The sequence below is a fragment of the Sphingomonas yabuuchiae genome, assembly GCF_001477495.1.
Lineage (GTDB): Bacteria > Pseudomonadota > Alphaproteobacteria > Sphingomonadales > Sphingomonadaceae > Sphingomonas > Sphingomonas yabuuchiae_A.
The window spans coordinates 1-55,610 of the sequence record NZ_LDTF01000094.1 but is presented as its reverse complement, the minus strand read 5'-3'; the positions used below and the strand labels follow the sequence as shown (position 1 = coordinate 55,610).

The window sequence follows — 55,610 nt, the reverse complement described above, 5'->3', positions numbered from 1 at the left end:
TCCCCAGCCCGTCCGGTCGACCGGATAGGCGACGATATCTGGCGTGCCATCGGCGAAGACCAGCCGCGCGCCGACCACCAGCGTGGGCGGCGGCCGAGCCCCGATCTCTGCGGCCGAGGTACAGGCCTTTCGCCAGGCCCTGAGCGCCCGCACCACGCCCGCCACGGTGTTACGGTCCGCAATGCCGATGCCCCTGAGGCCCAGTTCTTGGGCGCGAGCCACCATGTCCTCGGCCGCACTCGCCCCGTCGAGGAAGGAATAATGCGTCGCCGCGACCAGTTCGGCGAAGTCAGCCATGTAATCCTCCCCGGCACGGGGAGGTGGCAGCGCGTAAGCGCTGACGGAGGGGGGCTTCGGTACAGGACGTCCCTAGCCGCGATCCCCCTCCACCATGCTGCGCATGGTCCCCCTCCCCTTGCAGGGGAGGAATGTTAGGGCACACCCTCACGCAAACAGCCCATGCACATACCAACGCGGCCGCTCGGTCTCGGTGTAGAGGCCATGGCGGAAGATCCAGAAGCGCCGCCCGCGCACATCCTCGACCCGGTAATAGTCGCGCGTCGGCGGCGCCATGTCGGCGCGGCGCCACCATTCGCCCGCGATCCGCTCCGGTCCCTCCGCCCGCGCCACGTCATGCATCTTGCGCCGCCAGCGAAACCGCGCCGGAGGGCCGTCGGGCGTCTCGGCGGCAAGCGATTCGATCGGCTGGGGCGGATCGAACAGGTGGATGGGGCGCAAGGGCGGCTCACCCGGCTCGGGCCGGGTCCATTCGGCCTTGGGCGCGGGATCGGTCGCGGGCAGCAGCAATTCGGCCTGTTCGGGCATATGGCTGTCGCGCGGATGGATACGCCGCACCCGCTCGCGCCCCAGCCGCGTGCCCAGCCGGTCGATCAGCGCCGCCACCGCCTCCGACTTGGCCTCGCCGCCTTCCAGTCGCAGCTGCACCGCGTCCAGCTTCTCGGCCAGCCCGACATCCAGCCGCATCAGGTCGTATCCGAAACCGGGGTCGAGCGGATCGGCGAGCGCCTCGATCCGCTCGCGGAACAGCCGCAGCAGCACGGCGGGATCGCGGGTCGGCTGCCCCGTCTCGACCCGCAGATGCTGCACCTCGCCATCCGAACGGAACAGCCGCGCGTCCCAGCGTCGCCCGCCCTCATGCCGCTCCTCCAGCACGCGCGCCGCCTCTGCCGTCAGGTCCTCCAGCACGCCCAGCATATGCTCGGTTCGCGCCACCGGCTCGGCAAAGCGCCGCTCCACCCCGATCGGCGCCGCGACGACACGCGGGGTCAGCGGGCTGTCCTCCTCCCCGGTCAGCCGCCTGAGCGCGGTGGCCGCTTCACGCCCGAAGCGCGCCGCGATCGTCGCCATCGGCCGCGCCAGCACGTCGCCGACCGACTTCAGCCCCGCCGCGATCAGCGCCGCGCAGGCATCCTCGTCCAGTTCCAGCGCGGCGACGGGCAGGCGACGGATCGCCCCCATCTCGTCCGGTGCCGGTGCGCCTGCATGCCGCGCCAGCGCCCGCGCCGCCTCCGGCGTATCGCCATAGGCCAGCCGCACGATCAGTCCCCGCCGCGCCATCCGCGTCTCGATATCCTCGGCAAGGCCCCGCTCGCCGCCGAACAGATGGTCCACGCCGCCCGAATCGAGCACCAGCCCCTGCGGCGGATCGAGCGCCACCGCCGGACTGTAGCGCCGCGCCCCCTCGGCCAGCCGCTCCAGCCAGTCGGCATCGGCGGCGGGATCGTGCGGGAATATCTCGACCTCCGGCACCCGTGCGCGCGCATCGGCCAGCGTCAGCCCCACCGACAGCCCGGCCGCGACCGCCCGGGCGTTGAGCGCCGCCAGGCGAATCGCGCCGCCGACCGATTCGGCAAAGGCGATCGGCGCTTCATCCCGCGCCACGAACAGGTGCGGGCGCCGGGCCCGCAACCGCTCGATCGGCAACCAGGGGAAGACGAGCGCCAGATAGCGGCGCGGGGTCGAAGCTTTGCGTGTCACGGTTCCACTCCACGCGCCACCGGGCGCCCGCAGGCCCTCCCCTTCGGCGCAGCAATTCCAGATCATAGGCCGGTGCCCCCGGTGCCTCCGCCGCCAGTGCCCGCGAGGGGGCGGAGGCGACCGACCAGCGGGTGGCCGCCGCGCTGGGCACGACCTGGCCACCGACGCGCAGCACCAGCATCAACACGCCCGAGGCTTCGGCCGCCAGCATCAGCCGCCGCGACGCGGTCAAGTCCAGCCCGCGCATCGCCCCCCAGCCTTCCGCGATCACCGTGCCCAGCCCCGGACAGCGCGCGCCATCGGCGGCCGCGCGCAGCAGCGCGGCATCATCGGCGACCACCACCACGACCAGATCGGCGGGATCGAGTCCCATCGCGACCAGCCCCGGCCCATGGAGTCGCCCGCCCTGCCGCTCGGCCGCCTCGGTGCGCAGCCACAGGATCGGTCGCGCCCCCACCGTCAGCGCGCAGCCCAGCGCCAACCCCGCGCCGCTCGCCGCTTCGCCTTCCGAAAGCGCATGGATTTCGTGCAGTTGGGCAGCGGCCAGCCGAACCTCGAAGCCCCGTCCCGACGCCATCCCGCCATCATCGCCCGGCGCCACCAGAGCGGCGGCGCGGCGCAGACGGTCGATCAGGGCAAAGGGCTCCTCCATATATGTTCTTGTAATGTTCTATGATCGGAGTCGCCAGCCGTAAAAAAATTGAAAAAAGTGCTTGCCGGATTCGAAACCCACATCTAATAGCCCGCCTCACCCCAGCCGGTCAGCCGGTTCGGAACGCCAGAGCGGGCGTAGCTCAGGGGTAGAGCACAACCTTGCCAAGGTTGGGGTCGAGGGTTCGAATCCCTTCGCCCGCTCCAGCGATCTCTCGGATGAGATCGCCTTCGTCGCACAGCGATGTATTACCTAATAAATCCTATCTGATTTACAGACCGAAACCCTGTGATCGCATCATGTCCGGATCGCGGACGATATATGCGAGACAGCGTTAATTGATGGGCTCTCCTGGCCTTGGCGAGCGCTGACTTTTTATCGACTGCGATGTCCATGCGCCGCCCAAAGAGGCTTTATCGTCGTCTTGGGATACTCTGGCCCTATACCACGCGCTATCTGATCCCCATGCCGATCCGCCCCACCACCTCTGCCGACGCCGATGCCATCGCCGCGATCATCCTGCCGGTGATCCGCGCGGGCGAAACCTATGCGCTCGATCCCGCGATGACCGAAGAGGCGGCGCTGGCTTACTGGTTCGGGGCCGACAAGGCGGTCTTCGTGTTCGAAGAGGACGGCGCCATCCTCGGCACCTATTATCTCCGCGCCAATCAGGCGGGCGGTGGGGATCATGTCGCCAATGCGGGCTATATGACCGGCCCGGCGGCGCGCGGGCGGGGGGTGGCTCGGGCGATGGCGCAGCATTCCTTTGCCGAAGCCCGGGTTCGGGGTTTTGCCGCGATGCAGTTCAACTTCGTGGTCGCCAGCAACGCGGCCGCCGTACATCTGTGGACGGCGCTGGGTTTCACCACGGTCGGGCGGGTGCCGGAGGCGTTCCGGCACCCGCATCTGGGGCTGGTCGATGCCTTGGTGATGCACCGCCCCCTATGATCAGCCCGCCCGCGCGACCTGAAAGCCCGCAAAGGACTGGCTGACCGGCATCAGTTCCAACCGGTTGATGTTCAGATGCGGCGGCAGCTCGGCGACCCAGAGCAGGGTGGCAGCGATATCCTGTGCCGTCATCGGGTCGGAGCCCGCATAGAGCGCGTCCGACGCCGCCTGGTCGCCGCCGGTACGGATGGTGGTGAACTCGGTCTCGACCATGCCCGGCTCGATCGAGGTGACACGCACCCCCTTGCCGTGCAAATCCGCGCGCAGGTTCAGCGAGAATTGCTTCACGAACGCCTTGGTGCCGCCATAGACGTTGCCGCCGGTATAGGGATAGTTCGCCGCCACCGAGGACAGGTTGATGATCGCCCCGCGCCGTTCGATCAGCCGGGGCAGCAGCCGATGGGTGATGGTGATGAGCCCGTCGATATTGGTCGCGATCATCGTCCGCCACTGGGCCAGATCGCTGTCCTGGGCGGGCTTGGTGCCGAGCGCGAGGCCCGCATTATTGATGAGCAGGTCGATCTCGGCGAATTCCGGCGGCAGGCCGCCCAGCGCGGCGTCGAGCGCCTCCTCGTCGGTAATGTCGAAGGCCAGCGGATGAAAGGCCGCCCCCAGTTCGTCGGCCAGCGCCTGGAGCCGGTCGGCGCGGCGGCCCGTGCCGATCACCCGCCATCCCGCCGCGACAAAGGCCCGCGCGGTGCCCGCACCGATTCCGGCGGTTGCCCCCGTCACCAGAACTGTCTTCGTCATCCGTCCAACTCCCTCTCAAGCAGTTTGCCTGCTGGTATCCGGCGAGGCCGGGCATGGCAAAGCATGCGCGGTGCACAAGGCGGCAAGACCCGCCTCTGTTCCCGCTCTTCATCCAAGCGCCAGAAATACCGGGCTTTTCCCGGATGGCCGGGATATGCAGATAGCGGCATGATCGGTCCCGGGAGAAGACAGGCATGGACTATCGACCAGGCCAGCCGCGACGAATCGCCAGTGACCGCTCGCGCGGCCCCTTCCCCCGTGCGCAGGGCGGACAGTGCGATTTCCGGCCCGCGCTGACCGGCGCAGCGACCGAGGCGGATGGCGCCATGACGGTGCGGGCCATCTATCCCTGCCCGGAAGACGAGGCGGTGGACGGCTGGGTCCGGGTCCGTTGGTAGCGCCACGGTTGCGGGGGCCGGATCGCCCTCCCACATAAGCGGCGCGGCCGCCTTGGGGTCGCATCAGCCAGGACATCCCATGCCCCGCCGCCTTCGTATCGACTTCGTCTCCGACATTTCCTGCCCCTGGTGCATCATCGGGCTGCGCGGGCTGGAGATCGCGCTGGAGCGATTGGGCGATACGGTCGAGGCGGACATCCATTTCCAGCCCTTCGAGCTGAACCCTGCCATGCCGCCCGAGGGCGAGAATATCGTCGAGCATATCGGCCGCAAATATGGCGCGACGCCCGAACAGTCCGCCGCCAACCGCGCCAATATCCGTGAGCGGGCCGCCTCGGTCGGCTTCACCATGGCGATGGCCGATGATGCGCGCATCTATAACAGCTTCGACGCGCACCGGCTGCTCCACTGGGCGGAGACCGAAGGGCGGCAGGCGGCGCTGAAGCACGCACTGTTCGACAGCTATTTCACGCGGGGCGAGGATATCTCGAATCATGACGTGCTGGTCGCCGCCATAGGCCGCGCCGGTCTCGACACCGACGAGGCCCGCGCGATCCTGTCCTCCGACCGCTATGCGACCGAAGTGCGCGAGGCGGAGCGGCTGTGGCAGGGGCGCGGCATCCAGTCGGTGCCCGCCATCGTGATCGACAACCGCTATCTCATCTCGGGCGGACAGCCGCCCGAATCCTTCGAGCAGGCGCTGCGCCAGATCGCCGCCGAACCTGTTGCTGCCTGATTTCACGGAAAGGACAGTCCCCATGGCCGACACCCGTTATGCCAAGACCGAGGAAGCGCTCGCGAAGCTGACACCCGAACAATATTATGTGACCCAGCAGAGCGGCACCGAGCGCCCCGGCACCGGCGAATATCTCCACACCCGCGAGCCGGGCCTGTATGTCGACATCGTCTCGGGCGAGCCGCTGTTCGCCTCGGCCGACAAGTTCGATTCGCATTGTGGCTGGCCCAGCTTCACCCGGCCGATCGAACCCGCCCATGTCAATGAACTGCGCGATACCACGCACGGCATGATCCGCACCGAGGTCCGCTCGGCGCATGGCGACAGCCATCTGGGCCATGTTTTCCCCGACGGCCCGCGCGATCGCGGCGGCCTGCGCTATTGCATCAACTCGGCCTCGCTGCGCTTCGTGCCGCTCGGGGATATGGAGGCGCAAGGCTATGGCGATTACGTCGACCAGGTCCGCGCCGCCGAGCAGGGATAAGATTCCTCCCCTGTAAGGGGAGGGGGACCATGCGAAGCATGGTGGAGGGGTGTCACCGCTGGCGAGGTTCGTGCATCTCACCGACCGGGACACCCCTCCGTCAGTCCTGCGGACTGCCACCTCCCCTTGCAGGGGAGGAATACCCATTGACGTTTACGGCACCTTTTGCCCGTCCGATCGTTTGGCCTTCGCAACGATAAGGTTCGGGAAACGGGGGCAATGGTGGCAACGATGATGTGGGGTTGGGCTCCGCTGCTGATGGCGGCACCGCTGGCACCCCAGCAGACCACCGATCCCGTACCCACTGCCGCCCGCGTCACCCCCGATGCCGCAGCGGGTGATACGCAGCGGACGCCCACCCGCCGCCGCCCGGTCCGCCCCTCGGACAGTGCGCCCTCAGCGATCACCGCCGACACCCGCCGCACGCCGCCGCCGGGGATCATCGGCGACTGGCACGACATCCGCACCCGCCTGAACGAGCGCGGCATCACCGTCACCGCCCGCTACGCATCTGAAAGCGCGGCCAATATCACCGGCGGGCGCAAGACGCTGTTCCGCGAGACGGGCCAGTTCGATGCGGGCGCGCTGTTCGATCTGGAAAAGGTCATGGGGCTGAAGGGCGGCGCGTTTCAGGCCACCCTCACCTATCGCCGCGGCCGCAACCTCAGCGACGATGCCAATCTCGGCACGCTGCAACAGGTGCAGGAGGTCTATGGACGCGGCCAGACCCTGCGCCTGACGCAATTCTGGTACGAGCAGCGGATCGGCGAGCGGTTCGAGCTGAAGCTGGGCCGCACCAATCCCGGCGAGGATTTCGCCATTTTCTCGTGCCACTTTATGAACTTGAGTTTCTGCGGCGCGCAGCCCGGCAATCTGGTCGGCGATTATTGGCAGAACTGGCCGGTCAGCCAGTGGGGCGCCCGGCTGCGTTACGAACCGCGCGACGACCTGTATGTCCAGGGTGCGGTCTATGAGATCAATCCACGCAACCTCGACAACGACTTCTTCATCGGCCACTTCAAGGGCGCGACCGGCGTTCTGGTGCCCGCCGAAATAGGCTGGATCCGCAATGCCAGCGCCGGGCGGATCGGGTCGTACAAGTTGGGCGGCTGGGTGGCGACCGCCGATGCCCCGGACGTGTTCCTCGACGCGAACCGCCGGCCCGTGGCGATCACCGGCCTCGCCCCGCTGGAGCGCAGCAGCCGCTACGGCGTGTACGTCAACATCCAGCAGCAGCTGACCGGAGAGACCAAGGACGGCAAGGCCGAGAACGGGCTCAGCGTCTTTTTGAACGCTACCCAGGCGGACCGTGCGACCAGCGTGACCGACAATCAGGTCGCGGCCGGCCTGTTCTATAAAGGGCTGGTTCCTGCCGTACCGGGCGACGTTCTGGGCTTCGGCGTGGCGCGGACCCATGTGAACGGACGCGTCGCGGACGGGCAGCGGCTCGATCCCACCCGGCCCGCCGTGCAGGGCTCCGAATATGCGGCCGAAGTCTATTACAGCATCCACCCGGCGGAGTGGCTGGAGATGCGGCCCAACGTCCAGTTCGTCCACCATCCCGGCGGCTATGCGCAAGCCGACGACGTCACCATATTGGGGCTGAAGGCCGCCTTCACCCTGTAACGCCCCTGATTCACGACCCGTTCAATAGGCGGCGCGCAAGGACAGGCGTGCCCAAAGGAGTGATTTGATGATCCGTTCGATGATGGCGTCCGCCCTGCTGGCGCCAACCGCCATGGCGATGATCGCCGCGCCGGTGCCCGCTTTCGCCCAGGCCAATGGCGATCTGGCGGCGGTGCAGCGTCACCTGCAATCGGTGCAGACGATGACCGCCGACTTCACCCAGACCGACCGGGCGGGCAAGGTGCTGACCGGCACGCTGACCATGAAGAAGCCGGGCAAGATCCGGTTTCAATATGAGAAGGGCGTGCCGCTGCTGATCGTCGCCGATGGCGGCGCGCTGACCTTCATCGATTATTCGGTCCGCCAAGTGCAGCGCTGGCCGATCAGGAACTCGCCGCTGGGCGTGCTGCTCGACCCTTCCCGCGACATCGGCCGCTATGCCAAGGTGGTGCCGAGCGCCGATCCCCGCCTGCTGTCGGTCGAGGCGAACGACCCCAAGCATCCCGAATATGGCAAGATCACCCTGGTCTTCGCCCGCGATGCCGCCGCGCCGGGCGGGCTGATGATGCAGGGTTGGGTCGCGCTCGACAGCCAGAACAACCGCACCACGATTCGCCTGTCTAACCAGCGTTTCGGCGTGCCGGTGGACGACAAGGCGTTCCGATTCAACGATCCCCGGAGAACCGCGGCGCGTAACTGAACGCTGGCGGGCCGTTTCATTCATCCAGGCGACAGGTTCGCTGCCCTATCAAGGTGTTGCGGTTGAGGGGCCTTCGAGATTCCCCCCTGTTGCTCGGACGAGCACCCTCATCCCGCCTGCGTGACGAACGCTAGGTCGGCCCTCGCTCCATGCCCCCGGAGCGGGGGCCTTTCCGTTTCTGCATCTCTTCTCCTTGACCCCGGCGAAGGCCGGGGCCCAGTCGCCATATCGATGGTGGCGCGCATCACGTGGCGTGGGAGGCAAAGACGCCGCGCCGCCGATGGTCCGCCGCATCTGGACCCCGGCCTCCGCCGGGGTGGTACGGAGATATGCGACGCCATCCATAACGTGAGTAATCTTGTCTCACTCCCCTGCCCCCGCTACATCGCATCCCGTGAAAATCGCCTCCTGGAACATCAATTCGGTGCGTTTCCGCGCCGCGATCGTCGAGCAATTCCTGAAGGAAGCCGCGCCCGATGTGCTGTGCCTTCAGGAGACGAAAGTCGTCGATGACGACTTCCCCTTCGAGCTGTTCCGCGCGCTCGGCTATGACCATATCATCATCCATGGCCAGCGGATGCACCACGGCGTCGCCATCGTGGCCAAGGTGCCCATCACCGAGGATGATCGCCTGGACTGGCAGGCCAATGCCGAGGCGCGGCATGTCGGCATCCGGCTGCCGAACGGCGTGCGGTTGGAGAATGTCTATATCCCGGCGGGCGGTGATGTGCCCGATCGCGAGGTGAACCCGAAATTCGGTCAGAAGCTCGATTTCCTGGGCCGCATGATCGACTGGTCGGGCCAGCTCGACTGCCCGACGATCCTGACCGGCGACTTCAACATCGCCCCGCTCGAATCGGACGTGTGGAGCCACAAGCAGCTGCTCGACGTGGTCAGCCATACTCCCATCGAGGTCGAGACGCTGGCGAGGTTGCAGGCGTCCAACGACTGGGTCGATCTGGGCCGCCACTTCATCCCCGCGCCGCAGCGGCTCTATACCTGGTGGAGCTACCGCGCAAAGGACTGGGCGGCGTCGGATCGCGGGCGGCGGCTCGACCATATGTGGGCGACACGCGACGTGGCCGCCAAGGCGGTGTCGCATCAGGTGTTCGAGCCGTGCCGCAGCTGGCTGAAACCCTCCGACCATATCCCGATCATGACGGAATTCGATTTTTGAACGCCGATCCCAAAGCGGCAGCCCGCGCGATCGATGCGCTGCGCCGAGGCTGGCCGATCGCGATTGCCGGCCAGGCGCTGCTCGCGGTCGAGACGGCCGATCCGCTGCGTTTGGCCGCCTTCGATCCGGAGGGCCAAGCGCCGGTCCTGATCTCGGCCGGTCGCGCGGCGACGTTGAAGCTGACCAACCAGTTGGAGGCCGCCGATCCCGACGCCGCCGTGCTGGTCGAGCGCGCGCCCTGGGTGGACTTCGCCGCCGCGACGGCGCTGGCCGATCCGCAATTCGACCTCGCCACCCCGCTAAAAGGCCCGTTCCGCGCGCTTCCCCTCCCCGATCCAATAGTCGCGGCGGCGGCCATCCGGTTCGCGCGGATCGCGGGGATGCTGCCCGCCTTCTTCCTCGGCGGCACCGGCGTCGAGGCGGAGATTTCGCTGGCCGACATCGCCGCGCATGAGAATGCCGAAGCGCTGGCGATCGCCACCCGCGCGCGCCTGCCCGTGGCCGGAGCCGAGGATGCCGAGATCGTCGCCTTCCGCTCGCCCCATGCGGCGGGCGAGCATGTCGCGCTGCTGATCGGCCAGCCCAACGGGCAGCCGCCGCTGGTGCGGCTGCACAGCGAATGCCTGACCGGCGATGTGCTGGGCAGCCTGAAATGCGATTGCGGGCCGCAGCTTCATGCCGCGATCCATGCCATTGCCGACTCAGGCTGGGGCATATTGCTCTATCTGCGGCAGGAAGGGCGCGGGATCGGGTTGGTCAACAAGCTGCGCGCCTATCAGCTTCAGGATCAGGGCTTCGACACGGTCGACGCCAACACCCGGCTGGGCTTTGCGATCGATGCGCGGGATTTCGGCGTGGCGGCGCGGATGCTGACCCTGATGGGACAGGACCGAGTGCGGCTGCTGACCAACAACCCGGCCAAGGTTGCGGGACTGGGGGCCGCGGGGGTGCAGGTGATCGAACGCGTCGCGCACAGCCTGCCGCCCAATCCGCATAACGAACGCTATCTCGCGACCAAGCGCGATCGGACGGGGCACCAGCTTTAAGGAGCGCGTCGCGTTCTTTCAAAAGAATGGTTCGCGCGGAGACGCGAAGACGCGGAGATGAATCGCTTGGGGCCAGATTGAGACACTCTCACCTCCGCTGCGATAAGAAGGGCGCTGTCGCGGCAGGCCCGACACCTCCGCGTTCTCCGCGCCTCCGCGCGAACATCGTCTTGCCTTCCAGGCGCTATCCCCGCCGCGCGATCCCCTGCGCGATGATCGTCGCCTCCGCCTCGGCCAGCACCGCGCCGGCATTGCCCGGTGCCATCACCGCGCGTTCGGCCGCCCGAATCCGCGCCATCGCGCGCGCCAGCATCGCGGGGGTCCAGCGGCGCAGCGCCCGCGCGGTCTTCGCCTCGTCGCGGAAGAAGACGCGGTGGCGCTTCATCACCGCCTCGACCGGCTCACCCGCATCGATATCGGCGCGCATCTCGGCCAGCGCCACCAGACGCCGGGCCAGGGCACGCAGCCAGGGAATTGGCGAGGCCCCGCCTTCGTCGAGCAGCGCCAGTTCGCCGCCCAGATCGCCGACACGCCCCTCCACCACCGCCTCCACCGCGTCGCCCATCTCGACCTCGCCCAGATCGGCGCCGATCGCGTCCATCGCGGCGTGATCGACCTCACGCGGACGGTCGGGCGCGGCGTCGAGATAAAGCGCCAGCTTTTCCAGCTCGCGCATCATCACCGATCGGTCGGCCGCCGCCGCTTCGACCAGTCGCGCAGGCACGCCCGCCGCCAGCCGCAGTCCCATCTCGCCGCCGATCGTGGTCGCCAGCCGCTCGGCATCGGCGGCGGTGGGCGCATAACAGCCGAACGCCATCGCGCGTGGCGAATCGAGCGCCAGTTTGACGATCTTGGCGGTCGTCTTGACCGTGGGGGCGATGGCGACGACCGGATTGCCCGCCGACTCGGCCTCCAGCAGCGCGGTGAACGCCGCCAGCCCCTCTTCGCCGACGCTGGCGATGCGGATATGGCGCGGACCGCCGAACAGCGACATGGCCGCCGCTTCGTCGGTCAGGCGAGCGGGATCGCTTTTCAGCGTGGCCGAATCCAGATCGATCCGCTCGGCATCCTGCCCCATCGCCTTGGCCAGAATTCTCGCCAACTCACTCGCCCCCGCCTCATCAGGACCGTGGAGCAGATAGAGGCGGATATCGGCAGAGGGGCGTCCCAGCGCCTGACGAATTTGGTTGGCGCTGGCTTTCAAGATCGGGGCGCCTTCACGGGCGGGCGGGGACCATCGCCTCGCCGGGCCGCGACCGGGCATAGGTGGCCAGCCGCGCGACGATCTCGTCCGCGACGATTACCGACAGCCGTTCCAGCGCGGTATTTTCCGCCGCGATGGTGGCATATTCGGAACGGACCACGTCGATCCCGGCATCCGATCCGGCGGTGGCGTCGACCAGCACCGCATTGCTGGTCTGATCGACCAGCTGGTAGCGCGCGCGCAGGATGCGCCGTTCGCGCACCACCGAGTCGTCGCGCCGCACGCCAAGCCCGCGAATCTGGTCGTCCAGCTTCACGTCCAGGCGATAGCGCGCCGCCCCCGTCTTGCCGCCCAGCCGGTCGTTCAGCGCATTGGCCATCAGCCAGCCCGCCTTCCCCTGAATCGGTGCGACCTCGATCTGCGACAGGGCATTCGCCACCGGGCCGGAGCCGCCACCCGCATAGAGCGGATGCAGCCCACAACCCGACAGGCCCAGGGTCAGCGCCAGACCGGCGGCGATCGGGGGAAGGACACGGCTCATGCGACGATGTTCACCAGACGGTCGGGCACCACGATCACCTTTTTCGGAGTGGCACCGTCGAGCGCACGGACGATCTTCTCGGACGCCAGTGCGGTCGCCTCCAGCTGGTCCTTCGGCAGCCCCTTGGCGACGGTCAGCGTGTCGCGCAGCTTGCCGTTGACCTGCACCGCGACCGTGACCTCATCCTCGACCAACAGGCTTTCGTCGACCACCGGCCAGGCGGCATCGGCGATCAGCCCCTCTTGCCCCATCCCGGCCCAGGCTTCCTCGGCCATGTGCGGGACCATCGGCGCGACCAGCAACATGGTGGTGCGGATCGCCTCGTTGCGGGCGGCCGACGGCTTGGCCTTTTCGATGGCGTTGACCAACTCGTACAGCTTGGCAACCGCCTTGTTGAAGGCCAGCGCCTCGATGTCCGCAGCCACGCCCGCGATGGTCTGGTGCAGTTTGCGCGAGAGCGCCTTGTCTTCGCCCTCGGCGGCTTCCGACCCGTCGAACAAACGCCACAGCCGCTGGACGAAGCGCCACGAGCCCTCGATGCCCGACTCCGACCAGGGCAGATCACGCTCGGGCGGGCTGTCGGACAGCATGAACCAGCGCACCGCGTCCGCGCCATACTGGTCCACGATGGGCTCGGGATCGACGGTGTTCTTCTTGGACTTGGACATCTTCTCAACGCGGCCGACCGTGATCGGCTGGCCGGTTGCGATCTCGATGCCGTCGCGGATTTCGCCGGGCGCAAGCCAGCGGCCGTCCGAGGACTTGTAGCTCTCGTGCGTGACCATGCCCTGCGTGAACAGGCCCGCAAAGGGCTCGGCCACGTCGATCAGGCCAATATGCTTGAGCGCACGGGTCCAGAAGCGGGCATAGAGCAAGTGCAGGATCGCATGCTCGACGCCGCCGATATATTGGCCGACCGGCAGCCACTGCTTCACCACCTCGGGATCGAACGGACGATCCTTGGGCTGGCTGGCGAAGCGGATGAAATACCAGGACGAATCGACGAAGGTGTCGAGTGTGTCGGTCTCCCGCCGGGCGGGCTTGCCGCAGGTCGGGCAGTCGACATGCTTCCACGTCGCATGCCGGTCGAGCGGGTTGCCGGGGACGTCGAAGGTCACGTCCTCGGGCAACGTTACCGGCAACTGGTCCTTGGGGACCGGCACCGCGCCGCAGGTCTCGCAATGGATGATCGGGATCGGCGTGCCCCAGTAACGCTGGCGGCTGACCCCCCAGTCGCGCAGGCGGTACACGGTTTGACCCTGGCCCCAGCCTTCACCCTCGGCCCGCGCGATGACGGCGGCCTTGGCGGCCTCGACATCCATGCCGTCGAGCGGTCCGGAATTCACCAGACGGCCGGTGCCGGTATAGGCGGTGTCGCCCTCGAATACCGGCGCGGTCGTGTCGCCATCGGCGACGACGCGGGTGACGCTCAGGCCGTATTTGCGCGCGAAATCCAGGTCGCGCTGGTCATGCGCGGGCACGCCCATCACCGCGCCCGTGCCGTAATCCATCAGCACGAAGTTCGCGATATAGACCGGCAGGGTGATGGCGGCGTCCATCGGATGCTGCATCCGATAACCGGTGTCGAAGCCCAGCTTTTCCTGCGTCTCCAGCTCGGCCGCGGTGGTGCCGCCCGCCTTGCACCGCTCGATGAAGGCGGCCGCGTCGGCGTTCGTCTCGGCCAGTTCGCGGGCGATCGGGTGGTCGGCCGCGATCGCGACGAAGCTGGCGCCGAAAATCGTGTCGGGACGGGTCGAATAGACCTCGATCGGCGTCGCGAAGGGTGCGACGGGCGCGAAACGGAACTGGAGGCCCTTGCTGCGGCCGATCCAGTTCTCCTGCATCAGCTTCACCTTGTCGGGCCAATGCTCGAGCGTCGTCAGACCCTTCAGCAGCTCGTCGGCAAAGTCGGTGATCTTGAGGAACCACTGGTTCAGCTTGCGCTTCTCGACCAGTGCGCCCGAGCGCCAGCCGCGCCCGTCGATCACCTGCTCGTTGGCCAGCACGGTCATGTCGACCGGGTCCCAGTTGACCGCCGATTCCTTCCGGTAAACCAGCCCGCCCGCATACAGATCGAGGAACAGCGCCTGCTCATGCCCGTAATAATCGGGCTCGCACGTCGCGATCTCGCGCGTCCAGTCGAGCGCGAAGCCCAGCCGCTTCAGCTGCGCCTTCATCGTCGCGATATTGTCGCGGGTCCAGCCGCCCGGATGGACGCCCTTTTCCATCGCGGCATTCTCGGCGGGCATGCCGAACGCGTCCCAGCCCATCGGGTGGAGAACCTCATGCCCGATCATCCGCCGATAGCGCGCCAGCACGTCGCCCATCGTATAGTTGCGGACATGCCCCATATGGATGCGCCCCGACGGATAGGGGAACATCTCAAGGACATAGGACCGGGGCTTGGGGCTGTGATCGTCGGCGGCGAAGGTGCGCCGCTCCTCCCAGATCCGCTGCCAGGTCGAATCCGATTTCAGGGCATTGTAACGCGAGGCCATTCGGGTCGTCTTTTACTTCGTGATCGAGGCGCGGCGCAGGTCGCGCGCCTTGGTGAGGATGATGTCTTCCAGCTTCTGGATGGTGGCCGCCTGCACCGGCGCCTCCACCCACTGGCCGCCGCGATTGACTTCACGCAGCGCGGTCACGCGCAGCGCATCGGCGCGCAGATCCTGGTCGAGGATGGTGACGGTAACCTTCATCCGCTCGGTCGGGACCTGCGGGTTGACGTACCAGTCGGTGACGATGACGCCGCCGTTCGAATCCGTCTCGGCCAGCGGCATGAAGCTCAGCGTGTCGAGGCTGGCGCGCCACAGATAGGAATTGACGCCGATCGTGGTGATCTTCGACGCGGCCAGATCGCCCTGCGGGCGCTCCTTCTTGCCGGCACAGGCGCCGAGCGACAAAGCGGCGATTACCGCGAACGCGGTGGCGGAACGGCGAAGCATCGGCATTATCCTGACTGCGATGAAGGACGGGAATAAGGGTTGCCTATAGCCTCTACAGGGGTGCCGACACCCCGGCAAGCGTCGGGACATCATGGACGATGCGACCGATTCTGTGGAAGTTGCGCAACACTCGGACAAGATTCGCGATCACGGGCGTAACAATGGGATCGCTCACGCCCGATTCCATGTTAGGAGCAATCTTGTAAAAGGGTCTCATAAAAAGGGGTGGACCGTGTCGTTCGGGCGTATCGTGATCGGAATCGCAATCGGGGCGCTTGCCGCCACGACCGCGATGGTCGCGCCCGCCATCGGCGCGGTCGACCAGAATAAGCACCCGATCAAGGCGCGGGGGCTCAGTCTGCTCGGCCGTGGCGGGTTCACCCCGTCCGCCGCAGACCCCCGGCTCGCCGCCATCTTCGCCAAGAGTGGACTCGATGCGGGCGACCTGCGCTTTACCCCGGCGGAGAGCCAGCGCGGCGTCAACCGCCCCGTGACCGTCGCGGTGCGCGCGCAGAGTAGCCGCACCAATGAGGAACGGGTCGCCGCCAACACCGCGCCGACCGTCGGCTTGGCCCCGATCTCCTATAATCTGGGGGTGTCGGTCGGCTGGAAGCGTGTCGCGCTATCGGGCGATATCGCACGCGTCGATCTGGCCGGTCTGCCGGGTAGCCGCGAAAGCGCCGATGTGGCGGTCAGCTACACCGCGAATCGCTTCACCGGCCGCGTGAAGGCCTCGACCGACCGTCCGCTCGACAATGCGCCGAAGATGATCGACATGCCCGCCAGCTATTCGCTGGACATGGGCGGGTCCTATTCGCTGACCCGCAACCTGGATGTGACGGCGGGTGTCCGCTATCGCTCGGATCGCGAACGTCTGGCCCGGATCGACGACGATCGCCGCAACAGCCAGGCGGTCTATCTGGGAACGGCCTTCCGCTTCTAAAGTCGGTCAAAGGGGGAACGCTTGGCCGTCCTGACAATCCTGGCCTTGGCAGTTCAGCAACCCGCCACCCTCGCGCAACCACCCCGGCTTCTGAACCTGGCCCTTCAGCCCGGTGACTATCCTGCCCGCGCCGCACAGAAGGATGAGAGCGGAATCGTCAGCACGCTTCTGTCCGTCGACGATCACGGTCGCGTGACGAACTGCGTCGTTACCGAAAGCAGCGGATCGGCGACGCTCGATACGGGAACCTGCGCCCTGCTGCGCCGCAAGGCCCGGTTCAAACATGCGATCGATGCGACCGGCTCTCCCGTCAGCGGCACCCATCGCGAGGTGATGGCCTGGTCAATAGGGTCCCCCGCGATATCGTCCAACATCCAGCTCATGCTGACGCTACCCGCGTCGCAGACTGCCCCGCCCGCACCGGTCACAGCGCGCATCTATTTCAATGCCAAGGGCCGCATAACCGAATGCCAGATCGTCCAATCGGGCGGCGGTGCCGTGGACGAGACAGTTTGCAAGATCGCCGCCGGCAAACTCGCGATTGCGCCGCCACATAGCGAGTCTCCAGACATCGCGCCTGTCGGCATACGCGACCTCAGCGTTACTTTCCGTCTGGCGAACGCGGTCAGTAGCCAGACTCGCCCTTAGGCCGCCCAAGCATCGATTGCCGCCCAGCCCTGAAACACCCCGCGCAACCGACGAAAGCGTTGCGCATTCATACCGCCCAATGCGATTCGCGGCAGACCAAGCCCGCGTCCGATCCTGTTCGCCCTTGCCGGACCCAGCGCCGGAGCGCCGGGATGCGTGCGCGTGGGGAAGATCGGCGAGACGAACAAAAGGTCGGCCCCGGCGCGCCATCCCGCGACCGCTTCCGCCCGATTATGCGCAGGCCAGCTTCGCAGCCCACTGCCCCGCCCCGCCTTATGCACGCCATCCCCAGGCAAACCACCTCCGGCCACCAACAGAACCAGCCTCCGCGCCTTAGCGATTCGCCGGACCCGGCGGTGAATCGCCCGCCGCTCGGCCGGGGGCGTCGCGTGGTGACGGAACACCACCCCCGATCCGGGCGGCAGCCTGCGCAGCGCGGTCCAAAGCCCCTCCCCCAGCCGCTCGTCGGTCATCAGCCATGTCACGGGGTATCGGTCGGCCATCGGGGGCATTATAGCGCCGGGCATGACCGACGACAGCGTTTCCCGCCTTGCCACCGTCTCCGCCCAGCTTCAGCACGCCGCGAAGCTCGGGCAGCACGCGACCCCGACCCTGATCGCGGTGTCGAAGACGCATGAAGCCGACACGATCCGCCCGCTGCTGGAGGCCGGACACCGCATCTTCGGCGAAAACCGGGTGCAGGAGGCCGCCGCCAAATGGCCCGATCTGCGCGCCGCCTATCCCGGCGTCGAGCTTCACCTGATCGGCCAGCTCCAATCGAACAAGGCCGCCGACGCGGTTGCGCTCTTCGACGTGATCCACACGGTCGACCGCCCCTCGCTGATCGCCGCGCTGGCCGAGGCGATGGACAAGAGCGGCAAGCGGCCCGACTGTTTCCTTCAGGTCAATATCGGCGACGAGGACCAGAAGGGCGGCTGCGCCATCGCCGAGGCCCCTGCCATGCTGGAAGCGGCCCGTAGCGCCGGTCTGCCCATCATCGGCCTGATGGCGATCCCGCCGCACGGGCTGGACGCCGCCCCCTATTTCGCGCTGCTCGCCAAGATGGCGCGTGAACTAGGACTGGCGAAGCTCAGCATGGGCATGTCCGAGGATTACGAGGTCGCCGCGATGCTGGGGGCCAGCCATGTCCGCATCGGCAGTGCGCTGTTCGGAGCGCGCGCATGAGCCGCTTCGCCGCGCTGCTGTTCGATTTCGACGGCGTCCTGATCGACAGCGAATATGAGGGCAATCGCCACCTCGCCGAATGGCTGAGCGCCAACGGCCACCCGCATACGCCCGAAGAAGCGATGCACCATTATATGGGGCTGGCGGGCAAGGACTTCATCGCGACGATCGAGGGGCGCATCGGCCACACCCTGCCTGAAAGTTTCTACGAGGCGCGCCGGGCCGAGGATGTTCGCGCCATGGCCGAGGGCGTGGCGGCGATCGGCGGCGCGGTGGCGTTCGTGAAATCGCTCCCCGTCGATTTCCCCAAGGCGATCGTCTCGTCCAGCCCGACCGTCTGGATCGACCGGCATCTGCGCCATATCGGCCTGCGCGACCTGTTCGGCGATCATATCTATAGCGGCCGCGAGCATGTCACGCGCGGCAAGCCCGCCCCCGACCTCTATCTCCATGCGGCCGAGCAACTGGACGTACGGATCGAGAATTGCGCGATCCTGGAGGACTCCCCCGTCGGTGCGACCGGTGCGGTGGCGAGCGGCGGTCATGTCATCGGCATGTGCATGGGAACGCATTGCGCCATCGGCCATGACCAGAGACTGCGCGACATCGGTGTCGCCGCGATCGCGCAGGATTATGAGGACGTCCGCCGCGAACTGGGATTCTGAACATGCTCCACGTCCGTTCAGCCTGAGTCCTTCGGCTGGCTGGAAGCCAGCCGCTCAGGATAAACTTCGGCGCATCGCGCCGAAGTCGAAGGCTATGGGAATGGATCATGGCGTAGCGCCAGGCGTGCGTTTCGACTTCGCTCAGCGTGAACGGAGCTTGGGAGTGATCAGCCCCCGTTAAAAATCAAAGGAAAATTGCGCCGGTCCCAGAAGGATGCTGGCGTATCCCTTTCAAATACCCTCACCGGTCAGGCGCTGGCATACCATGTCCAGCTGATCGAGCGTCGAATAGCTCAGGGTGAGCGTCCCCCCCTTCTCGCCATGCGCGATGCGCACCGACAGGCCGAGCAGGTCGGCGAGCTGCCCTTCCAGCGCAGCGATATCGGCATCCGCCGCGTCCTGCCCCGGCGGCAGCTTGGCGGCGCCCTTCTCGCCCTCGTCCGATCCCTTACGGCCACCGCCCTTGGCTTCGCGGGTCAGCTTCTCGGTTTCACGAACGCTCAGGCCGCGCGCGATGACCTGATCGGCCAGCGCCTCGACCTCGTTCGCGCCCAGCAGCGCCCGGGCGTGGCCCATCGACAGCGCGCCGCTGACCACCTGCCCCTGCACCGTATCGGGCAGTTCGAGCAGGCGCAGCAGGTTGGCGACATGGCTGCGCGACTTGTGGACGATCTTGGCCAGCGCCTCCTGGGTGTGGCCGAACTCACCCGCCAGCCGCTGATAGGCCTGCGCCTCTTCGATCGCGTTCAGGTCCTGCCGCTGGATATTTTCGATCAGCGCGACTTCGAGCGTCTGTGCGTCGTCAAAGTCCCGGACGACGACTGGCACCTCGTGCAGCCGCGCGCGCTGGGCGGCGCGCCAGCGGCGTTCGCCCGCGACGATCTGATAGTCCTTGCCATGCGGGCGCACGACGATGGGCTGGATCAGGCCACGCGCGGCGATCGAGGCGGCGAGTTCGTCGAGCGCGGCTTCCTCGAAATGGCGACGCGGCTGATCGGGATGCGGCTGCAACGAGCCGACGGGCAGCATCCGCACGCCCCCCGGCGTGGGCTGATCGCCCGGCCGGATCGGCGCCTCACGCGCAATATCGCCGAGCAAGGCGCCCAGACCGCGGCCCAGACCGGGGCGCGGACGCTTGGCCGTCTCGCCGCTCATGCCGCTGCCGCTCCCGGCTGGCTACCGAGCGGCAGCCGCGCGATCAATTCGCGGGCCAGCGCGATATAAGCCTGGCTGCCGACGCAGCGATGGTCATAGATCAACGCGGGCAAACCATGGCTAGGGGCCTCCGACAGCCGGACGTTGCGCGGAATCACCGTATCGAACACTACACCCCCCAAAACGGCGCGCACATCGGCCGACACCTGGTCGGTCAGCCGGTTGCGCCGGTCATACATCGTCAAGGCCACGCCCAGGATCGCGAGCCCCGGATTGAACCGCGCACGGATTCGCTCGACCGTAGTCAGCAGTTGCGACAGCCCCTCCAGCGCGAAGAATTCGCACTGCAACGGCACGAACAACGAGTCGGACGCAACCATCGCGTTGATCGTCAGCAGGCCCAGCGAAGGCGGACAATCCACCAGCACGATGTCCCAATTGCCCTGTGTCCGGCGTAGCGCATGGTCCAGCCGGTGCGTCCGGTTCTCGAAATCGACCAGTTCCAGCTCGGCCCCCGACAGGTCGACCGTGGCGGGTACGACGTCCAGACGCGGCACCTGGCTGTGCACCACGGCGTCGTCGATCCGCGCCTCGCCCAGCAGCACATGATAGCTGGAGAACATGCGCTGGCTGTTGGGAATGCCCAGCCCGGTCGAGGCGTTCCCCTGGGGATCGAGATCGATCAGCAGGACGTTCAGCCCCGTAGCCGCCAGGGCGGTGGCGAGGTTGATGGCGCTGGTGGTCTTACCCACCCCACCCTTCTGGTTCGCGATGGCAACGCAGATCATCGGGCCTCTACTCGGTCGAGGATCACGATCGACGATTCCGCCGAGGTGATGCTATGTTCCACGTGAAACACGAAGCGCCATTGCCGCTTGAGGGTCTTGATTTCGCGCTCGTCCAGGCGGCCGCGCGGGAGCAGCCACCGCGTTTCCTGTTTGCCGCAGTGCGCCGCCGCGCGCAAAAGATTTTCGACTGTCGCCACCGCGCGAGCAGAAATAATGTCGGCGCGGAGCGGTACCGCCTCGATCTTCGATGCATGGACCGTCACCCGGTCCCCCATTCCCAGCCCGTCAACACATTCTTCCAGGAACTCTGCCCGCTTCTTGCGCGGCTCGACCAGCGCGACCCGGCCGGGCCAGGCGATGGCGACGATCATGCCGGGAAAGCCACCGCCCGTGCCGATATCGATCCACTGGCCCTCGGTCCGGTCGGCAAGAGGTATCAGCTGCGCCGAGTCGACCGCGTGGCGGCTCCAGATCGTGCCGATGGTGGAAGGTGAGATGAGGTTCTGCTGATCGTTTTCCACCACCACACGATCGAGGAACCAGTCGATCCGTGACGCCGCGTCCTCGCCGAAATGCTGCACCGCCCAGTCGCGGGCCTGATCCTCGTTCATGCGGCGACCTTTCGAGCGTAAAGAAGCACTGCCGACAGGGCAGCGGGCGTGATGCCGCGAATCCGCGATGCCGCCGCCAGCGTGGCGGGGCGCGCGAGGCTAAGCCGATCGATCATCTCCTGCGACAGGCCGGGGATCGCGGCATAGTCGAGCGCGGGCGCCAACAGGATTTGCTCATCGGCTCGCAGGCGGGCGACCTCCTCGGCCTGCCGCTCGACATAAGGCGCATAACGGGCGTCTTCCAGTGTTTCGGCCACCACCGCCGGATCGCAGCCTTGGGCCGCATCGGGCGCGACATGGGCGAGGGTTACGCCATCAAAGCGCAACCATTCATAGGCCGTTCGCCGTGCACCATCCTGCGCAATCGTCGCACCGCTCCGCGCGAGATCGGAGGCGGTGCGCACCACGGACAGTCGCTCGCGCAAGGTTGCCTGCTGCTCCTGCCTCCGCCGCCGGTGCGCCAGTCGCTCGTCCGACAGACACTCTGCAGCCTCGGCGATATCCCCCAACCGCGTCTCGGCATTATCCGCACGTAGTGACAGGCGGTACTCGGCGCGTGCGGTCAGCATGCGATAGGGCTCGGTCACGCCCTGCAACACCAGATCGTCGATCATCACGCCGAGATAGCTCGACGCGCGGTCCAGGATCACCGGCGACAGATCACAGGCATGGGCCGCCGCGTTGAGCCCGGCGATCAGCCCCTGCCCCGCCGCTTCCTCATAGCCGGTCGTGCCGTTGATCTGCCCGGCGCAGAACACCCCCGCCAGCGCGCCCAGCGCCAGCCGGGCATCGAGCGCGCGCGGATCGATATGATCATATTCCACCGCATAACCGGGCAGCGTGATGACCGCGCGCTCCAACCCCGGCATGGAGGCGATCATCGCTTCTTGCACATCGGTCGGAAGCGAGGTCGACAGGCCGTTGGGATAGACCAAAGGATCGTCGAGCCCTTCCGGCTCCAGGAAGATCTGATGGCTGTCGCGATCGGCGAAGCGTTTGATCTTGTCCTCGATCGACGGGCAATAGCGCGGGCCATTCGCCTCGATCGCGCCGGTGAACAACGGCGAGCGGTGAAAGGCTGCCGCGATGATCGCGTGCGTCTGCTCTGTCGTCCGGGTGATCGCACAGGCGATCTGCGGCAGTGGCCGGGCCGCCGTCATCGGCGACATGGTCCAGGGATCGATGTCCGAAGGCTGCTCGTCCAACTTGGCCCAGTCGATGGTGCGGCCGTCGAGACGCGGCGGCGTGCCGGTCTTCATCCGCGCCATCGGCAATCCCAGCGCACGCAGTTGCTCGGCCATACGGGTCGCCGCCCGCTCGCCGATACGACCGCCCAGATGCCGTTCGTCGCCGCGGAACAGCCGTCCGCCCAGGAACGTCCCGGTCGCCAGCACCACCGCGCGCGCCGACAGGATCGTCCCGTCGCCCAGTTGCACACCCGCCACGCGCTCGCCATCGAGAACGAGCGCCTCAGCCTCGCCCTCGACAACGGTCAGGTTCGGTTGTGCCGTCAGCATCGCTTGGATCGCCCCGGCATAGCGCCGCCGGTCGGCCTGCACGCGCGGTCCCTGAACGGCCGTACCCTTGCTGCGGTTGAGCATCCGATAATGGATCGCGCCCTGGTCCGCCGCGCGGCCGATCAGGCCGTCAAAGGCGTCGACCTCGCGCACAATATGGCCCTTCCCCAACCCGCCGATGGCGGGATTGCAGGACATGGCGCCCAGGCCATGACGATCGAAGGACAAAAGGGCCGTCCGCGCACCCCGGCGCGCAGCCGCTGCAGCGGCCTCGGTTCCCGCGTGACCACCACCGATCACTACGACATCAAACATGCCCCCGCCCTACCGGAAGGACCGGTCAGCGTCAAAGCGATCCGTATGTAACGTTCCACGTGGAACAATCACTTGCCGAGGCAAAAGCGTCCGAACAGCGCGTCGAGCATCGCCTCGGTAGCACTAACGCCCAGCACTTCCGCCAGAGCCTGTCGCGCCACCCGCAATTCCTCCGCCACCAAAAGGATGTCATCGCCTGGCGCCACAATCAGCGCATTGGCGGCACGGCGACACCGGTCCTGCTGATGCCGTTTAAAACCGATCGCATCTTCGCGTGGCAACAGTCCCTTAGCGGTGTCCGCAATCACGTCCCACACATCGGCGACGCTAGCCCCGTCATCACGCCGTACGGCCAGCCGTCGCCCTTCTGGCAGTCTCTCCCGCCCCGGCAGATCGGCGCGCGAATGGAGCCAGATCGCATCGCCACGCGGCGGAGGCGTGTCGGCCATCCACAAGAGAATGTCCGCCTGAAGGATCGCCTCCTGCGCGCGGGTGACACCGATCGCCTCGATCACGTCATCGGTATCCTCGGCCAGACCAGCCGTGTCGGTCAGCACATAGGCCACCCCGCCCCGTAATACGCTTGCCTCGATCCGGTCGCGGGTCGTGCCCGCGATCGGTGACACGATGGCCGCCTCGCGCTCGACCAGCAGATTGAGAAGCGTCGACTTGCCGCTATTGGGTGGCCCGGCCAGCACCACGCGGATGCCATCGTGAAGCCGATCGACCGGCGGCCGCTCGACCACGTCCAGCATGGCGATGGCCAACTCGTGCATCTCGCTTCTGACCCGCGCCACCGCCGCCTGGTCGAGCGGCACGTCATCCTCTTCGGCGAAATCGAGCATCGCCTCGATCATCGCCGACAGCATCGCCAGCCGATCCATCCAGCCGCGCACCGCCTGGCTCACCCGCCCTTCGACCGCACCGATCGCGGCGCGGCGCTGGCGTTCGGTCTGTGCTTCCAGCAGATCGGCCAGCCCTTCCGCCTCGGCCAGATCGATCCGGCCGTTCAGCAAAGCGCGACGGGTGAATTCGCCCGGCTCGGCACGGCGAACGCCCGGCTGTTCTGCCAAGGCCCGCTCGACCGCCGCGACCACCGCACGACCACCATGGCAATGCAGTTCGACCAGATCCTCGCCGGTTGCGGTCGCCGGACCGGGGAAGCACAGCAGCAGCGCCGAATCCAGCACCGCACCCTTCCCGTCCTTTAATGTTCGCAGGCTCGCCCGACGGGCCTCGGGCAGCCGCCCGCCCAGCCGTTCGGCCGCTGCAAAGGCCGCCGGGCCGCTCACGCGGATCACCGCGATGGCGGCGGGCGGCTGTCCGCTGGAGACGGCGAAGATCGTGTCGGTCATGCTCAGGGTCAGCCCTTCTGCCCCTCGAACATCCGGCGCCACATGGTCATGCTCGCCTCGCCCATCGGCGCCCAGTTGCGCATCATCGCCTCGATCATCTCGGGCTTCACGCCGGACTGCATCGTGTCGAGCATCATCTGGACATAACGTTCATGGATCGGCGTCAGGTCGGGCAGGCCCATGGCGCGGCGCGCTTCCTCGGGCGTGCAGTCGATTTCCACATTCACTTTCATGCGCCATCCTCCATCACGCGACCAAGGACGGCATAAGGCGTTATCGTCGCGACGACCACAGGAGACCCGCATGACTGCCACCAAGACCATCGCCGCCACCCACGGCGAAGGCCAGTTCAACGCCTATTATGCCGAGCCGGAGGGTCGGCCCACCGCCGCGATCATCGTCATCCAGGAAATCTTCGGCGTGAATGCCGGTATCCGCCGCAAGTGCGACACGCTGGCCGAGGCGGGCTATCTGGCCGTCGCCCCCGATCTTTTCCACAAGATCGCCCCCGGCATCGAGCTGGATCCCGATATCCCCAACGAGATGCAGCAGGCGCTCGACCTGATGGGCCGGTTCGACCAGGACGGCGGCATTCGCGATATCGAAGCGACGATCAAGGCGATCCGCGACGAGCATGGCGCGGACTTCAAGGTCGGCGTCGTCGGCTATTGCCTGGGCGGGCGACTGGCCTTCATGACCGCGGCGCGCACCGATGTGGATGCCAGCGTCGGCTATTATGGCGTCGGCATCGACAGCCTGCTGGGCGAGAAGAACGCCATCGCCAAGCCGGTCCTGCTCCATATCCCGCAGGAGGATCACTTCGTCGACAAGGACGCGCAGAAGCGGATGCATGAGGGGCTGGACGACCACCCCAAGGTCACGCTCTATGATTATGCCGGTGAGGATCACGGCTTCGCGACCGAATTTGGTGAGCGTCGATCGGATGAGTCCGCCAAGCTGGCGGACGAACGCACCATGGCGTTCTTCGCGGAGCATCTCCGCTAAACAGGAGCCACCCTCACCCTTCCCACCCGCGCTGCGGGCGGGCCCCTTCCCTCTCCCATTGGGAGAGGGAGGGAGGCGCGAAGCGCCGGAAGGGTGAGGGTGTATCCTTACGCCGCCTTGGCCAGCGCCTCGGCGATCAATTTGCGGCTATTATCCACACCGTAAAGCGCGATGAAGCTGCCCATGCGCGGCCCTTGCACTGATCCCAGCAGTGTCTCGTACAGCGCCTTGAACCAGTCGCGCAGCGACGGGAAGGCGTCGGTCTTGCCGATCTCATAGACGATGTTCTGAATGTCCTCGGCTGTTGCCCCCTCGGGCAGCGCCGCGAGCTGCGCATCCAGCTGGCGCAGCGCCTCGGCCTCATGCGGCTCGGGCGCGCGACGCTGAAGCGTCGGCGCGACAAAGTCGCGGGCATAGGCCAGCGCATGGTCGATCAGCCGGTCGAGCTCGGGATACTTCTCCGCCGACGCTTCCGGCACATAATTGGCGAGATAGCCCCAGACCTGCTCCTTGGTCGCCTCACCCATCACGCCCACGAGATTGAGCAGCAGACCGAACGTCACCGGCAGCTCGCCTTCGGGCAGCTTGCCGTCATGGATATGGTGCACCGGATTGCCCAGCTGCTCCTTGAGCGACTGGTTAGGGTAGTTCACGCGGAACTGCCAATATTCGTCCACCGCACGCGGGATGACGCCCATGTGCAGCTGCTTGGCCTTTTTCGGCTCGCGATAGGCGAAGAAGGCCAGGCTCTCCTCGGGCCCATAGGTCAGCCACTGGTCGAGGCTGAGGCCGTTGCCCTTGGACTTGGAGATTTTCTCGCCATGCTCGTCGAGGAACATCTCATAGTTGAAGCCCTCCGGCGGACGACCGCCGAGCACGCGCGCGATCTTGGACGACTGGGTGACCGAGTCGATCAGGTCCTTGCCCGCCATCTCGTAATCCACGCCCAGCGCGACCCAGCGCATCGCCCAGTCGACCTTCCATTGCAGCTTGGACAGGCCGCCCAGCGCCGACTGGACGATCCGCTCGCCCTCATCCTCGAAAGCGATCAGCCCGGCTTCGGCGTCGACCACCTCGACCGGCACCTGCAACACGATGCCCGACTTGGGGCTGATCGGCAGGACGGGCGAATAGGTGGCGCGGCGCTCGGCGCGCAGCGTCGGCAGCATCACGTCCTGGATGCCCTGAAAGCGCTTGAGCACCAGCCGCAGCGCATCGTCGAACCGGCCGGACGTGTAATACTCCGTCGACGAGGCGAACTCGTAATCGAAGCCATAGCGGTCGAGGAATTGACGCAGCAACGCGTTGTTGTGCGCGGCGAAGCTGTCGAACTTTTCGAACGGGTCGGGCACCTGGGTCAGCGGCTTGCCGAGATGCACGCGCAGCATCTCCTGGTTCGGCACATTGTCCGGCACCTTGCGCAGACCGTCCATATCGTCCGAAAAGGCGATCAGCCGGGTCTTCTGATCCGACAGGGCGTGGAAGGCGTTGCGGACCATGGTGGTGCGCAGCACTTCGTTGAACGTACCGATATGCGGCAGGCCCGACGGACCATAGCCCGTCTCGAACAGGATCGGTGCACCGCCCGGCTTGCCATCGGGATAGCGTTTGAGGAGCTTGCGAGCTTCCTCATAGGGCCAGGCCTTGGACTCGAGAGCGGTAGAGCGAAGTTCGTCTGTCATGGATTTGCCTCTGGCAAGCCGGGGCGGGATGCACAATGTATTTTGCGATTTCCACCAATTGCTCCCGGTTCATGCACAGAGTTATCCACAGAACGAACTTGTTCCACGTGGAACAGGAGGGATGACCCTGATTGGCTTTCCCTCCCCCATCCCCTCCAGCTTGCGGGAGGGGAGTGACTAGTTGAAAGGATAAGCGCGCCTCACGCGGTAAGCCCCTCCCGCAGGCGGGAGGGGTTTGGGGAGGGTATCGCCGAGAGTTACTTGCTCAATGGGCCGCTTCAATTCCTCGAACCCCGTTGCCAACCTGTTCCCACTCCCCCAAATCACGATGGTGACAAAACTCCCCCACCCCGCCCTTCATGCCAGCCATAGCGGTGTGTGGATTTCCACCGGGGGACAGACCCGTGCTGTCTCACGCGGCGAAGCGATCGGGCTGGCGTCCGAAACGCCCGTCATCCTGCTCAACGCGCCATTGATCGGCCAGCGCCTGGGTTATGCCGAGCTGTCCGGGCTCGACATCCTCGAACTCTTTGCCTTTCTGCGCCCGGCCCAGTTCGCGGTCCCGACCCCTCACGGACTCGCCCGCGCCTGTGGAATGGAGCCACCGGAAGGCGATGCAGACGTAGCCGACTTTCTGCTTCGGGCGACCGAGAAGCTGATCGCCGTGCCGGACGGAGCCTGGCCCGAACGTGAAGGCGCCTGGACCGCGGCACAAAGCCTCGCCCGGCTCCGCTGGCCCTGGGCGCCGCTGATCGGCCCGCGCCTCACCCGGCCCGAGCGGAACGAGCGCTGGCTGTTCAGCGCGCTGCCCGAATGGGAAGAGGACGCCCCCCGCCCCGCCCCGCGCACCATCGACCTGCCGCCACAGGATTCGGAAGAACGACTGCGACGCCTGACCGGCGACGGTGCCGAGGAACGCCCGGGCCAGCGCGCCTATGCCGCCGCCGTCACTGCCGCGTTTGCCCCGCGCGCGGTGCGCGACACGCCCAATATGGTGCTAGCCGAGGCGGGGACCGGCATCGGCAAGACGCTCGGCTATCTCGCCCCCGCCAGCCTCTGGGCCGAGCGAGCGGGCGGCGCGGTGTGGATATCCACCTATACCAAGGCGCTGCAACGCCAGTTGAGCGGCGAGACCGCGCGCATCTTCCCCGATGCCGTGCTGCGAAAGGAACGCGTCGTCACTCGCAAGGGTCGCGAGAATTATCTCTGCCTGCTCAATCTGGAGGATGCGCTGCAAGGCGGGTTCGCCGGACGCGCGGCGGTGTTGGCGCAACTCGTCGCGCGCTGGGCGGCCTATACTGCCGATGGCGACATGGTCGGGGGCGACCTGCCCGGCTGGCTGACCACCTTGTTCCGCCGCAATGGATCGGCCGCGCTGACCGATCGACGGGGCGAATGTGTCTATGCGGGCTGCCCGCATTACCGGAAATGCTTCATCGAGCATGCGGCGCGCGCGTCGGTGCAGGCGGATATCGTCATCGCCAATCATGCGCTGGTCATGGTCAACGCCGCACGCGGTCGGGAGACACAGACGCGGCCGACCCGTTACGTGTTCGACGAGGGGCATCATCTGTTCGACGCGGCGGATTCGATGTTCGCCACCGCGCTGACCGGATCGGAGACGATCGAGCTGCGCCGCTGGATACTCGGCCCCGAAGCCGGATCGCGCGGTCGTCGCCGGGGCCTCGCCGCCCGACTGTCCGATGTCGCCAGCTATGACGAAGGCGGCAACCGCGCGATCGGCGATGCAGTGCAGGCGGCGCACGCACTGGCGAGCGAAGGCTGGCTGGGGCGGCTGGCGGAAGGCCAGCCCTTCGGCCCGATCGAGGCGTTGCTGGCCGCGGTGCGGGGCCTGGCCTTTGCCCGTGCCGAACAGCCGGGTGATGCGGGTTATGGCCTGGAGACCGAACTGGCCGATCCCTCGCCCGCGCTGATCGAAGCCGCCGGGCCCGCCGCCCATGCGCTCGATGCGCTGCTGCGCCCGCTCGTGACGCTGGGCCAGCGGCTGGAGGCGGTGTTGCAGGAAGCACCCGACTGGCTCGACGGACAGGCGCGCGCGCGGGTCGAGGGGGCGATCGCCTCGATCGCGTGGCGCGCGGAGACGGTGGCGGCTTGGCTGTCGCTGCTCGCGCGGATCGGCGGACCGGTCGATCCCGATTTCGTCGACTGGCTCGCAGTCGATCGGGTCGAGGGGCGGGAATATGATATCGGCCTGCATCGCCACTGGCTCGACCCGACACGCCCTTTCGCCGAGATCGTGCTGAAGCCTGCCCATGGTGCACTCGTTACCTCGGCGACCTTGCGCGCCGGGGGCGACTGGGACGTGGCGGAGGCGCGGACGGGCGCGCCGCACTTGGCGCGCGGCCCCGCCCATTTCGTCGCGGAGAGCCCGTTCGATTATCCGACGCGCGCGGAAGTCTTGATCGTGACCGATGTGAAGCGCGGTGACATTCCACAACTCGCCAACGCCTATGCGCGGCTGATCGCGGCGGCCAAGGGCGGGACGCTGGGGCTGTTCACCGCAATCCGGCGGTTGCGCGGCGTGCATGGCCGCATCGCCGACCGGCTGGCACGTGAGGGGCTGGCGCTGCACGCGCAGCATGTCGATCCGATCGACACGGGCACACTTGTGGATATCTTTCGCGACGATCCGTCCGCCTCGCTGCTCGGCACCGATGCGTTGCGCGACGGGGTGGATGTGCCCGGCTCGTCGCTGCGGCTGGTGGTGATGGAGGGCGTGCCCTGGCCCAAGCCGACCGTGCTGCACGCCGCGCGCAAATTGGCGGGCGGCGGCAGCGCCTATGACGACCGGATCGTCCGCGCGCGGCTGGCGCAGGCGTTCGGGCGACTGATCCGGCGTGCCGATGATCGCGGGGCGTTCGTTTTGCTCTCCGCCGCCATGCCGTCGCGGCTGCTCGACGCCTTTCCACCCGGTGTCGCGATTTCCCGCGTGACGCTCGACGAAGCGGTCGCGCGGGTCGCGGGGCGGCTTTCCTCCGACGCGCCGATAGGGCATGGGAATGGTGAAATCCTGCCAGCCGCCGCGACGGAGTTTCCGGATCGATGAAGACGCTGACGCTCCTTCGCCATGCCAAGTCGAGCTGGGACGATCCCGTCGCCCGCGATTTCGACCGTCCGCTCAATGCCAAGGGACGGCGCGCGGCGGCGATGATCGGGCGGCATCTGAAGGCCGAAGGATTCGCGTTCGACCATGTCCTCGCCTCCCCCGCCGTGCGGGTGATCGAAACGCTGGACGAAGTATGGAGCGGTTACGGCCGAAAGCTGGAGCCGGTCTGGAACAAGGCGATGTACCTGGCCTCCGCCCCCAGCCTGCTCGATCTGGTTCACGCGATGCCCGACGCGGCGGAGCATGTGCTGATGGTCGGGCATAATCCGGGGTTGGAGGATCTGGTCCTCGACCTTACCCTCGACGGCGAATTGCGCGAACGGGTGGAGGACAAATACCCGACCGCGACGGTGGCGCAGATGACTTTGCCAGTGGATCGCTGGGCCGAGGCGCGAGCGCACAGCGCGACGCTGGTGGCGTTCATCCGACCGCGCGACCTGGACCCCACATTGGGGCCGGACGCGCCCTAGGCCGCCTGCCCTCCCCGAGCGAGATCGGGGAGGGAAATTCCTCAGCTCTTCCCTTCGAGCATCGCCCTCAATCCCGACAGCGCGCCGAGCGGTCCGGCTTCGTCCTCGCTGATGACGCCCGCTTCCTTCAGCGTCGCCGCCGCGTTGGGACTGCGCGGGAAGGGATCGAGCGACAGCGCCATGGTTTCGGCCGCCGCTTCGCCCAGGTCGATCGTGCCGCCCTCGATCTCGATCGTGTCGAGCGAATCCTCGGACAGCTCGATTTCCTCATCCGCGCCGTGCGCCGACGGCTCGACGAAGCGCAGGCCGACGGGCTCGTCGATCCTGGCGGGGACCGGGTCGCCCGTCACTGAACAGGGCTGCACCACCGCGCCGCGCACCGTGCCGGTAACGAGGATGCCCGCCGCATCGCGCCGCACGATCAGATCGGCCGACAGCGCGTCCACCGACAACAGGCCGAACCGCCCGGCCAGCGCGCGGCGTTCGTCCGGCGTGGTGTCGATCGAGACGGGCTTTTCACGCTCCCCGATCGTGTCGATCTTTTCGGGGCGGCTCCATTCGGGGGTCACGGCAGGTCTCCAAGGGTAAGGCGGGCGAGCGAAACGGCCGCCAATTGCTCATGTAGGGTGCGAAGCGCGTCCCGAACATGGGCGACGGCATCCGTATCCGCAGGGGCCGCGCCGCGATACAGGTTGCGGACCAGCGCGGCATCCATCACCGCCCTGTCCCCGGCCAGCCCCTCGCGATAAGCGGTCAGGCGGCCGCCCAGCATCGCCATCATCTTGCCGATATGCTTGCCGACCACGATGTCGCCGATGCCGAGTTCGCGAAGTTGCCCGTCCATGTCGGTGACGAAGCGTTCGGTCAGCCGCGCGGCAGGTTCCACACCCTCGGGCTCGGCCTCCAGCCGGATCAGCACCACCGACAGGACCGCCGCGATCATGTCGAACCGGCCATCGACCGTATCGGGCACCGCGCCGTCCAGATACCAGTGTTCCGCCCGCGCACGCAGGACGACGGCATTGTACAGCGGCAGCGCCGCATCCGCGTCGCGCCCGAAATAGCGGGCGATCCCCTGTTTGAGCCAGCCCCAGGCCATGTGCCCCTCCCCTTCCCTGCCTGCACGATCGGTTGCGCGCGAATTGCTTGTATGCGCCTTTCCCTTGGCATATCGAGGGGGTGACGGTCGAGCGGATCGACCGCCTGTATAGCTGCCTGTGCGGCCGATCGTCCGGCCCGGAGATAATGATGAGCGTTTCTTCCACCCGCGCCCTCGGGCTGGGCCTGATCATGGCCCTGGCGGCGTCGGCCTGTACGCCGCTGCGGTCGCATCAGGGTTATGTGGTCGACACCGATCTCGTCAACTCGATCCAGCCGGGCGTCGACAACCGCCAGTCGGTGCTCCAGACGCTGGGCACGCCGACCATCTCCAGCCAGTTCGGCGGTGGCGACTGGTATTATGTCGCGCGCGACAGCCGCAATCTGGGCTATACCCTGCCCAAGCCCGTGTCGCAGATCACCCTGCAGATCAGCTTCGATCAGGCGGGCAACGTCACGACGATCCGCCGCGCCGGTGTCGATCAGGTCGCCGACATCTCGCCCTATGGCAAGACCACGCCGACCTTGGGTCGCCAGCGCGGCTTCTTCCAGGATCTGTTCGGCAATATCGGCGCGGTCGGCGCGCCGGGCGCCGGTGGCGGCCAGGGCGGCGGCATGGGTGGCGGACGTACCCGGCCGTAACGGTTTGGGTTTTCCACAATACCGACTTACGTTCGCACGGAGTGAAGTCGAAGTGCACGTGCCGCACTCGTGGCTTGGCCACGGGTATTCCCTGGCCTTCGACTTCGCTCAGGCTGAACGGGGGTTGGGGATAAGGCGGAGGCAACTGCTCACCCCACCCCGTTTGGCCGCGTCGCGTGTTAAGCAACGACGCGGCCGTGCCGTGCTTGGACCGGCACGATCCCGAAAGGGGGTGGGATCGGGCCTGCTAACGCCCCAAAACGAAAATGGGTTCGCAAGCGGGCCTCTTTGCCGCCAGCGAACCCATCAAACCGTAGCGTCGGTGAGGGACTGAGCCCCCAACCCTTACTGGTTCCCCAACCCTTACTGATTCATCGAATCGAAGAAATCCTCGTTGGTCTTCGAGTTCTTCATCTTGTCGAGCAGGAACTCCATCGAGTCGATCGTGCCCATCTGCATGAGGATGCGGCGCAGCACCCACATCTTGGACAGCTTGTCCTTTTCGACCAGCAGTTCTTCCTTGCGGGTGCCCGACTTGCCGACGTCCATCGCCGGGAAGATGCGCTTGTCCGCCACCTTGCGGTCGAGGACGATTTCCGAGTTGCCGGTGCCCTTGAACTCTTCGAAGATGACTTCGTCCATGCGGCTGCCCGTGTCGATCAGCGCGGTGGCGATGATCGAGAGCGAGCCGCCCTCCTCGATGTTGCGCGCCGCGCCGAAGAAGCGCTTGGGCCGCTGGAGCGCGTTGGCGTCGACACCGCCGGTCAGCACCTTGCCCGACGAAGGGACCACGGTGTTGTAGGCGCGGCCAAGGCGGGTGATCGAGTCGAGCAGGATCACGACATCCTTCTTGTGCTCGACCAGGCGCTTGGCCTTTTCGATCACCATTTCGGCGACCTGGACGTGGCGCTGCGCCGGTTCGTCGAAGGTCGAGGACACGACTTCGCCGCGCACCGAGCGCTGCATGTCGGTGACTTCTTCCGGACGCTCGTCGATCAGGAGGACGATCAGGAAGACTTCGGGGTGGTTGTCGGTGATTGCCTTGGCGATGTTCTGCAGCATAACCGTCTTACCCACGCGCGGGGGCGCGACGATCAGCGTGCGCTGGCCCTTGCCCTGGGGCGAGACGATGTCGATGACGCGCGCCGACTTGTCCTTCTGGGTCGGGTCGGCGGGGTCGAGGATCAGCTTCTGCTCGGGGTAGAGCGGGGTCAGGTTGTCGAAATTGACGCGGTGACGGACGGCTTCCGGATCATCGAAATTGACCGAAGTCAGCTTGGTCAGCGCGAAATAGCGCTCGCCGTCCTTGGGCGCGCGGATTTCGCCTTCCACCGTATCGCCGGTGCGCAGGCCGTGCTTGCGGACCTGGTTGGGCGAGACATAGATGTCGTCGGGACCGGCGAGATAATTGGCTTCCGGCGAACGCAGGAAGCCGAAACCGTCGGGCAGCACCTCGATCGTGCCCAGCCCCATGATCTGATCGCCCTTCTCCGCCTGCTCCTTCAGGATGGCGAACAGCAGGTCCTGCTTGCGCAGCGTGGACGCGCTCTCGACCCCCAATTCCTCGGCCAGCTGCACGAGGTCGGCGGGGGTTTTCTTCTTGAGGTCTTTCAGATGCATGATCGGTCCGGATGGTCGGAGGGCGTCGGTCGGCGAGGATCGCGGCGAAACGAGGCTGTCGATAAGGAAGCGTACCCGACGCGAGGACCGCGCCGTACGGGGGAGGAGTTAGGATTGGGGGTGCCCCAAGTCAATGGGGAAAGGCCAATGCCCCATGAGACTCACGCCCCTCCCGTAAAAGGGAGGGGATGGGGGAGGGAAAGGAGTCTCACGAAGACCAGCGCCTGTGGCGTTCCCCTCCCCCAACCCCTCCCGCCTGCGGGAGGGGAGCAAGAAGGGAGGATGAAAGATCAGAACGGCTTGATCACCACCAGCACGACGATCACCGTCGCCGCGAGCGCGGGCACCTCGTTGATCATGCGCAGCTGCTTGCCGCTGAGCTTCGTCTCACCCCGCGCCAGCTTCTTCGCATAGCCGACCATCCAGCCATGATAGCCGCTGAGCAGCAGAACGAAGAACAGCTTGGCGTGCAACCAGCCCAGCCCCGGCACCCCGGAGAACAGCCCCAGCGAGCCCGCCAGCAACAGCCCCAGCACCCACACCGCGATCATCGCGGGCGTCAGGATGATGCTGCGCAGCTTGCCCTCGCGCTCGACCCAGCGTGCGGCATCGGTGGCGTCGCCCGCGACCAGCGCCTCCTGATGATAGACCAGATAGCGCGGCATCATGAACAGCCCGGCCATCCAGAAGATCACGAAGATGATATGCGCCGCCTTCACCCATTCATAGGCGGCCCCCAACAGTCCGATCATCATGCGCTCCGTACGCGGGCGATCAACCGCTCGACATGCGCGATCGGCGTGTCGGGCAATATGCCATGGCCCAGGTTGAAGATATGCGGCCGCTCGGTGAAGGCCGCCAGGATGCGATCCACCGCGCCGTCCAGTGCCTCGCCCCCGGCGATCAGCGCCAGCGGATCGAGATTGCCCTGCACCGGCAAGCCCTTTGGCAGATAGGTGTCGGCCCAGACCGGATCGACCGTTTCGTCCAGCCCGACCGCGTCCACGCCCGTCTCGCGCGCATAGGCGGGCAGCTTACCGCCTGCGCCCTTGGGGAAGCCTATCACCGGCACGCCCGGACAGCGCATCCGGAAACCCTGAACGATCGCGGCATTGGGCGCGATCACCCAGCGCTCGAACTGTGCCGGCGACAGTGAGCCCGCCCAGCTGTCGAACAGCTGCACCGCCTCGACCCCGTTTTCGACCTGTCCCGCCAGATAATCGATGGTCATGGCCACGATGGCATCGATGATCGCCCCGAACCCCGCCGGGTCGGCATAGGCGAAACGCCGCGTCTCGCCCTGGTCCTTCGATCCCTGCCCCGCCACCATATAGGTCGCGACCGTCCAGGGAGAGCCCGCAAAACCCAGGAAGCTGGTCTGTGGGGGCAATTGCGCCTTCACCCGCGCCACGGTGGCATAGACCGGGTCGAGCCGCTCAGGGACGCGCTCCAGGCCATCCAGCGCATGATCTACCAGCGCCGGCGCCAGACGTGGCCCCTCCCCCGCCCCGAAGCTGAGATCCTGTCCCAGTGCCCAGGGGACCATCAGGATGTCGGAGAACAAGATCGCGCCGTCGAACCCGAAACGGCGGATCGGCTGCACCGTCACCTCGGCCGCCGCCGCCGGATCGGTGGCCAAAGCCAGGAAGCCCCCCTTCTCCGCCCGCAGCGCGCGATACTCCGGCAGATAGCGTCCGGCCTGTCGCATGAGCCACATGGGCGGTGTCGCCTGCCGCTCTCCGCTCAGCACGGCGAGCAGGGGCTTTTGAATCGCAACGTCGGTCAGGAGACCCCCCTTCTTCTATTAAAGAAGATTCTAAGAATGGATTGTTGAAGTGGTTGGCACGTTGGTTGTCGGGATTATGCGGCTCTCCCCGATATGCCAACACGTTGACTCATGGGGAATCGCCGATTCAACGGGATTCGGATTCATGACCCCCGTAACTCACAGGCTGTGGAAAAGAATCGGACCTGTGAGATTCATTGTGGACGAATCGGTCGTTATCCACCGCCGAACCGCCGCTTGGCCGAGGTGCCGAGTTACGCTACCGATTCGCGACATGTTATCCACAGAGTCATTAGCCCGGCCATGACGACACGGCTCCACCTGCACCTGCTGTCTGATTCCACCGGCGAAACGCTGGAGAACATCGCGAAGGCGGCGCTTGCCCAATATGACGATGTGGAAACCGTCCGGCACTTCTGGCCGATGGTGCGCACCGAGAGTCATCTGGAGCGCATCCTGCAGGAGATCGCGCAGAATCCGGGGCTGGTCATCTATACGCTGGTCAACCCGACGACCCGGCGCGTGCTGGAAAGCCGCTGCCATGCGCTGGGCCTGCCGACGGTGGCGCCGCTCGATCCGGTCAACGCCGCGCTGTCGGGACTGCTGGGCGTGCAGGCCAAGATGCGCCCCGGTCGCCAGCATGTGCTCGACGCCGCCTATTTCGCGCGCGTCGATGCGATCCAGTTCACCATCGCGCATGACGACGGCATCGCCTGGGAAGAATGGGAAGAGGCGGATATCGTGCTGGCGGGCGTCAGCCGTTCGTCCAAGACGCCGACCTCCATCTATCTGGCCAATCGCGGCTACAAGACCGCCAACATCCCGATCGTCGTCGAAAGCCCCCCGCCCCCGTTCCTCTTCACGCTGAAAAAGCCGCTGGTCGTCGGGCTGACCACCAGCGCGGATCGCCTGATCGCGATCCGGCGCAACCGGCTGCTCTCGCTGAACCAGACGCCCGACACCGATTATGTCGAGCAGGAGGCGGTCAATCGCGAACTCACCTTCGCCAGGCGCATGTTCGCCGACAATGACTGGCCGGTGATCGACGTCACCCGCCGCTCGATCGAGGAAACGGCGGCGGCGATCATCTCCCTCGTAAACCAGAGAAAGTCCGACGTATGATCATCCTCGCCTCGCAAAGCGCCTCGCGCCGGGCGATGCTCGACGCGGCGGGCGTGGCCTATGAAGCGGTCCCTGCGCGGGTGGACGAAGCCGGGGTCAAGGCGGCGATGGCGGGCGCGACCCCGCGCGACCTGTCCGATGCGCTGGCCGAAATGAAGGCGGTGAAGATCTCCGCCAATGCCGGGCCGGTGCCGGTGCTGGGGTCCGATTCCATCGTCGCGCTCGCCGACGGCACGCTGCTCGACAAGCCGGAGAGCCGCGAGGAGGCGGCCGAGCATCTGGCGCGGATGAGCGGCGGGAGCCATGAGCTGTGGAGCGCCGCCGTCATCGCCGAGCATGGCCGCCCGGTCTGGCGGCATGTCGAGCGCGCCAAGCTCCATGTCCGCCCGCTCTCGGGTGCGTTCATCGACCGCTATCTGGATCAGGAATGGCCCGCCATTTCGGGCTGCGTCGGCTGTTTCCGGATCGAGGGGCCGGGAGTGCAGCTCTTCTCGCGGATCGAGGGCAGCCATTTCACCATTCTCGGAATGCCGCTGCTTCCCGTGCTGGGCTATTTGCGCGAACGCGGCTGGATGCCCGCCTGATGGCCCTTCCTTATGCGGAGGTGATCGGCGACCCGATTGCCCATAGCAAATCGCCGAAAATCCATGGTTTCTGGCTGGAGGCGCTGGGGATCGAGGCGGCGTATCGCGCCACCCATGTCACGCCGGATGCGCTGCCCGCCTATTTCGCCGCGCGGAAGGCCGATCCGGACTGGCGCGGCTGCAACATCACCGTACCGCACAAGATCGCCGCGCTCGATCATGTCGAGGATCGGGAAGATGTGCGGACCGCGATCGGGGCGACCAACACCGCCTTTCGCGCCGCGGACGGCGCGTTGGTCGGCACCAACACCGATGCCGCGGGTTTTGCCACGCCGCTCCAAGCCTTCGATCTGGCGGGCAAGCCGGTGACGGTGATCGGGGCAGGGGGGGCCGGGCGCGCCGTGCTGTACGCCCTGGCGGGGATCGGCGTCGGGCCGGTCACGCTGTTTAACCGCAATGTGGAGAAGGGGGCGGCGCTGTTGTCGTCCTTCGGCCTGGAGGGGCAGGCGCTGCCGATCGGCGACGCCGTTCCACCCGGTGCCCTGGTCGTGAACGCGACCAGCCTGGGCATGACCGGCCAGCCGCCGCTCGATCTCGATCTGTCGGCGCTACCGCCCGAGGCCGTGGTCTACGACATCGTCTATGCGCCGCTCGAAACCGCGCTGCTGGCGGCGGCGCGGGCGAGGGGGCTGGCGACGATCGACGGGCTGGAGATGCTAATCGGCCAGGCGGCGGTGGCGTTCGAGCGCTTCTTCGGCACCGCCCCGCCGCGCGACCGGGACGATGCGTTGCGCGAGATCCTGCTGCGATGATCGTGCAGCCATGATCGTCCTGGGGCTGACCGGCTCGATCGGCATGGGCAAGTCCACCGTCGCGCAGATGTTTCGCGACGAAGGGGTGCCGGTGTTCGACGCCGATGCCTGTGTCCACCGCCTGCAGGGGCCAGGTGGAACATTGGTCGCGGCGATCGAATCGGCCTTTCCCGGCACCACCGGTCCCGAGGGGGTGAATCGGGGCGCGCTGGGCAGGGCGGTGTTGGGCGATGACTCCGCGATGCGTCGACTCGAGGCGATCGTGCATCCCGCCGTCCAGGCCGAACGCACGGCCTTTCTGACGGCCCATGCCGGGGCTCCTCTGGTGGTGGTGGACGTGCCGCTACTGTTGGAAACCGCTGGTGACAAGGCTGTGGATAAGGTGTTGGTTGTTTCGGCAGAACCGGCTGTGCAAGAGGCAAGAGTGTTGGCAAGGCCCGGCATGACGAAAGAGAAATTTGCCGCGATTCTTGCGCGTCAGCTGCCCGATGCGGCCAAGCGTGCGCGTGCCGATCACGTCATCGCGACCGACATTCCACTGGCCGAAACCCGCGAAAAAGTCCGCGCGCTGATCACTTGCATGCGGGACTCCGAAGGCCGATAGTCGGGTAATGAGAGAGATCGTTTTCGACACCGAAACGACAGGGTTCAAATTTTCGGAAGGCGACCGGCTGGTTGAAATCGGCTGTGTCGAACTGGTCAACCGGGTCGAGACCGGTCGCACCTATCACGCCTATTTCAATCCCGAACGGTCGATGCCCGCCGAGGCGCAGGCCGTCCATGGCCTGTCCGACGCGTTCCTGAAGGACAAGCCGGTCTTTTCGGCCGGGGTGGCCGAGTTTCTGGACTTTATTGGCGACGCGCCGCTGATCGCGCACAACGCGACCTTCGATTTCGGCTTCATCAATGGTGAACTGGGCGCGCTGGGCTTCCCGCCGGTCTGCGAAAAGACGCGGATGGTCGACACGCTGGCGATCGCGCGCAGCAAGCATCCCGGTGCCAAGCACACACTCGACGCGCTGTGCTCGCGCTATGGCATCGACCGCTCGCACCGTGTGCTGCACGGCGCACTGCTCGACGCGCAGCTGCTGGCGCAGGTCTATGTCGAGCTGATGGGCGGACGGCAGATCGGCCTGGGCCTGCTCGCCGAGGCGAGTGCCGACACCGGGCCGGTGATCGTCGCCCGCGCGCCCGCCAAGGTCCGCCCGCCGCGCATCTTCCGACCGAGCGAGGCGGAACTTGCCGCCCATGCGGCGTTTCTTAAGGGCATAACCGATCCGGTTTGGGGGGCCGAGGCGTCCGGTTGACGCCACGGGAAAGGCCAAAAGGACCGTCCCATCAGAGTGCATCAAGGAGAAGACGATGGATATCCGGATTTCTGGTCATCAGGTCGAAACGGGCGACGCGCTGCGGACCCATGTGACGGACCGGCTTCAGGGTATCGCCGAGAAATATTTCGCCCGCGCCATCTCGTCCGAGGTGACGTTCGGCAAGGGCCCGCATGATGTCGGGTTCAAATGCGATATCGTGATGCACGTCACCCGTGGTCTGGTCCTGAAGGGCCGTCACGATGCGCAGGACGCGCATCTCGCCTTTGACGGTGCCGCGACCAAGATCGAAAAGCAACTGCGCCGTTATTCGCGCCGACTGAAGGATCGCAACCAGGGTCAGGCGATCGAACTGGCCGAGGCCGGGGCCTATGACGCGGGCTATACCCTCTTTGCCGAACAGGTCGACGAGGACGAGGCGGGCGATGCACCCCTGATCATCGCCGAAACCCGCGTCGATATTCCCGATGCGAGTGTGTCGGATGCGGTCATGATGCTCGACCTGCGCAATACTGCGGCCCTGTTGTTCAAGAATTCGGGCACCGGGTCGTATAATATGGTCTATCGCCGTGGTGACGGAACCATCGGCTGGGTCGAGCCGCAACGCGGCGGCACGGCCGGATAAGCTCTATCGTTCTTCCGCGCGGCCCGTTAATAGGCGGGCCGCGCGGGGGCGCACCGGAAAGACCATGAACGACTTCAGCGATCTGTTGCGCCACGATACGGTGCTGGCGGGCGTCAGCGCCGCCAACAAGAAGACCCTGTTCCAGGCGCTGGCGGCGGCCGCCGCCGGGCCTGCGGGGCAGGATGCCAAGCTGCTGGCCGATGTGCTGCTCGAACGCGAGAAGCTGGGATCGACCGGTTTCGGCGGGGGCGTCGCCATCCCGCACGGCAAACTGCCCGGACTGACCCAGATCGTCGGTGTCTTTGCGCGTCTGGCGCAGCCGGTTGATTTCCAGGCGGTCGACGACATGCCGGTCGATCTGGTCTTTGCGATGTTCTCGCCCGCCGATGCGGGATCGGCGCATCTGAAGGCGCTGGCCCGGATTTCGCGGCGGCTGCGCGACAAGGGCTTCGTCGCCAAGCTGCGCGGCGCGGGGTCGCCCGATGCGATCTGGGCGCTGCTCACCCAGGACGAGGCGCGTGACGCCGCGGCCTGAGGGCGAGGCCGCGCATTTCCGGGCGCTCGAGGCGCTCTATGCCGAGGCCCCGATCAACCGCCTGTTCGACTCCACGCTGGAGATTGCGGAGCCGGGCCTTGCCCGCATCCGCTTTCGGGTGGACGAGCGGCATTATCACGCGGCCGGCGCGGCGCATGGCACGAGCTATTTCAAGATGCTCGACGATGCGGCTTTTTACGCCTGCAACAGCCTGGTCACCGACCGCTTCCTGCTGACCACGCAATTCAACCTGCTGCTGACCCGCCCGATCAAGGCGGGGGAAGTGGTGGCCGAGGGGCGCTGGGTCAGCGGACGGCGGCGGGTGTTCGTCGCCGATGCACGGTTGATCGATGCCAGCGGCGAAGAGGTCGCGCGCGGCACCGGCACCTTCATGCGTTCGCAGATCGCCTTGGCGGGCCTGCCCGGCTATCGAACGGCTTGAGCGCGATGGACGGCCGACTGCCGAGCGGAATGCTGGTCACCGCCCTGTTGCGGCGGATGAACGACAGCGGCGGCATGGGCATGGTACTGGCCAAGGGCGATCCCCAGGCCGGGGGGATATTGGTGATCGTCGTCGATACCGACCCCGTCACGTCGCACCGGCGCGAGCGGGTGCTGGAGCGAGGCATCGGCCCCGATGGCAAAACCGCGCTGATCGACTCGACGCCTGCAAACGATATTTTAAGCTATTGGCAGCGGCGACGGGCGCGCGATCCGGACCTGTGGATTCTCGAACTGGACGGCGCTGCGGCGGAACGCTTCATCGCTGAAACGATCCTGCAACATTGACGAACGCGGCCGGATCGGCCACGAGCCCCCCATCGTAATTTCGCGTTGTGCTTATCGGGTGCGATCCGGTGGGTTACGCAGTCGGGGGGAAGCCCGGACGAGCGCCCTTGGGCAATGCTCGGGTCCGTGATCCAACCGCATGTCTGTTTGAGTGAATGACCGTTTTCAAGCGAGTCGCGGCATCTGCTGCCATGGCTCTATCTCTGGCGGGTCTTCTCGTCACCAGCACCCCCAGCCTCGCGACCAACGTTGCCGGTGTTGCTGCCACTCCAGTCAGTGCGATGACTGTTTCCGGGATCAACGTCGCCGATGTTGCGATGGTTCCCCAGAGCGCCCGGGCCACCATGTCCGCGCTCCCCGATTTTTCCCAAGTTTCTGAAGGCGATGAGGACGGCGACTATGACTCGCTGGCCGACGCCGTGGCCGATCAGGACGAGATCGCGTCGAGCGAAGAGCTCCGCTGTCTGGCCGGCGCCATCTATTTCGAAGGTCGCGGCGAACCGCTCGCGGGCCAGCTCGCCGTGGCACAGGTCATCCTGAACCGCACCAAGTCGGGTCGTTTCCCCACCGGCGTCTGCGACGTCATCAAGCAGCGCGGCCAGTTCAGCTTCGTGCGCCGGGGCGAAATCCCCTCGGTCAGCCCGTCGCACACCGCCTATCGCACCGCCGTCGCCGTCGCCAAGGTCGCGCTGGCCCAGGCATGGGACAGCACCGCGGGCAAGGCGTTGTACTTCAACACCCCCGGCAACCGTCCGGGCGTGCGGGTGCAGAAGGTCGCCGCGATCGGCAACCACATCTTCTATCGTTGAACGACAGGCCCCGGATCGGGGCTTTGCTTTGTTCGCTAAATGTTCTAAGCGGGTGGTATGTTGGACATGCCGCCCGCTTCGTGCGTCGACGATCCGCTATCGCCCTTATGCGCCGCCGATGTCGCGCGCGGGGTCACGCGGATGCTGCTCCGTCACGACCTGATCACCATTCCCGAAGTCCCGCTGGAGGGTGGGCGCCGCGCCGACCTGATGGCGCTCGACGCGCGGGGGAATGTCGTCGTCGTCGAGATCAAGGTATCGCGCGCCGACATGCTGGGCGACGGCAAATGGCCCGATTACCTGGCGCATTGCGATCGTTTCTACTGGGCGGTGCCCGCCGGATTCGACTGGTCGCCGCTGGAAGGCGCGGCGTTCCTGCCCGAGCGGACGGGGATCATCGTTGCCGATCGCTACGACGCCGCGATCGTGCGGGAGGCGCATAGCGTGCCGCTGCCCGCGCATGTGCGAAAGAAGGCGACGCTCAATTTCGCGAGGCGGGCCGGGCGGCGGATGATCGGGCTGACCGATCCGGACGCGGGGATGTGAGTCCCTTGGCCTTCGACTTCGCTCAGGCTGAACGGCGGGAGGGTATCAAGCCTCTATTCCCCAACAACCGTTCAGCCTGAGCGAAGTCGAAGGCCACGCCCCAACACCCCAACCCTCACCGCGTCAATATCAACGTCACCACCGACTGGGGCGGTGCGATATCCCCCACGATATCCACGGACTTATGCACAGCATCGGTCACGATCATCCGCCGCTGCCACCGCCCCGGCACCGCGACGCTTAGCGGCCGTGGCGACAGGCCCGGATTGACATGGACTAGCACCAGCCGCCGTCCATCCGCCGACATCGCCGCGACCGTATCCATGTCGTCCACCGGCACCAGCCGGTCGCCGGGCCGGATATAGCGGCTGAACTGCGCCATCACCCAATATTTGCCCGTCACATGGATCGCATGGGGCTGGTTCGCGGCACCCATCAGGTCGGCCTTGACGATGCCCCAGTTCGATCCCTTCTCGCCCTTACGGGTGCTGAGATCCTCGACCGCCTGCCAGAAGACCCAGGCGGCGGGCTCCAGCCGCTTGAGATCGCCGACGACATGCTCGGCAAAGGCCAGCGGTGACGCCATCCCGGTCAGGTCCTCGGGATCGCCCGACAGCGGCGTGTCGTTCTCGCTCATCCACAGCTTGATGCCCGAGGCGCGGGCGATATCGCGCACCGCCGTCTGGTGGACGGTGCCATAGCTGTGGACGTTCAACTGCCCGATCGCCGCGCGGGTGGCGGGCGGATAGGCGGCCCAGTCCTGTACGAACAGATGCGATGCGGTCTCGTCAGGGGCCGACACGACCGTCGACAGGCCCTTGGCCTTCAGCGCGGCGGCGGTCGCATCGATCATCTGCGCCTGGCGCGCCGGACTCCAATGCGCGCCTTCCTGGGTATTGGCCGCGAACCAGTAGTTGGTGTTCGGCTCGTTGACCGGCGACAGCGTGCGAAAGGTCAGGTGGTGCCGCCGCTGCAGTTCGTCGGTGACGCGGACCAGATAGGTGGCGAAGGCCGCTTCCTGACCGGGACGGAGATTGTCGTCCGTCCCCTTTTCCGCACCCGATACCCGGCCGCTGACCGTCATGAACCAAGGCGGCGAGTTGGAGAAGGCCTCGAAGATCGGTTGCTTCACGCGGGCGGTGATCGCATCCAGCCACCAGCGCTGGTTGGCATCCTGCCCCCAGTCCCATAGGGCGGGATCGTCGGCGCGCCACCAGTCCTTGCCCGTCACGCCTGCCGGTTGCCGCCAGAAGCCGGGCACCGCGCGGCCGACCTTCATATAGGGGGGCGTGTCCGCCGCGTTGCCGCCGCCGATATTGTAGCGCGCGATCGTCCAGCCGAGCCCTTGCGGCCCGTAGAACAGATCGGCCAGCCGCGTCCGCTCCGCCTCGGGCCAGCCACCGGTGACATGCGCGAACCAGGCGAGTGCGGTGCCCCAGCCCTCGAACACCGTCGTTGGGCGATCGATGGCGGGGCGCAGGGTCACGGGCACCGGACGGTCGGCGGGGGGTGGTGCAGCCTGTGCGTGCACTGTCCCCTGACCCAGGATCAGCGCCAGCCCGGTGGCCGCCAGACGGACTTTGCCAAGGATCGTCCCGTTCTTCACCCTGGCGTCTCCCCACGCGTGTCTCACCAAACGTCAGACTATAGCCGGAGGTGCGGCGGGTCCGTCAACCTCCGGCGGATCATGCGTAAGCTGGCCGTCCCGACGCCCTTTTTCCTTGTCGAGCTGACAAAGCCGACATAAAAATCAGACAAATACAGGCGCGATCCGGTCAGGGAATCGCGGGACGTGATAAAGGGGAGTGGTATGAAGTGGCGTTTGGCGGCCGGTGCGGCCGTGGTGGCTCTGGCGAGCCCGGCTTTTGCGCAAAACGGCCCGCAGGTCGCCGCCGTCCAGGTCGATCCCAGCCGCCCCGATTGGGAAAACCCCGCCGTCAATGCACGCGGCACCCGCCCAGCCAGCGCCACCGCCTTTCCCTATGAAAGCCGTGACCTGGCCCTGGCGGGCGACCGGACCCGATCCAGCCGCTATATGAGCCTCGACGGCGACTGGTCCTTCGCTTTCTCCCCGTCTGTGGACGGCGCGCCCAAGGGGTTCGAGCGGCCCGGTTACGACGTGTCCCGGTGGAAGACCATCAAGGTGCCTGCGATGTGGCAGGCCGAAGGATATGGTCAGCCCAAGTACAACAACATCACCTATCCCTTCCCGGCCAATCGTCCGCTAGTGCCGCATGACGATAACGAGACGGGATCCTACCGCCGCGACTTCACCCTGCCGGACGGGTGGCGCGGGCAGGACGTGATCCTTCAGATCGGCGCAGCGGGATCGGCCTATCGCGTCTGGGTCAACGGGCAGGAGGCCGGATATTCCGAGGACTCCAAGCTCCCCACCGAATATGACGTCACCCGGCTGCTGAAGCCCGGCCGCAACGTGGTGGCGATCCAGGTCCATCGCTGGTCGGACGGCAGTTACCTGGAGGATCAGGATTTCTGGCGCGTCTCGGGGATCGAGCGTTCGGTGTACCTGCGGGCGGTGCCGAAGGCGCGGATCGACGACCTGTTCGTCCATGCCGGGCTCGACAAGAACTACCGCGACGGCACGCTGTCGACCGAGCTGACGCTGCCCGCGCTTCCCCAGGCGATGACGGCGCGGATGACGCTGCTCGACGGCGAGCGGGTGGTGGTGACGCGAGACGTAGCCCTGGCCCAGGGCGCCACCTCGGCCAAGCTGGATGCCGCCGTGCCCGGCGTGCGGAGCTGGTCGGCGGAGACGCCCAACCTCTACACGCTACTGGTCGAGCTGGTCGATGTGAAGGGCCAGGTGGTGCAGGCCACGCCGCAGCGGATCGGCTTCCGCACCGTCGAGATCAAGGACGGGCAGGTCATGGTCAATGGCCGCCGCATCATGATCCGCGGCGTCAACCGGCACGAGCATGACCCGGAAACCTTCCACGTCATCTCCGAGGCATCGATGCGCCGCGATTTGGAGCTGATGAAGCGCAACAACTTCAACGCGATCCGCACCTCGCATTACCCCAATGACCCGCGCTTTCTGTCGCTGGTGGACGAGTACGGCTTCTACCTGATGGACGAGGCCAATATCGAGAGCCACGCCTATATGGAGCAGGGCAATCGCAACGGCGATCAGCGCGGCAAATATCAGATCGGCTTCGACCCCGCCTGGGAAAGCGCGCATGTCAGCCGCGTGATGAACATGGTCGAGCGGGACAAGAACCACCCCTCGATCATCTTCTGGTCGCTGGGCAACGAGGCGGGGATCGGACCCAATTTCGAGAAGGCGGCGGCGGCGATCCGGCGGCGCGATCCGGCGCGGCTGATCTCCTATCTCGGTTGGGGCACGCTCGACTGGAGCCATCAGCCCAACAGCTTCGTCGATATCTATGCGCCCATGTATGACGATATCGAGAAGATGGTCGACTGGGCCGAGGACCCGACGCGGACCCAGCCGATGATCCAGTGCGAATATGCCCATATGCAGGGCAATTCGGGCGGCAATTTCAAGGATTATTGGGACACCATCTACGCGCACCGCAAGCTGCAGGGCGGCTTCATCTGGGACTGGGTCGACCAGTCCATGTATCGCTATACCAAGGACGGGCGGCGCTATTGGGGTGACGGCGGCGAGTACGGCCCCAATCCAGGCGGCGATATCGAGTTCGGCGACGGGCTGAACCAGCCCGACCGGACGCCCAATCCGCAGCTGTATGAGGTGCAGAAGGTCCAGTCGCCGATCCGCTTCGACGGTTACGATGCGAAGACCGGACGGCTGACTGTACACAATCGTCATGACTTTATCGATCTGTCGGGCTTCACCTTCGACTGGGTGGTCGAGAAGAACGGCGTCGCGGTGGCGAAGGGCGATCTGCCTGCACTGACGACGGCGGCCGGACAGGTACAGACGGTGGCGCTTGCTCCCAAATTCACCCGCGAGGCCGGGGCGGAATATTTCCTGACCGTCCGCGCCCATGCCAAGGACGGCACAATCCGTGCGGTTCCGGCCCATTACGTGGTCGGCTGGGAGCAGTTCGCCCTGACCGATGGCCCCGCCATGCCGGCGGCGACCACGGGGCAGGTCGCGGTCGCAGATAGCGCCGACAGCGTCACCCTGTCGGCGAACGGCGCGGAGCTGGTCATCGACCGCAAGACCGGGCTCGTCGCGCGCTATGCGGCGGCGGGGCGTGTGCTGGCCAAGGGCGGTCAGCCCAATTTCGTTCGTGCCGAAACCGACAACGACACCGCCAACGGGACCGTCGCCCAGCAATCGCCCTGGTTCACGATGAACGGCCGCTATCAGGTGCGGAGTGTATCGATCGGTCCCGACCGGAGCGTGACCGTCGATCACGAGATGGGGGCGGGCGCGGCGCGCTTTGTCACCCGCTACAAGATGGCGGGCGACGGGGCGGTCGATGTCGACGGGCAGTTCGTACCGCTGAAGGCCGATCTGCCGCCGCCGGTCCGCATCGGCCTGTGGTACACGATGCCCACCTCCATGAAGACGGTGGAGTGGTATGGCCGTGGCCCGCACGAAAGCTATGTCGATCGCAAGACGTCCGCCGCGATCGGGCTGTGGCGAGGGAGCATCGCCGAGCAGAACCATGACTACATGCGGCCGCAGGATACCGGCAACAAGGTCGATGTCCGCTGGATGGAGCTGTCGGGTGAGGGGGCGGGGCTTCGTGTTCGCGCGCCGAAACCGCTGATGATGCAGGCGCTCGCCTTCCCCTATGGGGACCTCTACCGCCGGGCGCCGGGGACATGGAAGTCGACCGATATCGTGCCGCATGGCGAGACGACGCTGATCGTCGATGCTGCGCAATGGGGTATCGGCGGCGACACGACCTGGAGCCATGTCGGCCAGCCGCATCAGCAATATCGCACCATCCTCGCGCCGACGCGCGTCGCCTTCCGCCTGGAGCCCTTCAGCGGCGATGGCACCACCCCCGACAAAGCGAAGCCCGCCCGCGCGACAGAGGTGCAATAGGGCTGTTCTTTACTCGGACAATAAGCCATCATGCCGCATCAGGCAGAGGAGAATCCATGAAAAGGGCAACGAAATTCCTGTTCGCGGCAGCGGTCGCCACGCTGTTCGCGGGCACCGCAACGGCACAAACCGCGCCCGCCGGCACCGCCGATACGGTCGAGGTGCATGCCGACCGTCCGGGTCCCGTCTATAACCGCCGCCTGTTCGGCCAGTTCGCCGAGCATCTGGGCACCGGCATCTATGGCGGTATCTGGGTCGGCAAGGGCAGCAAGATCCCCAACGTCAACGGCTATCGCCGCGACGTGCTCGACGCGCTGAAGGCGATCCGGGTGCCGGTGATCCGCTGGCCGGGCGGCTGCTATGCCGACGAATATCACTGGCGCGAAGGCGTCGGCCCGCAGGCCAAGCGCCTGACCAAGGTCAACACCAACTGGGGCGGCGTGACCGAGGACAACAGCTTCGGCACGCATGAATTCATGAATTACAGCGAGATGGTCGGCGCCGAGGCCTATGTCTCGGGCAATGTCGGCTCGGCCGCGCCGTCCGAAATGGCCGAGTGGGTCGAATATATGACCTTCCCGTCCAAATCGACCTATGCTGAGGAGCGCCGCAAGAACGGTCGCGACAAACCGTGGAAGCTGGCCATGTTCGGCATCGGCAACGAGCTGTGGGGTTGCGGCGGCAATATGCGTCCCGAATATGCCGCCGACGTGACGCGCCGCTATTCGACCTTCCTGAAGGTCCCGGCGGGCGAAAAGCTGATGAAGATCGCCAGCGGCGCCAACAGCGACGATTACAACTGGACCGAAGTGATGATGCGCGACGCGGGCGGCGCGTTCGACGGCATCGGCGTCCATTACTACACCATTCCGGGCAACTGGGATAAGAAGGGCGCGGCCACCGGCTTCGACGAGGAAAGCTGGGCGCGCACCCTGTCCAAGACGCTGAAGATGGAGGAACTGCTCTCCCGTCACTCGGCGATCATGGACAAGTACGATCCGAACAAGCGGGTCGCGCTGCTCGTCGACGAATGGGGCACTTGGTATGATGTCGAACCCGGCACCAATCCGGGCTTCCTGTACCAGCAGAATTCGCTTCGCGACGCGATGGTGACGAGCCTGAACCTCGACATCTTCGCCCGTCACGCCGACCGCGTGCGCGGGGCCAACATCGCCCAAATGATCAACGTCCTCCAGGCGATGATCCTGACCGACGGCGCGCGCATGGTGAAGACGCCCACCTATTGGGTGTTCGACATGTACAAGGACTATCAGGACGCGACCGTCCTGCCGGTCGATGTCCAGTCGCGCTGGTACAACAAGAACCAGTGGGTGATGAAGGCGGTCAGCGCCTCGGCCGTGCGCGACAAGGCGGGCGTGGTGCATGTCGGCCTGACCAATGTCGATCCCAACCAGCCCGCGACCGTCTCGGTCAAGCTGGACGGCGTGACCGCAGCGCAGGTGTCGGGCCGTGTCCTGACCGGCGCGACGATGGATGCGCATAACAGCTTCGACGCGCCGAATCAGGTCGCGCCGCAGCCGTTCAACGGCGCGACGCTGTCGGGCGGCACGCTGACCGTGCAGGTGCCCGCCAAGTCGGTCGTCATGCTGGATCTGCGCTGATGAAGGCCCGCGCCGGAGCGCTGCTCGCCGCCGTCCTGCTTGCGGGGACAGCGGGGTCCGCCGCGCCCCGGCGCGATATGCAATGGAATAGTCCGGGGGCGGGCAATCCGCTGCTCCCCGGCTATTTCGCCGACCCCTCCATCGTGCGCGATGGGGGGCGTTGGTACATCTTCGCCACGATCGATCCATGGGGCGACGATCGTCTGGGGCTGTGGACCTCGGACAATGGCCGCGACTGGACCTTCTCGCAGCCCAACTGGCCGACCAAGCAGGCTGCGACCAGCCCGACCTCGGGCGATGCCAAGGTCTGGGCGCCTTCGGTGGTCAAGGCGCCCAACGGCCGCTGGTATATGTATGTCTCGGTCGGCAGCGAGGTGTGGGTCGGTTCCGCCCCTTCGCCGGCAGGACCATGGGCCGATGCCAATGGCGGCAAGCCGCTGATCGCGCGGGACTTCGCCCCCCAATATCACATGATCGACGCCGAAGCCTTTATCGACGATGACGGCCAGGCCTATCTCTATTGGGGATCGGGGCTGAACTGGGTCAACGGGCATTGCTTCGTCGTGAAGCTGAAGCCCGACATGGTCCATTTCGACGGCGTGCCGAAGGATGTGACCCCCGCCAACTATTTCGAAGGCCCCTTCATGGTGAAGGAGAAGGGGCGTTACCTGCTGACCTATAGCGACGGCAACACCACCAAGGACACATACAAGGTCCGCTATGCGGTCGGCCCGTCGCCGATGGGCCCGTTTACAGAGGCGGCGAACAGCCCGCTTCTCGAAACCGATGCGGCCAAACAGATCATCAGCCCCGGCCATCACGCAATCTTCGCCGACAAGGGGAAGTCGTACATCCTCTATCACCGCCAGGCCCTGCCCTTTGTGATGGGCGGCGAGCGCGTATTGCGGCAGGTATCGGTCGACCCGCTGACGGTGCGGGCGGACGGCACGTTCGAGAAGGTCCGGCCCAGCCATGATCCGGTGATCCCGGCCTTTGCGGCAAAGCGGGATCGCGGGCTGCGCTGGACGGGCAAGGGCGTGGATGCGCTGGCGGCGGACGATAACTACGCGACCGCGTGGCGGCCCGAGGCCGGGCAGGCGCCGGTGCTGACCGCCGATCTGGGCGGGTTGCGGGACGTACGCGAAAGCCGGATACGCCCGGCCTTTGCGATCCAGCCGCAGGATTTGCGGATCGAGGCGTCACCGGACGGCAAGAGCTGGCGCGAAGTGGCGGCCGAGGCGGGGGTGAGTGGATCGCCCATCACCCTGCGCCATCCGGGCAAGGCGCGCTTCCTGCGCATGACGGTGCAGGCGAAAGAGCCCGCGATCCTGGAGTGGTCGATCTTCTGATTCGAAGCCCCTCCCGCAGGCGAGTTTCAGGTCGGTCATGCCCCCGGCATGACCTAAACGATGCGGGGCATCGTTTACCTGAAACTGGGTTTGGGGAGGGAAGGGCCGCGAGGGATGATCTCTGTGAGACTCTTTTCCCTCCCCCATCCCCTCCCGCCTGCGGGCGGGGCGGGCCTGTAGTGAGCGGCATGTTTCCCCTCCACCGTTCAGCCTGAGCGAAGTCAAAGGCCAAGGGTAGGCCTTTCCTCAAACCCCACAAAAATCGTAACACAGGGCGTGCTAGGACAGACCTGCATGGCGACATACGCATCGAACCCGATGGGAGGCCCCCTCACGCCCTTCCTCTCGACCTGGACGGCCCCCGATGGCTGGGTCCACCGCCGCTATGACCGCCCGCACGAACCGGGCAAGGCGCGGCGCGGGCGGTTGCTGTTCCAGACCGGCCGCGCCGACATGATCGAGAAATATGGCGACGCGATCGACCATTTCCGCGCACAGGGCTGGGACGTCACCGCCTTCGACTGGCGTGGGCAGGGCGGGTCGGGGCGGCTGACCGGCGACGGGACCGGGCATATCGACCGGCTCGAACGGCTGGGTGAGGATCTGACCGCCTTTTATGCCGGATGGGTGCGGCCGGACGAAGGACCGCATGTCGTGCTGGGCCATTCGATGGGCGGGTTCGCGACCCTCTCCGCGCTGGCCGGGGGCGGGATCGCGCCCGATGCGGTGGTGCTGGTTGCGCCGATGCTGGCACTGCGCTCGCCGGTCGGCCAATGGGCGGGCGCACGCTTCGCACGCTGGCAGGTCGGGCGCGGCGATCCGCTACGCCCCGCCTGGCGACGGCTGGAGACGCCCGCCGCCGCGACGGCGCGGCAGAAACGGCTGACCCATGATCTGGCGCGCTTTGCGGATCAGCAGGCATTTCGACAGGCGCAGCCCGAGCTGTGTCTGGGATCACCCAGCTGGCATTGGGTGGCGGAGGCGTTTCGCGCGACGGCGGCGCTCCGCGACGATCCCGCGCTGGCACGGATCGAGACGCCGGTGCTGATGCTGGTCGCGCTCGCCGATCGACTGGTCGATGCGCGGGCGGCGGCGCGGGTGGCGCAGCGTCTGCCGCAGGGCGAGCTGGTCGCCTTCGGTCGTGCTTGCGCCCATGAGATATTGCGCGAGGCCGATCCGGTCCGCGCCAACGCCTTGGCCGCGATCGCCGCCTTTCTCGACCGGCGCGCGCCGGTTACCTCACCCCACAGCGTACCGGACCACCGCCCGTAACCCGGCATTTGGGCGTGCCCGCCACCGTCACCTTGCCCAGCCCGCCATTGGCGACCGCCGCCGTATAGCGCGCGCGTGCGGCAATCTCGCCGGGACCGTCGAGCATGACGGTCAGGTCGCCCGCTTCCAGCGCATCGGCCGCAATGCTCGCAGGCCCGTTGGCCGCCAGTCGCGCCTTGCCGACCCGGCCGCCCTCGATCGTCAATCTGGCGGGGCCGAACATCGTCGCGGCCAGCTGATCGCCGTCCACCCGCCCGACCCTCACCTCGCCCGTGCCCGTCACCGACAGGGCAAGCGCGCTGCCCTTCATCGCCTGCACCGTCACCTGCGCGCCACCGATGACGGTGACGCCGGAGATCGGCGGCGCGGCGAGGGCCAGCGTGACCGGCGCGTCGCCCCCGCCCGAGCGTCGCAGGACCAGCGTGCGGCCCATCACCTGCGCCTCGACCTGCCGCAACGCCGCGCCGTCACCGGACAGGGTTCCGCGGGGTGAGGGGGCGGTGGTCAGGGAGACGCGGAACGGCCCCTCGACCCGCAACGTGTCGAAACTGCTCAGATCGACGCGCCGGTCGGCGGCCATGGCCGGTGCAGCTACGAGCAGGGCCGGGGCAAGGAACGCGAAAGCGGTGCGGATCGACATCGGCGTCATCCTCGCACCGCCCCATCGGTGTCGCAAGCAGGTCTCCGTTACAATGTCCGTCCGCAACGCACCGTGCCTGAGCCGCCCTTATGGACGGTGCAGACCGAGTTCGGTCCCAGATCGACATCGCCCGATCCACCCAGTGACACCTTGGCCGGGCCATCGACCTGCACCGTGACCCGGCCCGATCCGGCGATCCCGACCTCGGCCTGTCTGGCATGAAGCCCGTTGGCGCGTATGTCGCCCGATCCCGCGATGCCGATCTTGAGCGCGCCGACCGTGCCGCTGGCATTGACCGAGCCGGAACCCGCCACACCCAGTTCGGCCTGTTCGACCCGCATCGTCCCGATCGACATGTCGCCCGACCCGGCAATCCCGCCCTTGAAGCGCGCACCATCGATCCGGTCGATCCGCATCTGCCCCGAACCGGCCAGCCCCGCCTCGGCCAGGCGGGGCAGCGTCACCAGGATGCGGACGTCGCGGCGGCTGCCCCAATGGATGCCCTTCTTCATGCCGATCAGCAGCGTGTCGCCATCGCGCGCGATGCGCAGCTGATCCAGGTCGGAAGGCGCCCCTTCCGCCCGCACCGAGAAGTCGCCGCCGACCCGGATATCGACCGGATCGCTGCCGCTGCTCGACACCGCCGTGAAGCCGCGCGTCGCATAGCTGCGCGCATTGCCAGACCCTTGCGCGGAAACCTCCTGCCCCTTGGCGTCGCTCTCGAACGAGCAGGCGGCGGTGGGGATGGCGAGCACAAACAACCCGGCAAGCGTGGCGAGAAGGGGGGATTTTGCCATGAGCGATCTCCTGTGTATTGATTGTATAATACACATAGGCAGGGACATCGCGCAAATGAAAAGGGGCGGCTCCGCGCGGAACCACCCCTTGTTCGTATTGGCGAAGACCGGCGGCCGATCAGGCGGCGGGCTTTTCCTTGTTATAGATGGCGGCGGCAGCGCGCAGGATCTCCAGGATCTTTTCCTGGGCGCGCGGCTCGTCCACTTCTTCCATCGCGGCGAGTTCGCGGGCTAGGCGGCTGGTGGCGGCCTCGAAGATCTGCCGCTCGGAATAGCTCTGCTCGGGCTGGTCGTCGGCGCGGAACAGGTCGCGGACCACTTCGGCGATCGACACCAGGTCGCCCGAGTTGATCTTCGCTTCATATTCCTGGGCACGGCGCGACCACATGGTGCGCTTGACCTTGGGCTTGCCCTTCAGCGTTTCCATCGCCTCGCGCATGGTCTTGTCCGAGGACAGCTTGCGCATGCCGACCGACTCGGCCTTGTTGGTGGGAACGCGGAGCGTCATGCGCTCCTTTTCGAACCGCAGCACGTAGAGTTCGAGCTGCATCCCTGCGATTTCCTGCTTTTGCAGCTCGATAACGCGGCCCACGCCATGTTTGGGATACACGACATAGTCACCGACGTCGAAGTGGAGCGCCTTGGCAGCCATTGGGGGCCTTTCCGGATCAGGGCCTTCGCACGAGCGCCGAACAAGCGGAAATGGGTCCACTGATCAAGTCGGCCTCGGGAAGGAAGGGTCGAACACATCAAAGGCGGGCGGTCGCGAAAACAGCTATGCCCGTCGCGGAACCATATAGCATGGTCGCAAGAAAATTACCAGCATATGTGCAGGGTAGCGGAACCATCCGGTGCGGGCGGCCTACGCATCCCCATTCCATCTTTCCTCCCCTGTAAGGGGAGGGGGACCATGCGCAGCATGGTGGAGGGGTGTCCTGCCATCGAAAGGGGGTACACCCCTCGGTCAGGCCTTCGGCCTGCCACCTCCCCTGAAAGGGGAGGAATGATCGGGATCAGTCGCCCTTGCCGGGCGCGTCCCGGTTAGTCGCCCTTCCCGGGCTCCGGGCTGAAGAACTGGTCGTACTTGTTCTCGACACCCTTCATCGCATCGGCGTCGGGCGGCGTCTGGTCGAGCTTGCGGGTGACGTTGGGCCACTGGGCGGAGAAGGTGTTGTTCAGCTCCAGCCATTGTTCCAGCCCGCTCTCGGTGTCGGGCAGGATCGCCTCGGCCGGGCATTCCGGCTCGCACACGCCGCAATCGATGCATTCCGACGGATTGATGACGAGCATATTCTCGCCCTCATAGAAGCAGTCGACGGGACACACCTCGACACAGTCCATATACTTGCAGCGAATGCAGGCATCGGTGACGACGTAGGTCATGACAACTCCCAAGGTACGAACGCGTGCTGCTATGCCGCGTGCGGCGATCCGTCAACGCTTGAAACCGTATCAGGGCCCGAAACCATATTGGGGCTAGAGACCGGCGAGGTGACCAGATCGCAGTAACAGGCGCGCCCCTCGGCGGGCGGCCCGCGCCGGACGGGCAGCGATTCCACCCGCAGCACGCGCACTTGACCATGATGCGCAAAGGTCAGGATGCTGCCGATCCGCACCGGCGCATGGGCCCGGTCGATCGCGCGGCCGTCCATGCGGAAATGCCCATCGCACGCCATCGCCTGCGCCGTCTCCCGCGACTTGGCGATCCGCGCCCACCAGAGGAAACGGTCGAGCCGCATCGACTCGAGGGCAGGGGCGCGGGTGCTCATGGGGTGGGGCGGTCCTTTCTGTGGGTCATGGAAGGCGCGGGCAAGCCCATTCCTCCCCAAGCTATGCTTGGGGAGGGGGACCATCCGCAGGATGGTGGAGGGGCAGGGGCTTGGCGATGACTTTCGCGGCCTGGCGCGAGCCGCAGGACATTGCCCCTCCACCACCGCTTCGCGGCGGTCCCGCTCCCC

At 66.5% G+C, this 55,610-nt stretch carries 58 protein-coding genes and 1 tRNA gene (1 of these 59 running past the window's edge); 32 read left to right on the top strand and 27 right to left on the bottom strand.

The window, feature by feature from the left end:
* The 3 genes from NS355_RS15015 to NS355_RS15005 form a co-directional block, all read right to left on the bottom strand.
* Positions 1-297 carry the beginning of an error-prone DNA polymerase gene (locus NS355_RS15015; RefSeq protein WP_058746435.1) on the bottom strand. 3,003 nt of this gene lie to the left of the window's left edge, so 297 of the gene's 3,300 nt are visible here — the first part of the coding sequence; its start codon is at positions 295-297; the stop codon falls past the left edge of the window.
* A gap of 147 nt (positions 298-444) precedes the next feature.
* Entirely contained in the window at positions 445-1,998 is a 1,554-nt protein-coding gene (locus tag NS355_RS15010) for a Y-family DNA polymerase (RefSeq protein ID WP_244489703.1), read from the bottom strand.
* A complete protein-coding gene (locus tag NS355_RS15005) occupies positions 1,889-2,650 on the bottom strand; it encodes an ImuA family protein (RefSeq protein WP_058746434.1) in 762 nt (253 codons plus the stop codon). The genes NS355_RS15010 and NS355_RS15005 overlap by 110 nt, the downstream gene beginning before the upstream one ends.
* A gap of 131 nt (positions 2,651-2,781) precedes the next feature.
* On the opposite strand from NS355_RS15005, the gene NS355_RS15000 reads away from it, so the two are divergent.
* Positions 2,782-2,856: transfer RNA gene (locus NS355_RS15000), tRNA-Gly, on the top strand.
* A gap of 259 nt (positions 2,857-3,115) precedes the next feature.
* On the top strand, positions 3,116-3,598 hold the full coding sequence (locus NS355_RS14995) for a GNAT family N-acetyltransferase (RefSeq protein WP_153008243.1): 483 nt from the start codon (positions 3,116-3,118) through the stop codon (positions 3,596-3,598).
* Here the strand turns inward: NS355_RS14995 and NS355_RS14990 are convergent, their stop codons facing one another.
* Positions 3,599-4,348, bottom strand: a complete 750-nt coding sequence (locus NS355_RS14990; RefSeq protein WP_058746433.1) for an SDR family NAD(P)-dependent oxidoreductase — start codon at positions 4,346-4,348, stop codon at positions 3,599-3,601.
* Between the two features lie 194 nt (positions 4,349-4,542).
* On the opposite strand from NS355_RS14990, the gene NS355_RS14985 reads away from it, so the two are divergent.
* The 7 genes from NS355_RS14985 (at position 4,543) to ribA (ending at position 10,515) form a co-directional block, all read left to right on the top strand.
* On the top strand, positions 4,543-4,746 hold the full coding sequence (locus NS355_RS14985) for a hypothetical protein (protein WP_056438767.1): 204 nt from the start codon (positions 4,543-4,545) through the stop codon (positions 4,744-4,746).
* A gap of 79 nt (positions 4,747-4,825) precedes the next feature.
* The gene (locus NS355_RS14980; RefSeq protein ID WP_058746432.1) at positions 4,826-5,482 is read left to right on the top strand and encodes a DsbA family oxidoreductase; all 657 of its coding nucleotides are present in this window, start codon (positions 4,826-4,828) and stop codon (positions 5,480-5,482) included.
* Positions 5,483-5,504: 22 nt separating this feature from the next.
* The gene (gene msrB / locus NS355_RS14975; protein ID WP_058746431.1) at positions 5,505-5,966 is read left to right on the top strand and encodes a peptide-methionine (R)-S-oxide reductase MsrB; all 462 of its coding nucleotides are present in this window, start codon (positions 5,505-5,507) and stop codon (positions 5,964-5,966) included.
* A 231-nt stretch (positions 5,967-6,197) separates the two neighbouring features.
* Positions 6,198-7,592 (top strand): carbohydrate porin, encoded by a 1,395-nt coding sequence (locus NS355_RS14970; protein WP_244489702.1) that lies wholly within the window; start codon positions 6,198-6,200, stop codon positions 7,590-7,592.
* 67 nt (positions 7,593-7,659) lie between these two features.
* Complete coding sequence (locus NS355_RS14965; protein ID WP_430727018.1) at positions 7,660-8,292, top strand: LolA family protein; 633 nt, start codon at positions 7,660-7,662, stop codon at positions 8,290-8,292.
* A gap of 394 nt (positions 8,293-8,686) precedes the next feature.
* A complete protein-coding gene (locus tag NS355_RS14960; protein WP_058746429.1) occupies positions 8,687-9,469 on the top strand; it encodes an exodeoxyribonuclease III in 783 nt (260 codons plus the stop codon).
* A complete protein-coding gene (ribA, locus tag NS355_RS14955; RefSeq protein ID WP_058746428.1) occupies positions 9,466-10,515 on the top strand; it encodes a GTP cyclohydrolase II in 1,050 nt (349 codons plus the stop codon). Before NS355_RS14960 ends, ribA begins: the two co-directional genes overlap by 4 nt.
* 184 nt (positions 10,516-10,699) lie before the next feature.
* Here ribA and holA read toward each other — a convergent pair whose 3' ends face one another.
* From holA to NS355_RS14935, 4 genes are read right to left on the bottom strand one after another with little or no spacing between them, the layout of a single operon-like run.
* The gene (gene holA, locus NS355_RS14950) at positions 10,700-11,719 is read right to left on the bottom strand and encodes a DNA polymerase III subunit delta (protein WP_058746427.1); all 1,020 of its coding nucleotides are present in this window, start codon (positions 11,717-11,719) and stop codon (positions 10,700-10,702) included.
* Positions 11,720-11,732: 13 nt separating this feature from the next.
* Entirely contained in the window at positions 11,733-12,260 is a 528-nt protein-coding gene (gene lptE / locus NS355_RS14945; protein ID WP_058746426.1) for an LPS assembly lipoprotein LptE, read from the bottom strand.
* Positions 12,257-14,758, bottom strand: a complete 2,502-nt coding sequence (leuS, locus tag NS355_RS14940) for a leucine--tRNA ligase (RefSeq protein ID WP_058746425.1) — start codon at positions 14,756-14,758, stop codon at positions 12,257-12,259. The genes lptE and leuS overlap by 4 nt, the downstream gene beginning before the upstream one ends.
* Before the next feature lie 12 nt (positions 14,759-14,770).
* The gene (locus NS355_RS14935) at positions 14,771-15,205 is read right to left on the bottom strand and encodes a DUF3576 domain-containing protein (protein ID WP_056439008.1); all 435 of its coding nucleotides are present in this window, start codon (positions 15,203-15,205) and stop codon (positions 14,771-14,773) included.
* A gap of 250 nt (positions 15,206-15,455) precedes the next feature.
* Between NS355_RS14935 and NS355_RS14930 the strand changes: the two genes are divergently transcribed.
* Both NS355_RS14930 and NS355_RS14925 read left to right on the top strand, forming a co-directional pair.
* Positions 15,456-16,148, top strand: a complete 693-nt coding sequence (locus tag NS355_RS14930; protein ID WP_058746453.1) for a hypothetical protein — start codon at positions 15,456-15,458, stop codon at positions 16,146-16,148.
* Between the two features lie 21 nt (positions 16,149-16,169).
* Entirely contained in the window at positions 16,170-16,796 is a 627-nt protein-coding gene (locus NS355_RS14925; protein ID WP_058746424.1) for a TonB family protein, read from the top strand.
* Here the strand turns inward: NS355_RS14925 and NS355_RS14920 are convergent.
* Entirely contained in the window at positions 16,793-17,299 is a 507-nt protein-coding gene (locus NS355_RS14920; RefSeq protein WP_345938814.1) for a thiamine phosphate synthase, read from the bottom strand. The two genes, NS355_RS14925 and NS355_RS14920, sit on opposite strands and share 4 nt — an antisense overlap.
* Before the next feature lie 22 nt (positions 17,300-17,321).
* Here NS355_RS14920 and NS355_RS14915 point away from each other — a divergent pair, with 22 nt between their 5' ends.
* Together NS355_RS14915 and NS355_RS14910 are read left to right on the top strand one after the other, a co-directional pair.
* Positions 17,322-17,981: a YggS family pyridoxal phosphate-dependent enzyme gene (locus tag NS355_RS14915; RefSeq protein WP_058746423.1), complete on the top strand. Its 660-nt coding sequence runs from the start codon at positions 17,322-17,324 to the stop codon at positions 17,979-17,981.
* Positions 17,978-18,646 (top strand): HAD family hydrolase, encoded by a 669-nt coding sequence (locus NS355_RS14910; RefSeq protein ID WP_058746422.1) that lies wholly within the window; start codon positions 17,978-17,980, stop codon positions 18,644-18,646. Before NS355_RS14915 ends, NS355_RS14910 begins: the two co-directional genes overlap by 4 nt.
* A 231-nt stretch (positions 18,647-18,877) precedes the next feature.
* On the opposite strand, the gene NS355_RS14905 is transcribed toward NS355_RS14910, so the two are convergent.
* The 6 genes from NS355_RS14905 to NS355_RS14880 all read right to left on the bottom strand — a co-directional run bounded on the left by NS355_RS14905 (position 18,878) and on the right by NS355_RS14880 (position 24,620).
* Positions 18,878-19,801, bottom strand: a complete 924-nt coding sequence (locus tag NS355_RS14905; RefSeq protein ID WP_058746421.1) for a ParB/RepB/Spo0J family partition protein — start codon at positions 19,799-19,801, stop codon at positions 18,878-18,880.
* On the bottom strand, positions 19,798-20,589 hold the full coding sequence (locus NS355_RS14900; RefSeq protein ID WP_058746420.1) for a ParA family protein: 792 nt from the start codon (positions 20,587-20,589) through the stop codon (positions 19,798-19,800). Before NS355_RS14900 ends, NS355_RS14905 begins: the two co-directional genes overlap by 4 nt.
* Positions 20,586-21,200: a 16S rRNA (guanine(527)-N(7))-methyltransferase RsmG gene (rsmG, locus tag NS355_RS14895; RefSeq protein ID WP_058746419.1), complete on the bottom strand. Its 615-nt coding sequence runs from the start codon at positions 21,198-21,200 to the stop codon at positions 20,586-20,588. Before rsmG ends, NS355_RS14900 begins: the two co-directional genes overlap by 4 nt.
* A complete protein-coding gene (gene mnmG / locus NS355_RS14890; RefSeq protein WP_058746418.1) occupies positions 21,197-23,032 on the bottom strand; it encodes a tRNA uridine-5-carboxymethylaminomethyl(34) synthesis enzyme MnmG in 1,836 nt (611 codons plus the stop codon). Before mnmG ends, rsmG begins: the two co-directional genes overlap by 4 nt.
* 68 nt (positions 23,033-23,100) lie before the next feature.
* Complete coding sequence (gene mnmE, locus NS355_RS14885) at positions 23,101-24,387, bottom strand: tRNA uridine-5-carboxymethylaminomethyl(34) synthesis GTPase MnmE (RefSeq protein ID WP_058746417.1); 1,287 nt, start codon at positions 24,385-24,387, stop codon at positions 23,101-23,103.
* A gap of 8 nt (positions 24,388-24,395) precedes the next feature.
* Positions 24,396-24,620, bottom strand: a complete 225-nt coding sequence (locus tag NS355_RS14880; RefSeq protein WP_042486898.1) for a DUF6489 family protein — start codon at positions 24,618-24,620, stop codon at positions 24,396-24,398.
* A gap of 70 nt (positions 24,621-24,690) precedes the next feature.
* Here NS355_RS14880 and NS355_RS14875 point away from each other — a divergent pair, with 70 nt between their 5' ends.
* Positions 24,691-25,392 carry a dienelactone hydrolase family protein gene (locus tag NS355_RS14875; RefSeq protein ID WP_058746416.1) on the top strand — a complete coding sequence of 234 codons (702 nt, stop codon included), beginning with the start codon at positions 24,691-24,693 and terminating at the stop codon, positions 25,390-25,392.
* Positions 25,393-25,499: 107 nt separating this feature from the next.
* Here NS355_RS14875 and NS355_RS14870 read toward each other — a convergent pair whose 3' ends face one another.
* A complete protein-coding gene (locus tag NS355_RS14870; RefSeq protein ID WP_058746415.1) occupies positions 25,500-27,074 on the bottom strand; it encodes a lysine--tRNA ligase in 1,575 nt (524 codons plus the stop codon).
* A gap of 328 nt (positions 27,075-27,402) precedes the next feature.
* Between NS355_RS14870 and NS355_RS14865 the strand changes: the two genes are divergently transcribed.
* On the top strand, positions 27,403-30,141 hold the full coding sequence (locus NS355_RS14865) for an ATP-dependent DNA helicase (RefSeq protein WP_058746451.1): 2,739 nt from the start codon (positions 27,403-27,405) through the stop codon (positions 30,139-30,141).
* Positions 30,138-30,671, top strand: coding sequence for a SixA phosphatase family protein (locus NS355_RS14860; protein ID WP_058746414.1), 534 nt, complete (start codon positions 30,138-30,140; stop codon positions 30,669-30,671). Before NS355_RS14865 ends, NS355_RS14860 begins: the two co-directional genes overlap by 4 nt.
* A gap of 41 nt (positions 30,672-30,712) precedes the next feature.
* Here the strand turns inward: NS355_RS14860 and NS355_RS14855 are convergent, their stop codons facing one another.
* Entirely contained in the window at positions 30,713-31,240 is a 528-nt protein-coding gene (locus tag NS355_RS14855) for a YceD family protein (protein ID WP_058746413.1), read from the bottom strand.
* Complete coding sequence (locus NS355_RS14850; protein ID WP_058746412.1) at positions 31,237-31,770, bottom strand: ubiquinol-cytochrome C chaperone family protein; 534 nt, start codon at positions 31,768-31,770, stop codon at positions 31,237-31,239. Before NS355_RS14850 ends, NS355_RS14855 begins: the two co-directional genes overlap by 4 nt.
* Before the next feature lie 149 nt (positions 31,771-31,919).
* On the opposite strand from NS355_RS14850, the gene NS355_RS14845 reads away from it, so the two are divergent.
* A complete protein-coding gene (locus NS355_RS14845; protein ID WP_058746450.1) occupies positions 31,920-32,411 on the top strand; it encodes an outer membrane protein assembly factor BamE in 492 nt (163 codons plus the stop codon).
* A gap of 363 nt (positions 32,412-32,774) precedes the next feature.
* Here NS355_RS14845 and rho read toward each other — a convergent pair whose 3' ends face one another.
* From rho to hemE, 3 genes are all read right to left on the bottom strand, one after another.
* Positions 32,775-34,031 (bottom strand): transcription termination factor Rho, encoded by a 1,257-nt coding sequence (gene rho, locus NS355_RS14840; RefSeq protein ID WP_042486922.1) that lies wholly within the window; start codon positions 34,029-34,031, stop codon positions 32,775-32,777.
* A 290-nt stretch (positions 34,032-34,321) separates the two neighbouring features.
* Complete coding sequence (locus tag NS355_RS14835; RefSeq protein ID WP_058746449.1) at positions 34,322-34,783, bottom strand: CopD family protein; 462 nt, start codon at positions 34,781-34,783, stop codon at positions 34,322-34,324.
* On the bottom strand, positions 34,783-35,802 hold the full coding sequence (gene hemE, locus NS355_RS14830) for a uroporphyrinogen decarboxylase (protein ID WP_058746411.1): 1,020 nt from the start codon (positions 35,800-35,802) through the stop codon (positions 34,783-34,785). Before hemE ends, NS355_RS14835 begins: the two co-directional genes overlap by 1 nt.
* A 318-nt stretch (positions 35,803-36,120) precedes the next feature.
* Here hemE and NS355_RS14825 point away from each other — a divergent pair, with 318 nt between their 5' ends.
* The 11 genes from NS355_RS14825 (at position 36,121) to NS355_RS14775 (ending at position 42,967) form a co-directional block, all read left to right on the top strand.
* On the top strand, positions 36,121-36,939 hold the full coding sequence (locus NS355_RS14825) for a pyruvate, water dikinase regulatory protein (RefSeq protein ID WP_058746410.1): 819 nt from the start codon (positions 36,121-36,123) through the stop codon (positions 36,937-36,939).
* Complete coding sequence (locus tag NS355_RS14820) at positions 36,936-37,523, top strand: Maf family protein (RefSeq protein WP_084787995.1); 588 nt, start codon at positions 36,936-36,938, stop codon at positions 37,521-37,523. The genes NS355_RS14825 and NS355_RS14820 overlap by 4 nt, the downstream gene beginning before the upstream one ends.
* A complete protein-coding gene (gene aroE, locus NS355_RS14815) occupies positions 37,523-38,335 on the top strand; it encodes a shikimate dehydrogenase (RefSeq protein WP_058746409.1) in 813 nt (270 codons plus the stop codon). The genes NS355_RS14820 and aroE overlap by 1 nt, the downstream gene beginning before the upstream one ends.
* Before the next feature lie 10 nt (positions 38,336-38,345).
* Positions 38,346-38,939, top strand: coding sequence for a dephospho-CoA kinase (gene coaE, locus NS355_RS14810; protein WP_058746408.1), 594 nt, complete (start codon positions 38,346-38,348; stop codon positions 38,937-38,939).
* A 7-nt stretch (positions 38,940-38,946) separates the two neighbouring features.
* Positions 38,947-39,642 carry a DNA polymerase III subunit epsilon gene (dnaQ, locus tag NS355_RS14805; protein ID WP_058746407.1) on the top strand — a complete coding sequence of 232 codons (696 nt, stop codon included), beginning with the start codon at positions 38,947-38,949 and terminating at the stop codon, positions 39,640-39,642.
* 55 nt (positions 39,643-39,697) lie between these two features.
* Complete coding sequence (gene hpf, locus NS355_RS14800) at positions 39,698-40,288, top strand: ribosome hibernation-promoting factor, HPF/YfiA family (RefSeq protein WP_042486939.1); 591 nt, start codon at positions 39,698-39,700, stop codon at positions 40,286-40,288.
* A 64-nt stretch (positions 40,289-40,352) separates the two neighbouring features.
* Positions 40,353-40,823: a PTS IIA-like nitrogen regulatory protein PtsN gene (gene ptsN, locus NS355_RS14795; RefSeq protein WP_056438851.1), complete on the top strand. Its 471-nt coding sequence runs from the start codon at positions 40,353-40,355 to the stop codon at positions 40,821-40,823.
* Positions 40,807-41,265: a PaaI family thioesterase gene (locus tag NS355_RS14790; protein WP_058746406.1), complete on the top strand. Its 459-nt coding sequence runs from the start codon at positions 40,807-40,809 to the stop codon at positions 41,263-41,265. Before ptsN ends, NS355_RS14790 begins: the two co-directional genes overlap by 17 nt.
* 5 nt (positions 41,266-41,270) lie before the next feature.
* Positions 41,271-41,612, top strand: coding sequence for a DUF1491 family protein (locus NS355_RS14785; RefSeq protein WP_058746405.1), 342 nt, complete (start codon positions 41,271-41,273; stop codon positions 41,610-41,612).
* A gap of 155 nt (positions 41,613-41,767) precedes the next feature.
* Positions 41,768-42,421 carry a cell wall hydrolase gene (locus tag NS355_RS14780; protein WP_058746404.1) on the top strand — a complete coding sequence of 218 codons (654 nt, stop codon included), beginning with the start codon at positions 41,768-41,770 and terminating at the stop codon, positions 42,419-42,421.
* Positions 42,422-42,478: 57 nt separating this feature from the next.
* Positions 42,479-42,967, top strand: a complete 489-nt coding sequence (locus NS355_RS14775) for an MmcB family DNA repair protein (RefSeq protein WP_058746403.1) — start codon at positions 42,479-42,481, stop codon at positions 42,965-42,967.
* A gap of 115 nt (positions 42,968-43,082) precedes the next feature.
* On the opposite strand, the gene NS355_RS14770 is transcribed toward NS355_RS14775, so the two are convergent.
* Positions 43,083-44,573: a glycoside hydrolase family 30 protein gene (locus NS355_RS14770; RefSeq protein ID WP_244489700.1), complete on the bottom strand. Its 1,491-nt coding sequence runs from the start codon at positions 44,571-44,573 to the stop codon at positions 43,083-43,085.
* 204 nt (positions 44,574-44,777) lie between these two features.
* Here NS355_RS14770 and NS355_RS14765 point away from each other — a divergent pair, with 204 nt between their 5' ends.
* The 4 genes from NS355_RS14765 to NS355_RS14750 all read left to right on the top strand — a co-directional run bounded on the left by NS355_RS14765 (position 44,778) and on the right by NS355_RS14750 (position 52,215).
* Positions 44,778-47,972: a glycoside hydrolase family 2 TIM barrel-domain containing protein gene (locus NS355_RS14765; RefSeq protein WP_058746402.1), complete on the top strand. Its 3,195-nt coding sequence runs from the start codon at positions 44,778-44,780 to the stop codon at positions 47,970-47,972.
* A gap of 56 nt (positions 47,973-48,028) precedes the next feature.
* Positions 48,029-49,594, top strand: a complete 1,566-nt coding sequence (locus NS355_RS14760) for an alpha-N-arabinofuranosidase (RefSeq protein ID WP_058746401.1) — start codon at positions 48,029-48,031, stop codon at positions 49,592-49,594.
* Complete coding sequence (locus NS355_RS14755) at positions 49,594-50,943, top strand: family 43 glycosylhydrolase (protein WP_058746400.1); 1,350 nt, start codon at positions 49,594-49,596, stop codon at positions 50,941-50,943. Before NS355_RS14760 ends, NS355_RS14755 begins: the two co-directional genes overlap by 1 nt.
* A gap of 294 nt (positions 50,944-51,237) precedes the next feature.
* On the top strand, positions 51,238-52,215 hold the full coding sequence (locus NS355_RS14750; RefSeq protein WP_058746399.1) for an alpha/beta fold hydrolase: 978 nt from the start codon (positions 51,238-51,240) through the stop codon (positions 52,213-52,215).
* Here NS355_RS14750 and NS355_RS14745 read toward each other — a convergent pair.
* From NS355_RS14745 to NS355_RS14725, 5 genes are all read right to left on the bottom strand, one after another.
* Positions 52,178-52,855, bottom strand: a complete 678-nt coding sequence (locus tag NS355_RS14745; RefSeq protein WP_167345471.1) for a GIN domain-containing protein — start codon at positions 52,853-52,855, stop codon at positions 52,178-52,180. The genes NS355_RS14750 and NS355_RS14745 overlap by 38 nt on opposite strands.
* Positions 52,856-52,902: 47 nt before the next feature.
* Positions 52,903-53,652 carry a head GIN domain-containing protein gene (locus NS355_RS14740; protein ID WP_058746397.1) on the bottom strand — a complete coding sequence of 250 codons (750 nt, stop codon included), beginning with the start codon at positions 53,650-53,652 and terminating at the stop codon, positions 52,903-52,905.
* Between the two features lie 118 nt (positions 53,653-53,770).
* Positions 53,771-54,304, bottom strand: coding sequence for a CarD family transcriptional regulator (locus NS355_RS14735; protein ID WP_042486954.1), 534 nt, complete (start codon positions 54,302-54,304; stop codon positions 53,771-53,773).
* 389 nt (positions 54,305-54,693) lie between these two features.
* Complete coding sequence (gene fdxA, locus NS355_RS14730) at positions 54,694-55,035, bottom strand: ferredoxin FdxA (RefSeq protein ID WP_042486955.1); 342 nt, start codon at positions 55,033-55,035, stop codon at positions 54,694-54,696.
* Between the two features lie 29 nt (positions 55,036-55,064).
* Positions 55,065-55,421: a S4 domain-containing protein gene (locus NS355_RS14725; protein ID WP_056438888.1), complete on the bottom strand. Its 357-nt coding sequence runs from the start codon at positions 55,419-55,421 to the stop codon at positions 55,065-55,067.
* Between the last annotated feature and the right edge of the window lie 189 nt (positions 55,422-55,610).

Excerpts from the sequence above, each read along its gene's own strand:
- NS355_RS15005 (WP_058746434.1), bottom strand. The coding sequence starts at position 2,650 with ATGGAGGAGCCCTTTGCCCTGATCGACCGTCTGCGCCGCGCCGCCGCT.
- NS355_RS14995 (WP_153008243.1), top strand. The coding sequence starts at position 3,116 with ATGCCGATCCGCCCCACCACCTCTGCCGACGCCGATGCCATCGCCGCG.
- NS355_RS14990 (WP_058746433.1), bottom strand. The coding sequence starts at position 4,348 with ATGACGAAGACAGTTCTGGTGACGGGGGCAACCGCCGGAATCGGTGCG.
- NS355_RS14985 (WP_056438767.1), top strand. The coding sequence starts at position 4,543 with ATGGACTATCGACCAGGCCAGCCGCGACGAATCGCCAGTGACCGCTCG.
- NS355_RS14980 (WP_058746432.1), top strand. The coding sequence starts at position 4,826 with ATGCCCCGCCGCCTTCGTATCGACTTCGTCTCCGACATTTCCTGCCCC.
- msrB (WP_058746431.1), top strand. The coding sequence starts at position 5,505 with ATGGCCGACACCCGTTATGCCAAGACCGAGGAAGCGCTCGCGAAGCTG.
- NS355_RS14970 (WP_244489702.1), top strand. The coding sequence starts at position 6,198 with ATGATGTGGGGTTGGGCTCCGCTGCTGATGGCGGCACCGCTGGCACCC.
- NS355_RS14965 (WP_430727018.1), top strand. The coding sequence starts at position 7,660 with ATGATCCGTTCGATGATGGCGTCCGCCCTGCTGGCGCCAACCGCCATG.
- lptE (WP_058746426.1), bottom strand. The coding sequence starts at position 12,260 with ATGAGCCGTGTCCTTCCCCCGATCGCCGCCGGTCTGGCGCTGACCCTG.
- leuS (WP_058746425.1), bottom strand. The coding sequence starts at position 14,758 with ATGGCCTCGCGTTACAATGCCCTGAAATCGGATTCGACCTGGCAGCGG.
- NS355_RS14935 (WP_056439008.1), bottom strand. The coding sequence starts at position 15,205 with ATGCTTCGCCGTTCCGCCACCGCGTTCGCGGTAATCGCCGCTTTGTCG.
- NS355_RS14920 (WP_345938814.1), bottom strand. The coding sequence starts at position 17,299 with ATGGCCGACCGATACCCCGTGACATGGCTGATGACCGACGAGCGGCTG.
- NS355_RS14915 (WP_058746423.1), top strand. The coding sequence starts at position 17,322 with ATGACCGACGACAGCGTTTCCCGCCTTGCCACCGTCTCCGCCCAGCTT.
- NS355_RS14910 (WP_058746422.1), top strand. The coding sequence starts at position 17,978 with ATGAGCCGCTTCGCCGCGCTGCTGTTCGATTTCGACGGCGTCCTGATC.
- NS355_RS14905 (WP_058746421.1), bottom strand. The coding sequence starts at position 19,801 with ATGAGCGGCGAGACGGCCAAGCGTCCGCGCCCCGGTCTGGGCCGCGGT.
- NS355_RS14900 (WP_058746420.1), bottom strand. The coding sequence starts at position 20,589 with ATGATCTGCGTTGCCATCGCGAACCAGAAGGGTGGGGTGGGTAAGACC.
- rsmG (WP_058746419.1), bottom strand. The coding sequence starts at position 21,200 with ATGAACGAGGATCAGGCCCGCGACTGGGCGGTGCAGCATTTCGGCGAG.
- mnmG (WP_058746418.1), bottom strand. The coding sequence starts at position 23,032 with ATGTTTGATGTCGTAGTGATCGGTGGTGGTCACGCGGGAACCGAGGCC.
- mnmE (WP_058746417.1), bottom strand. The coding sequence starts at position 24,387 with ATGACCGACACGATCTTCGCCGTCTCCAGCGGACAGCCGCCCGCCGCC.
- NS355_RS14880 (WP_042486898.1), bottom strand. The coding sequence starts at position 24,620 with ATGAAAGTGAATGTGGAAATCGACTGCACGCCCGAGGAAGCGCGCCGC.
- NS355_RS14875 (WP_058746416.1), top strand. The coding sequence starts at position 24,691 with ATGACTGCCACCAAGACCATCGCCGCCACCCACGGCGAAGGCCAGTTC.
- NS355_RS14870 (WP_058746415.1), bottom strand. The coding sequence starts at position 27,074 with ATGACAGACGAACTTCGCTCTACCGCTCTCGAGTCCAAGGCCTGGCCC.
- NS355_RS14865 (WP_058746451.1), top strand. The coding sequence starts at position 27,403 with ATGGTGACAAAACTCCCCCACCCCGCCCTTCATGCCAGCCATAGCGGT.
- NS355_RS14860 (WP_058746414.1), top strand. The coding sequence starts at position 30,138 with ATGAAGACGCTGACGCTCCTTCGCCATGCCAAGTCGAGCTGGGACGAT.
- NS355_RS14850 (WP_058746412.1), bottom strand. The coding sequence starts at position 31,770 with ATGGCCTGGGGCTGGCTCAAACAGGGGATCGCCCGCTATTTCGGGCGC.
- NS355_RS14845 (WP_058746450.1), top strand. The coding sequence starts at position 31,920 with ATGAGCGTTTCTTCCACCCGCGCCCTCGGGCTGGGCCTGATCATGGCC.
- rho (WP_042486922.1), bottom strand. The coding sequence starts at position 34,031 with ATGCATCTGAAAGACCTCAAGAAGAAAACCCCCGCCGACCTCGTGCAG.
- NS355_RS14835 (WP_058746449.1), bottom strand. The coding sequence starts at position 34,783 with ATGATCGGACTGTTGGGGGCCGCCTATGAATGGGTGAAGGCGGCGCAT.
- NS355_RS14825 (WP_058746410.1), top strand. The coding sequence starts at position 36,121 with ATGACGACACGGCTCCACCTGCACCTGCTGTCTGATTCCACCGGCGAA.
- NS355_RS14820 (WP_084787995.1), top strand. The coding sequence starts at position 36,936 with ATGATCATCCTCGCCTCGCAAAGCGCCTCGCGCCGGGCGATGCTCGAC.
- aroE (WP_058746409.1), top strand. The coding sequence starts at position 37,523 with ATGGCCCTTCCTTATGCGGAGGTGATCGGCGACCCGATTGCCCATAGC.
- coaE (WP_058746408.1), top strand. The coding sequence starts at position 38,346 with ATGATCGTCCTGGGGCTGACCGGCTCGATCGGCATGGGCAAGTCCACC.
- dnaQ (WP_058746407.1), top strand. The coding sequence starts at position 38,947 with ATGAGAGAGATCGTTTTCGACACCGAAACGACAGGGTTCAAATTTTCG.
- hpf (WP_042486939.1), top strand. The coding sequence starts at position 39,698 with ATGGATATCCGGATTTCTGGTCATCAGGTCGAAACGGGCGACGCGCTG.
- ptsN (WP_056438851.1), top strand. The coding sequence starts at position 40,353 with ATGAACGACTTCAGCGATCTGTTGCGCCACGATACGGTGCTGGCGGGC.
- NS355_RS14785 (WP_058746405.1), top strand. The coding sequence starts at position 41,271 with ATGGACGGCCGACTGCCGAGCGGAATGCTGGTCACCGCCCTGTTGCGG.
- NS355_RS14780 (WP_058746404.1), top strand. The coding sequence starts at position 41,768 with ATGACCGTTTTCAAGCGAGTCGCGGCATCTGCTGCCATGGCTCTATCT.
- NS355_RS14775 (WP_058746403.1), top strand. The coding sequence starts at position 42,479 with ATGTTGGACATGCCGCCCGCTTCGTGCGTCGACGATCCGCTATCGCCC.
- NS355_RS14765 (WP_058746402.1), top strand. The coding sequence starts at position 44,778 with ATGAAGTGGCGTTTGGCGGCCGGTGCGGCCGTGGTGGCTCTGGCGAGC.
- NS355_RS14760 (WP_058746401.1), top strand. The coding sequence starts at position 48,029 with ATGAAAAGGGCAACGAAATTCCTGTTCGCGGCAGCGGTCGCCACGCTG.
- NS355_RS14755 (WP_058746400.1), top strand. The coding sequence starts at position 49,594 with ATGAAGGCCCGCGCCGGAGCGCTGCTCGCCGCCGTCCTGCTTGCGGGG.
- NS355_RS14750 (WP_058746399.1), top strand. The coding sequence starts at position 51,238 with ATGGCGACATACGCATCGAACCCGATGGGAGGCCCCCTCACGCCCTTC.
- NS355_RS14745 (WP_167345471.1), bottom strand. The coding sequence starts at position 52,855 with ATGTCGATCCGCACCGCTTTCGCGTTCCTTGCCCCGGCCCTGCTCGTA.
- NS355_RS14740 (WP_058746397.1), bottom strand. The coding sequence starts at position 53,652 with ATGGCAAAATCCCCCCTTCTCGCCACGCTTGCCGGGTTGTTTGTGCTC.
- NS355_RS14735 (WP_042486954.1), bottom strand. The coding sequence starts at position 54,304 with ATGGCTGCCAAGGCGCTCCACTTCGACGTCGGTGACTATGTCGTGTAT.
- fdxA (WP_042486955.1), bottom strand. The coding sequence starts at position 55,035 with ATGACCTACGTCGTCACCGATGCCTGCATTCGCTGCAAGTATATGGAC.
- NS355_RS14725 (WP_056438888.1), bottom strand. The coding sequence starts at position 55,421 with ATGAGCACCCGCGCCCCTGCCCTCGAGTCGATGCGGCTCGACCGTTTC.